The organism is Acetobacter okinawensis (genome assembly GCF_002153655.1).
Classification (GTDB): Bacteria; Pseudomonadota; Alphaproteobacteria; order Acetobacterales; family Acetobacteraceae; genus Acetobacter; species Acetobacter okinawensis_A.
Window position 1 is genome coordinate 227,867 of the sequence record NZ_JOPJ01000006.1, and the last position, 57,228, is coordinate 285,094.

General features: G+C 60.0%; 51 protein-coding genes (2 of these 51 only partly in view). 20 read left to right on the forward strand and 31 right to left on the reverse strand.

Translation table 11 applies throughout. The annotated features are described in order from the left end of the window. A protein-coding gene (gene pstS, locus HK26_RS03815) for a phosphate ABC transporter substrate-binding protein PstS (protein ID WP_086638531.1) crosses the window boundary here: on the forward strand, positions 1-659 show its 3' portion. 379 nt of this gene lie to the left of the window's left edge; only the last 659 of its 1,038 coding nucleotides appear in the window; the start codon falls outside the window, past its left edge; its stop codon occupies positions 657-659. 86 nt (positions 660-745) lie between these two features. On the opposite strand, the gene HK26_RS03820 is transcribed toward pstS, so the two are convergent. From HK26_RS03820 to HK26_RS03825, 3 genes are read right to left on the reverse strand one after another with little or no spacing between them, the layout of a single operon-like run. Then, positions 746-2,455 carry an ABC transporter substrate-binding protein gene (locus tag HK26_RS03820; protein WP_086638532.1) on the reverse strand — a complete coding sequence of 570 codons (1,710 nt, stop codon included), beginning with the start codon at positions 2,453-2,455 and terminating at the stop codon, positions 746-748. Continuing rightward, complete coding sequence (locus HK26_RS13410) at positions 2,442-2,615, reverse strand: hypothetical protein (protein WP_180539301.1); 174 nt, start codon at positions 2,613-2,615, stop codon at positions 2,442-2,444. The genes HK26_RS03820 and HK26_RS13410 overlap by 14 nt, the downstream gene beginning before the upstream one ends. After that, positions 2,605-2,844, reverse strand: coding sequence for a hypothetical protein (locus HK26_RS03825; RefSeq protein WP_143296284.1), 240 nt, complete (start codon positions 2,842-2,844; stop codon positions 2,605-2,607). The genes HK26_RS13410 and HK26_RS03825 overlap by 11 nt, the downstream gene beginning before the upstream one ends. A 255-nt stretch (positions 2,845-3,099) precedes the next feature. Here HK26_RS03825 and HK26_RS03830 point away from each other — a divergent pair, with 255 nt between their 5' ends. Continuing rightward, on the forward strand, positions 3,100-5,775 hold the full coding sequence (locus tag HK26_RS03830) for a cation:proton antiporter (RefSeq protein ID WP_086638728.1): 2,676 nt from the start codon (positions 3,100-3,102) through the stop codon (positions 5,773-5,775). Positions 5,776-5,806: 31 nt separating this feature from the next. Here HK26_RS03830 and HK26_RS03835 read toward each other — a convergent pair whose 3' ends face one another. Further along, positions 5,807-6,337 (reverse strand): HdeD family acid-resistance protein, encoded by a 531-nt coding sequence (locus HK26_RS03835; protein ID WP_086638534.1) that lies wholly within the window; start codon positions 6,335-6,337, stop codon positions 5,807-5,809. A gap of 300 nt (positions 6,338-6,637) precedes the next feature. On the opposite strand from HK26_RS03835, the gene rpsD reads away from it, so the two are divergent. The 4 genes from rpsD to HK26_RS03855 all read left to right on the forward strand — a co-directional run bounded on the left by rpsD (position 6,638) and on the right by HK26_RS03855 (position 11,943). Continuing rightward, positions 6,638-7,255, forward strand: coding sequence for a 30S ribosomal protein S4 (rpsD, locus tag HK26_RS03840; protein WP_025824941.1), 618 nt, complete (start codon positions 6,638-6,640; stop codon positions 7,253-7,255). Positions 7,256-7,355: 100 nt separating this feature from the next. Continuing rightward, positions 7,356-8,903 carry a peptide chain release factor 3 gene (locus tag HK26_RS03845; protein WP_086638535.1) on the forward strand — a complete coding sequence of 516 codons (1,548 nt, stop codon included), beginning with the start codon at positions 7,356-7,358 and terminating at the stop codon, positions 8,901-8,903. Positions 8,904-9,001: 98 nt separating this feature from the next. Further along, on the forward strand, positions 9,002-9,907 hold the full coding sequence (locus tag HK26_RS03850) for a LysR family transcriptional regulator (protein ID WP_086638729.1): 906 nt from the start codon (positions 9,002-9,004) through the stop codon (positions 9,905-9,907). A 203-nt stretch (positions 9,908-10,110) separates the two neighbouring features. Next, the gene (locus tag HK26_RS03855; protein WP_408736079.1) at positions 10,111-11,943 is read left to right on the forward strand and encodes an FUSC family protein; all 1,833 of its coding nucleotides are present in this window, start codon (positions 10,111-10,113) and stop codon (positions 11,941-11,943) included. A gap of 78 nt (positions 11,944-12,021) precedes the next feature. Here the strand turns inward: HK26_RS03855 and HK26_RS03860 are convergent, their stop codons facing one another. The 4 genes from HK26_RS03860 to HK26_RS03875 all read right to left on the reverse strand — a co-directional run bounded on the left by HK26_RS03860 (position 12,022) and on the right by HK26_RS03875 (position 18,121). Beyond that, positions 12,022-13,053 carry an isocitrate/isopropylmalate dehydrogenase family protein gene (locus HK26_RS03860; protein WP_086638537.1) on the reverse strand — a complete coding sequence of 344 codons (1,032 nt, stop codon included), beginning with the start codon at positions 13,051-13,053 and terminating at the stop codon, positions 12,022-12,024. Between the two features lie 98 nt (positions 13,054-13,151). Beyond that, positions 13,152-14,933 (reverse strand): aminopeptidase P family protein, encoded by a 1,782-nt coding sequence (locus HK26_RS03865; RefSeq protein ID WP_086638538.1) that lies wholly within the window; start codon positions 14,931-14,933, stop codon positions 13,152-13,154. A gap of 48 nt (positions 14,934-14,981) precedes the next feature. Beyond that, positions 14,982-15,896: a 50S ribosomal protein L11 methyltransferase gene (locus tag HK26_RS03870; protein WP_086638539.1), complete on the reverse strand. Its 915-nt coding sequence runs from the start codon at positions 15,894-15,896 to the stop codon at positions 14,982-14,984. Further along, positions 15,896-18,121, reverse strand: a complete 2,226-nt coding sequence (locus HK26_RS03875; RefSeq protein WP_086638540.1) for an ATP-dependent helicase — start codon at positions 18,119-18,121, stop codon at positions 15,896-15,898. The genes HK26_RS03870 and HK26_RS03875 overlap by 1 nt, the downstream gene beginning before the upstream one ends. A gap of 46 nt (positions 18,122-18,167) precedes the next feature. On the opposite strand from HK26_RS03875, the gene HK26_RS03880 reads away from it, so the two are divergent. Continuing rightward, entirely contained in the window at positions 18,168-18,932 is a 765-nt protein-coding gene (locus tag HK26_RS03880) for a JAB domain-containing protein (RefSeq protein WP_086638541.1), read from the forward strand. Beyond that, a complete protein-coding gene (locus HK26_RS03885) occupies positions 18,929-19,654 on the forward strand; it encodes a JAB domain-containing protein (protein ID WP_086638542.1) in 726 nt (241 codons plus the stop codon). Before HK26_RS03880 ends, HK26_RS03885 begins: the two co-directional genes overlap by 4 nt. A gap of 39 nt (positions 19,655-19,693) precedes the next feature. Here HK26_RS03885 and HK26_RS03890 read toward each other — a convergent pair whose 3' ends face one another. From HK26_RS03890 to HK26_RS03900, 3 genes are read right to left on the reverse strand one after another with little or no spacing between them, the layout of a single operon-like run. Next, the gene (locus HK26_RS03890; protein ID WP_086638543.1) at positions 19,694-20,866 is read right to left on the reverse strand and encodes a 5-(carboxyamino)imidazole ribonucleotide synthase; all 1,173 of its coding nucleotides are present in this window, start codon (positions 20,864-20,866) and stop codon (positions 19,694-19,696) included. Beyond that, complete coding sequence (gene purE, locus HK26_RS03895) at positions 20,863-21,414, reverse strand: 5-(carboxyamino)imidazole ribonucleotide mutase (protein WP_257640842.1); 552 nt, start codon at positions 21,412-21,414, stop codon at positions 20,863-20,865. Before purE ends, HK26_RS03890 begins: the two co-directional genes overlap by 4 nt. Positions 21,415-21,458: 44 nt before the next feature. Continuing rightward, a complete protein-coding gene (locus HK26_RS03900; protein WP_025824960.1) occupies positions 21,459-21,665 on the reverse strand; it encodes a YdcH family protein in 207 nt (68 codons plus the stop codon). Positions 21,666-21,894: 229 nt separating this feature from the next. Between HK26_RS03900 and HK26_RS03905 the strand changes: the two genes are divergently transcribed. Continuing rightward, complete coding sequence (locus tag HK26_RS03905) at positions 21,895-22,059, forward strand: YdcH family protein (protein WP_081774700.1); 165 nt, start codon at positions 21,895-21,897, stop codon at positions 22,057-22,059. Positions 22,060-22,119: 60 nt separating this feature from the next. On the opposite strand, the gene HK26_RS03910 is transcribed toward HK26_RS03905, so the two are convergent. From HK26_RS03910 to rpmE, 3 genes are all read right to left on the reverse strand, one after another. Then, entirely contained in the window at positions 22,120-22,710 is a 591-nt protein-coding gene (locus tag HK26_RS03910; protein ID WP_086638544.1) for a DUF1013 domain-containing protein, read from the reverse strand. A gap of 206 nt (positions 22,711-22,916) precedes the next feature. Continuing rightward, positions 22,917-23,462, reverse strand: a complete 546-nt coding sequence (locus HK26_RS03915) for an Hsp20 family protein (protein ID WP_257640843.1) — start codon at positions 23,460-23,462, stop codon at positions 22,917-22,919. Between the two features lie 175 nt (positions 23,463-23,637). Further along, the gene (gene rpmE / locus HK26_RS03920; protein WP_086638545.1) at positions 23,638-23,868 is read right to left on the reverse strand and encodes a 50S ribosomal protein L31; all 231 of its coding nucleotides are present in this window, start codon (positions 23,866-23,868) and stop codon (positions 23,638-23,640) included. 304 nt (positions 23,869-24,172) lie between these two features. Between rpmE and mscL the strand changes: the two genes are divergently transcribed. Both mscL and HK26_RS03930 read left to right on the forward strand, forming a co-directional pair. After that, positions 24,173-24,664, forward strand: a complete 492-nt coding sequence (mscL, locus tag HK26_RS03925) for a large conductance mechanosensitive channel protein MscL (protein WP_086638546.1) — start codon at positions 24,173-24,175, stop codon at positions 24,662-24,664. Between the two features lie 89 nt (positions 24,665-24,753). Next, positions 24,754-25,152: a hypothetical protein gene (locus HK26_RS03930; RefSeq protein WP_086638547.1), complete on the forward strand. Its 399-nt coding sequence runs from the start codon at positions 24,754-24,756 to the stop codon at positions 25,150-25,152. Between the two features lie 60 nt (positions 25,153-25,212). Here HK26_RS03930 and secF read toward each other — a convergent pair whose 3' ends face one another. Both secF and secD read right to left on the reverse strand, forming a co-directional pair. After that, positions 25,213-26,160: a protein translocase subunit SecF gene (gene secF, locus HK26_RS03935; protein ID WP_086638548.1), complete on the reverse strand. Its 948-nt coding sequence runs from the start codon at positions 26,158-26,160 to the stop codon at positions 25,213-25,215. Positions 26,161-26,178: 18 nt separating this feature from the next. Continuing rightward, a complete protein-coding gene (gene secD, locus HK26_RS03940) occupies positions 26,179-27,744 on the reverse strand; it encodes a protein translocase subunit SecD (RefSeq protein WP_180539303.1) in 1,566 nt (521 codons plus the stop codon). A 250-nt stretch (positions 27,745-27,994) separates the two neighbouring features. On the opposite strand from secD, the gene HK26_RS03945 reads away from it, so the two are divergent. From HK26_RS03945 to HK26_RS03955, 3 genes are all read left to right on the forward strand, one after another. Continuing rightward, a complete protein-coding gene (locus HK26_RS03945; RefSeq protein ID WP_086638550.1) occupies positions 27,995-28,975 on the forward strand; it encodes a Gfo/Idh/MocA family protein in 981 nt (326 codons plus the stop codon). A gap of 190 nt (positions 28,976-29,165) precedes the next feature. Continuing rightward, positions 29,166-31,103 carry a ribonucleoside-diphosphate reductase subunit alpha gene (locus HK26_RS03950; RefSeq protein WP_086638551.1) on the forward strand — a complete coding sequence of 646 codons (1,938 nt, stop codon included), beginning with the start codon at positions 29,166-29,168 and terminating at the stop codon, positions 31,101-31,103. Between the two features lie 79 nt (positions 31,104-31,182). Further along, entirely contained in the window at positions 31,183-32,202 is a 1,020-nt protein-coding gene (locus HK26_RS03955; RefSeq protein WP_025824977.1) for a ribonucleotide-diphosphate reductase subunit beta, read from the forward strand. Between the two features lie 17 nt (positions 32,203-32,219). Here HK26_RS03955 and HK26_RS03960 read toward each other — a convergent pair whose 3' ends face one another. Further along, a complete protein-coding gene (locus HK26_RS03960; RefSeq protein WP_257640844.1) occupies positions 32,220-32,978 on the reverse strand; it encodes a tRNA1(Val) (adenine(37)-N6)-methyltransferase in 759 nt (252 codons plus the stop codon). A 98-nt stretch (positions 32,979-33,076) separates the two neighbouring features. Here HK26_RS03960 and HK26_RS03965 point away from each other — a divergent pair, with 98 nt between their 5' ends. Continuing rightward, positions 33,077-34,147, forward strand: a complete 1,071-nt coding sequence (locus tag HK26_RS03965) for a polyprenyl synthetase family protein (protein ID WP_086638552.1) — start codon at positions 33,077-33,079, stop codon at positions 34,145-34,147. A gap of 42 nt (positions 34,148-34,189) precedes the next feature. On the opposite strand, the gene HK26_RS03970 is transcribed toward HK26_RS03965, so the two are convergent. Both HK26_RS03970 and HK26_RS03975 read right to left on the reverse strand, forming a co-directional pair. Further along, positions 34,190-35,053, reverse strand: a complete 864-nt coding sequence (locus tag HK26_RS03970; RefSeq protein WP_086638553.1) for a glutamate racemase — start codon at positions 35,051-35,053, stop codon at positions 34,190-34,192. 5 nt (positions 35,054-35,058) lie between these two features. Then, positions 35,059-35,811: an orotate phosphoribosyltransferase gene (locus tag HK26_RS03975; RefSeq protein WP_025824985.1), complete on the reverse strand. Its 753-nt coding sequence runs from the start codon at positions 35,809-35,811 to the stop codon at positions 35,059-35,061. A 270-nt stretch (positions 35,812-36,081) separates the two neighbouring features. Here HK26_RS03975 and HK26_RS03980 point away from each other — a divergent pair, with 270 nt between their 5' ends. Beyond that, positions 36,082-36,321, forward strand: a complete 240-nt coding sequence (locus HK26_RS03980) for a hypothetical protein (protein WP_086638554.1) — start codon at positions 36,082-36,084, stop codon at positions 36,319-36,321. Positions 36,322-36,515: 194 nt separating this feature from the next. On the opposite strand, the gene gltA is transcribed toward HK26_RS03980, so the two are convergent. The 4 genes from gltA to HK26_RS04000 form a co-directional block, all read right to left on the reverse strand. Then, on the reverse strand, positions 36,516-37,826 hold the full coding sequence (gltA, locus tag HK26_RS03985; protein WP_086638555.1) for a citrate synthase: 1,311 nt from the start codon (positions 37,824-37,826) through the stop codon (positions 36,516-36,518). Between the two features lie 150 nt (positions 37,827-37,976). Then, positions 37,977-38,522 carry a SixA phosphatase family protein gene (locus tag HK26_RS03990; protein WP_086638556.1) on the reverse strand — a complete coding sequence of 182 codons (546 nt, stop codon included), beginning with the start codon at positions 38,520-38,522 and terminating at the stop codon, positions 37,977-37,979. 14 nt (positions 38,523-38,536) lie between these two features. Continuing rightward, on the reverse strand, positions 38,537-38,866 hold the full coding sequence (locus HK26_RS03995) for a chorismate mutase (RefSeq protein ID WP_086638557.1): 330 nt from the start codon (positions 38,864-38,866) through the stop codon (positions 38,537-38,539). 63 nt (positions 38,867-38,929) lie between these two features. Continuing rightward, positions 38,930-39,673 (reverse strand): metallophosphoesterase, encoded by a 744-nt coding sequence (locus HK26_RS04000; protein ID WP_086638732.1) that lies wholly within the window; start codon positions 39,671-39,673, stop codon positions 38,930-38,932. Between the two features lie 94 nt (positions 39,674-39,767). Here HK26_RS04000 and HK26_RS04005 point away from each other — a divergent pair, with 94 nt between their 5' ends. Beyond that, positions 39,768-39,959, forward strand: a complete 192-nt coding sequence (locus HK26_RS04005) for a hypothetical protein (protein ID WP_086638558.1) — start codon at positions 39,768-39,770, stop codon at positions 39,957-39,959. A 23-nt stretch (positions 39,960-39,982) separates the two neighbouring features. Then, positions 39,983-41,500, forward strand: coding sequence for a succinate CoA transferase (locus HK26_RS04010; protein WP_086638559.1), 1,518 nt, complete (start codon positions 39,983-39,985; stop codon positions 41,498-41,500). Positions 41,501-41,579: 79 nt separating this feature from the next. On the opposite strand, the gene HK26_RS04015 is transcribed toward HK26_RS04010, so the two are convergent. From HK26_RS04015 to HK26_RS04050, 8 genes are all read right to left on the reverse strand, one after another. Continuing rightward, the gene (locus HK26_RS04015; protein WP_257640845.1) at positions 41,580-42,290 is read right to left on the reverse strand and encodes a hypothetical protein; all 711 of its coding nucleotides are present in this window, start codon (positions 42,288-42,290) and stop codon (positions 41,580-41,582) included. 52 nt (positions 42,291-42,342) lie between these two features. After that, positions 42,343-46,890: a coiled-coil domain-containing protein gene (locus HK26_RS04020; protein ID WP_086638561.1), complete on the reverse strand. Its 4,548-nt coding sequence runs from the start codon at positions 46,888-46,890 to the stop codon at positions 42,343-42,345. A gap of 47 nt (positions 46,891-46,937) precedes the next feature. Continuing rightward, a complete protein-coding gene (locus HK26_RS04025) occupies positions 46,938-47,558 on the reverse strand; it encodes a DsbA family protein (RefSeq protein WP_086638562.1) in 621 nt (206 codons plus the stop codon). A gap of 97 nt (positions 47,559-47,655) precedes the next feature. After that, positions 47,656-48,576, reverse strand: a complete 921-nt coding sequence (locus tag HK26_RS04030; RefSeq protein WP_086638563.1) for a hemolysin family protein — start codon at positions 48,574-48,576, stop codon at positions 47,656-47,658. Next, entirely contained in the window at positions 48,573-49,115 is a 543-nt protein-coding gene (ybeY, locus tag HK26_RS04035; protein ID WP_086638564.1) for an rRNA maturation RNase YbeY, read from the reverse strand. The genes HK26_RS04030 and ybeY overlap by 4 nt, the downstream gene beginning before the upstream one ends. After that, positions 49,099-50,196 carry a PhoH family protein gene (locus HK26_RS04040; protein ID WP_086638565.1) on the reverse strand — a complete coding sequence of 366 codons (1,098 nt, stop codon included), beginning with the start codon at positions 50,194-50,196 and terminating at the stop codon, positions 49,099-49,101. The genes ybeY and HK26_RS04040 overlap by 17 nt, the downstream gene beginning before the upstream one ends. Continuing rightward, positions 50,193-51,608 carry a tRNA (N6-isopentenyl adenosine(37)-C2)-methylthiotransferase MiaB gene (miaB, locus tag HK26_RS04045; protein ID WP_086638566.1) on the reverse strand — a complete coding sequence of 472 codons (1,416 nt, stop codon included), beginning with the start codon at positions 51,606-51,608 and terminating at the stop codon, positions 50,193-50,195. The genes HK26_RS04040 and miaB overlap by 4 nt, the downstream gene beginning before the upstream one ends. A gap of 173 nt (positions 51,609-51,781) precedes the next feature. After that, positions 51,782-52,870, reverse strand: a complete 1,089-nt coding sequence (locus tag HK26_RS04050) for a lysophospholipid acyltransferase family protein (protein ID WP_086638567.1) — start codon at positions 52,868-52,870, stop codon at positions 51,782-51,784. 249 nt (positions 52,871-53,119) lie between these two features. On the opposite strand from HK26_RS04050, the gene HK26_RS04055 reads away from it, so the two are divergent. Both HK26_RS04055 and HK26_RS04060 read left to right on the forward strand, forming a co-directional pair. After that, positions 53,120-55,057 (forward strand): autotransporter assembly complex protein TamA, encoded by a 1,938-nt coding sequence (locus HK26_RS04055; RefSeq protein WP_374188212.1) that lies wholly within the window; start codon positions 53,120-53,122, stop codon positions 55,055-55,057. Further along, positions 55,057-57,228 carry the 5' portion of a translocation/assembly module TamB domain-containing protein gene (locus tag HK26_RS04060; RefSeq protein WP_086638568.1) on the forward strand. It continues 2,040 nt past the right edge of the window, so the window shows 2,172 of its 4,212 coding nt (coding positions 1-2,172); its start codon is at positions 55,057-55,059; its stop codon lies beyond the right edge, outside the window. The genes HK26_RS04055 and HK26_RS04060 overlap by 1 nt, the downstream gene beginning before the upstream one ends.

The following is a 57,228-nucleotide window of genomic DNA, read 5'->3' on the forward strand; positions in this document are numbered from 1 at the left end:
GCCTGAGCGGGCCTGTTCTGGCGGCAATTTATGCCGGGACCATTACGCAGTGGAATGATCCGCAGATTATGGCCCTTAACCCCGGCCTGCACCTGCCTGATCAGGTCATTGCGCCATTACACCGTGCGGATGGTTCTGGCACCACATATGTTTTTACAGACTACCTTGCCCATGTCTCGCCTGAATGGAAGGAGGGCGTGGGCAAAGGGACTTCGGTCGCATGGCCCGCCGGTGCCGGTACACGTGGTAACGACGGCATTGCCGCCTATGTGCGCAATACCGCAGGCAGCATTGGCTACCTTGAATATGCTTATGCCGAACGGAACCATCTGGCACTTGTGCAGATGCAGAACCACGCCGGGGTTTTTGTCAGCCCGACAGTGACGAGTTTTGCGCAGGCAGCGCAGGCCGCCCAGTGGGATGAGACTGACCTGACAGCCGCCCTGAGCGATGCGGCGGGGGCGCAGAGCTGGCCGATTATTACCACAACCTATGTGCTGTTCCCTGCTACGGCCACGTCCGATAACGAAGGCGCAGCGGTGCGGCGCTTTTTCCGGTGGGGTCTGGTGGAAGGGGCTGCTGTAACCAGTCAGCTTGATTATGTGCCGCTGCCGGAGCGGATCCGGGCGCTGGCGCTCAGGCGGCTGGGGGCGGAGTAGAGCGTTGGCGGGTTTATCCCGCGTTCATTCCACACTTGTCCTGTATTTCATCCACAGATTCTGTGGATAACACTGCCTGACCCCATTCAGTGCAACCAGACCTGTGAGAACAGGAGCTGGTTGACATCGGTGTAAAAAAAGTTCCGCATCCGGGCGGATGTCAGCACCACATTGTCTTTTTCAATCACCGGAGCGGCGGGTGCCTGTTCCATGACCAGCCTGTTGGCTTCCTGCCAGAGCAGGTTGCGCTGTATGGTGTTCAGGTCAGTATCGGTTTTGGCCCGGTCCATAACGGCTTGCGCCTGCGGGTTACAAAAACCCGGAATATTGATGGAACTATCGGAATGTGGATGAAAGTTTTCACACCCGAACAATGCATCCACAAAGTTGGAGGGGGACGGGTAATCCGCTGACCAGCTTGTCAGGGATATCTGCACATGGTTGTCCGTGTTCTGGATATACGCCAGATGCAGGCTGCTGCTTAGCGGGCGCAATGCGGCCTGGTACCCAAGGTTCTGGAGCATGTCGCGCACCCAGGTGCCCATGGCCATATCCGTGCTGGTGTTGGCGACAACCAGCGTGACCTTTTGCCCCATGGTACCACTTTCCTGCACAAGGCGGCGTGCGGTGGGCATGTCGGGGGCACTCCACCGGGGAGCGGGGGCGTGGGGTGAGGCCCCGCGCGTATAGGGGCATTGCGGCTCACCGCTGTCCACAATGGAGGGAATAAGGCCACACAGAGGGCGTGCAATGCCGGGGCCACCGTAAAGGATCACCATGGCCTTGCGGTTGAGCGCGTAGTTGACGGCCTGACGCACCCGTATGTCCGTAAAAGGGGGCTCATGCATGTTCATGGGCAAAAAGTAGAGCGAGGCATGGCGCATGACGTGCGTTTGCGCGGCAAAGCGGGCGCCGAGTTCCCCCAACCGGTCAAGGGGAATGGTGTCGGCCATCCAGTCATACTGGCCGTTTTCTACGGCTGTGACGGCGGCTTCTTCGGGTATGCCAAAGGTGTATTCAATCCGCTCGGGGTAAGCTGCGGGCTGTGCCTGTGGGTTCCAGACATGAAAAGCCGGATTGCGGTCAAGGGTTAGAAAGCTGTTGGGGTTGTAGGCCTCCAGCCTGTATGGGCCGGTGCCGGGCAGGGGCATGTTGCCGGTATCACGCGCAGGGGCGCTGGCTGGCAGGATAACGGCGTGCGTAAAGGCAAGTTTTTGCAGGAACTCCGCATCGGGGTGGGTCAGGTGGAAGGTTATGCGCCTGCTGGGGGCATCGGCCTCTATCCCGTGTTCCAGTGTGCATGTAGCCGGGGTGCGCAGGCAGGCATCGGCTCCTGCGATTGCGCCGTAAAAAGCCCCCGCCGTTGGAGCGCCAATACGAAAAAGCCGCTGGAAGGAGGCCACAACATCCGCCGTGGTGACGCGCTGCCCGTTGGAGAAGTAAATGTCAGGGCGCAGCGTAAAGCTGTAGGTCAGCCCGCCGTCCTGTGGGGTGGGCAGGGCTTCTGCCAGATCTGGCACAACGTCCTTGCCCGCCGGGCCTGTAACTTTGCGGAATGTGGTCAGCCCATCATACACATTGGCAAACAGGTTGATGTATTTGCCGGTGTAGTTGATCTGGGGGTCCAGCGTGCCGCCAGAGGATGTGGCAACCAGCCTGAGTGTGCCGCCAGCATGCTCGGGCTGTGGCAGGTCAGGGGGAATTGCTGGTGCGCAAAACGCAGGGCTGGCCAGCAGGCAGGCGAGCGTAAAGCCCCCCATTAAAGCATGAAGGACGCGCGCTTTAATGGCCTTCATTCTGGCCCATGGTCTGGGCAGGCTGTCCGGGCATGGGTTGTCCGGTCATCAGGGCAGAAAAACCCGAGTACATGGTGCACAGCACAATAACGCCCACCATCACGGCCCCTGCAACAATGGCAATGCGGACAACTTTTTCGGTCTTGTCTTTATCGGTCATATTGAAGGGCCTGAGGGTTGCTGTCGGGTTGCCGCTGGGCGTTATTGCGCGCGGTGGAGCCAGCCGGTGTTGCGGGTGGTCTGTACCAGTCGGGGGCGGCCTGCCCCATGTGCCGGTGTGGGCGGTAATAATGCGCATCTGGGTCTTCGGCGCAGGCGCAAAGGCCAGTCAGGACACATGCAAACAGGGCCAGGCGAAGCGGGGAGAGCGTCATCTGTTTCATGCTCATGAGCATACGCCTAATTTTTTCGGGCGCAAAGTCTTGCCCGGTGTGGTGCGCGCTCATGGCTGATGGGGGCTGCCGGTTTGGCAAATGCGGCAGGTATGCGGTGTGTGCATGTTCGTGTCTGGTGCTTGCGGGTGTGGCATGCTCGGCTCTGGCCTGTTACAAGCAGAGGCAGAAAGACGTATTTGCCATTTCCTTGCCTTATCATTGTGTTAGCAAGGGCAGAATCCGGCAGGTTTTGGAAAGAGAGGCATGGGTATGGCGGTAACGGGTCTGGCTGCGATACTACTTGTAATTGCGCTTCTTCTGGTTGTTGTCAGTGCCGTACAGCCCATTGCCCGCAAGCTTGAGCTGTCCGAGACGGTGCTGCTGGCCATTGTGGGGATTATTATTGGCTCTCTGGCCGATTTTGCCCTGCGGACCTCCTATGCGCCCGCCCTGAGTGGTATTGCCGAAACCCTGCTCGATTTTCCCATCAGCAGTGAGTCGTTCCTGCTGATTTTTCTGCCTGTTCTGGTTTTTCAGGGCGCGCTGGCCATTGATGTGCGCCGCCTTGCGCACGAGGCGGCAACTGTGTTGCTGCTGGCCGTGGTGGCGGTGGCTCTGTCCACCGCCCTGATCGGCTTTGCCCTGTTTCCTTTTGCGGGTATGCCGCTTGTTGTCTGTCTGCTGCTGGGCTCCATTGTGGCCACAACGGACCCGTCCGCCGTGGCGGGCATCTTCCGCGATATCGGGGCCTCCACCCGCCTGACCCGGCTGGTCGAAGGCGAGGCGCTGCTGAATGACGCGGCCGCCATTTCCATTTTTTCCATTCTGCTGCCCTCGGTAACACTGCACCGCGCCATCCACCCGGGGGATGCCGTGATCTCGTTCGTGGTCTCCTTTGCGAGCGCGCTGGTGGTCGGGGTACTGTGCGGGCGGCTTACGCTGGTTATGATGTCGGCCATTGGCAGTTCCGCTGCCGAAATTACGCTCAGTGTTGCGCTGCCCTATGTTGTGTACATCCTGTCAGATGAGTTTCTGGGTGTATCGGGCGTGGTGGCAACTGCGGCTGCGGGGCTGACGCTCTCTGTTTACGGGCCATCAACCGTGCGGCCCCAGACATGGCTGTTCCTTAACCAGTTGTGGCAGCAGTTGGTGTTCTGGGCGGGGTCTTTGGTGTTTGTGCTGGCGTCCATGCTGGTGCCACATCTACTGGTGGGCATGACCCGTTGGGACTGGGTTCTTATTCTGATTGCCAGCGTCGCAGGGCTTACAGCCCGTGCTGCCGTGGTGTTTGGTATGCTGCCGCTGCTGGCGTGGTCGCGCCTGTCGCCCCCCGTGCCCACGCCGTTTAAGGTGACAATGGTGTGGGGTGGGCTGCGCGGCGCCATTACGCTGGCCCTTGCGCTGGCCGTAACGGAAAACGAGCATGTAGCAACACCCATTGCCCATTTTGTAGGTATTATTGCCACAGGCTTTGTGCTGATAACCCTGCTTGTTAACGGCACCACCCTGCGCTCGCTTGTCCTGTTCCTCAAGCTGGATCAGCTTTCTCCCATTGATGAGGCTATGCGCCATCAGGTTCTGGGCATTGGTCTGGGCAATGTGCGCGAGCGTGCCAAAAAACTGGGGGGGGAACTGGGTTTTGGCGCGGATGCCACACGCCCGGTCATTGAGCAGATCGCACGCCGCGCGGTGGAGGAACAGGCCGCCAACGTGTTCGATCAGGCTCTGTCCGATACGCAGCGCGTTAATCTGGCGCTGATCACCATTGCCAGTCAGGAACGCTCCTTGCTGCTGGACCTGTTCCGCATGCAGGGCCTGTCACGCAGGGTGATGGAAACCCTGCTGCGCTCGTCCGAAGCGGCTATTGATGGCGCAAGGCTGGAAGGGCGTCTGGGCTATGTGCGCGCTTTGCGGCGCAGGCTCAGCCCGTCCTTCCGGTTTGATCTGGCCCAGTGGGTGCATAATTACCTGCGCTGGGACAGGCCGTTGATGCTGTGCATGGCTGAACGGTTTGAAATGCTGATGGTGGCGCATTTTATTTCCATTTCGCTCACCCGGTTCATGCGCGAGCGGCTTGAGCCCACGCTGGGCAGCCGTATTGGGGAAATTGTGGCCGAAGTGCTCTCACGCCAGCGCAAGCTGCTGGATGAGGCGCTGGAAACCCTGCGTCTGCATTACCACGGTTATGCCGAGGCACTGGAAAACCGTATTTTCCGCCAGATCGCCCTGCGGCTGGAAGGGGAGGAATACGATACCCTGCTCTCTGAATCCCTGATCAGTGATGAGCTTAACCGCGAACTGCTCAAGGAACTGGAGCGGCGCAGGCACCGCCTGAACAAGCGGCTGAGCTTTGACCTGCGTAGCGGGATTGAGGACAGAATTAAAAATGCCGCCGTCTTCCGTGGCTTGCCGGGGGCGGAACTGCATGACCTTGCGACCACCACATCCCTGCGCTTTGTTGCACCGCAGGAACTGCTGTGCCGCAAGGGGCAGAAGATGCGCTATGTCTACTTCATTAGCGCGGGGCTGGTGGAAGCGCATGTGGCAGGTGTGGATGAACTGTACGGGGCAGGGGATCTGCTTGGCGCGCAGGAGGCCCTGAACCGCTGGCGGTGTGTGGGCAATGTGCGCGCCGTGCAGTTCGGGCATTTTATGGCCATCAAGGCATCACGCTTCAAGCGTCTGGTTGATGACTACCCGGTTGTGCTGGAAAATATTGAGACCATCCTGCGTAAAAGGGAGGCCGGGGAACGCCCGACATCACTCCTGCCAAAACGCAAGATTGCGGCTATGGATGAGGATGGTCTGGCCGCCCGCGCCCTGCTGGCTCCGGAGCGGGAGGTACTGGCCCTTATGCCGCCAGACAGCCCACACCAGACGCATGCGCCTGATGCAGGCAGTGCCGGGCAGGGGGCATCTTTGGATAAAGATGCGGGCGTGGAGTAAGTATTCCACGCCTGCCCATGTGGCCTTTGCTTTAGCGCGCGTTGCTCTGGCGCAGGGCCAGACCGAACTGCACCCAGCCAATGCCGCTGGCAATCAGCTCAACCGCAATAAAGGTGCCAATCAGCCACAGGCCAGACCACGGCAGGCTGATGTACAGGCACACGCCAACCGCAAGGCTGATCAGCCCGCTGGCCAGAATAATGCCCCAGCCCGGCAGGCCGCGGTACTGCAACGCCATGACCGCGCGCAGAACGCCCACAACAATAAAACAGACAGACGCAAAAACCGTAATGGCCACGGAGCCGGAGACAGGCTCCTTGATCAGCAGCGCGCCTGCAATAATGTAAAGTCCGCCACAGAGCAGGGAGAACAGAAAGCCGCCCCAGTCCTTGACTGCAAGGGCATGTACACCCTGCATGATCCCGGCAAAAATAAGCAGGCCCCCAATGAACATGGTGCTTGCGAGTGTTACGGACACCGCATCAATACAGGCAACAAAGCCGAGTATGACCAGTGCAATGCCCAATGCAACAAAGAAGGCCCATTTATGTGCGAATGGCATGGAGTTTATCCTTGCAGCCAGAGTAAAGTATGGTGCTCTGATAGTATGGTGCCACAGGTTAATACAAAGCAAAAACGGTGCGTCATGCCTAAATCCATGCGAGTTGACGTGGCTTTGGTTGACATGACGGGAGTGTTCTCGTAAATCCTGCGGCCATTGCCGGGAATGTGGACAGACCGGCCAGCGCCTTTTTGCTGGTAATGCGGTATGCGCCCGCTCCGATCCGTGGTGGACGGAGACTACCGGTGTAATGACGGGCTGTTTCTCCCAGCCCGCCTGTTGAGAGATGAAGAGCGCACTATGAGCAAGCGCCTTGAGAGCAAATATAAAATTAACCGCCGCCTTGGCGTAAACCTGTGGGGCCGTGCAAAGTCCCCTGTTAACCGTCGTGAATACGGTCCGGGTCAGCATGGTCAGCGCCGCAAGGGCAAGCCTTCCGACTTCTCTGTCCAGCTGATGGCCAAGCAGAAGCTCAAGGGCTACTACGGCAATATCACGGAAAAGCAGTTCCGCCGTTACTATCAGGAAGCCGTGCGTCGCAAAGGCGATACGTCTGAAAACCTGATCAACCTGCTCGAACGTCGTCTGGACGCGGTGATCTACCGCATGAAGTTCGCAATCACCCCGTTTGCGGCTCGCCAGTTCATCAGCCATGGCCACATTCTGGTCAACGGCCGCAAGCTGAACATCCCGTCCTACATCGTTAAAGATGGTGACGTGATCGAAGTGCGCGAAAAGTCCAAGCAGCTTGCCATCGTTCTGGATGCAACACAGTCCGCCGAGCGTGACGTGCCGGAATACATGGAAGTCGATCATCGCCAGATGAAGGGCACGTTCCTGCGTGGCCCGCAGCTTTCCGATGTGCCGTATCCGGTGCAGATGGAACCGAACCTGGTGGTCGAATTCTACTCCCGTTAATCGGGAACTCCGGTTCGACCTGTGGACGCCGGGTGGAGGGGTTTTCTCTCCATCCGGCGTTTGCCGTTTTTATTCATGCCAGATGCTCCGGAACTGATTTATGTCTGATACCGCCAATCCTGAACTGGGTAAGGAAATTGTCCGCCGTCGTACGTTTGCGATCATCTCGCACCCCGACGCCGGTAAAACCACACTGACCGAGCGCATCCTGCGTGCCGGTGGTGCCATTCAGCTGGCGGGGAACGTGCGGGCCAAGGGCGAACGCCGCCGCACACGCTCGGACTGGATGGCCATTGAGCGCGATCGCGGGATTTCCGTTGTCAGCTCGGTCATGACGTTTGATTACGGCGGTTGCGTGTTCAACCTGCTGGACACACCCGGACATGAAGACTTCTCCGAAGATACTTACCGGACCCTGACAGCCGTTGACTCGGCAGTTATGGTGATTGACGCCGCCAAGGGGATAGAAGACCGGACACGCAAACTGTTCGAAATCTGCCGTCTGCGCGATATTCCCATTGTCACCTTCATCAACAAGATGGACCGCGAGGCACAGGACCCCTTTGCCCTGCTGGACGAAATTGCGTCCTCTCTGGCGCTGGACACATGCCCTGCCACATGGCCAGTTGGCCGTGCCGCCACCTTTGTGGGCACGTATGACCTGCTTAACGGCAAACTCAACACCCTTACCCCGCTGGCGGAGAGTGATGAGCGGCTGACGCAGATGCGTGAGGAGCTGGAGCTGGCAGAGGCTGCCCTGCCGGAGTTTGACCGCGAGTCATTTGATGCGGGCCATCTGACCCCGGTCTTTTTTGGGAGCGCCATTAAGGAAATCGGTGTGACCGACCTGCTGGACGCGCTGGTGGCTTTTGGCCCGTCTCCCCGTGCGCAGGCGGCGGAAAACCGGACAGTAACGGCCGATGAGCCGGGCATGACGGCGCTGGTGTTCAAAATTCAGGCCAACATGGACCCCAACCACCGTGACCGTATTGCTTTTGCCCGCATCTGCTCGGGCAGGCTGACGCGGGGGATGAAGCTCCGGCACACCCGCACGGGCAAGAGCTTTGCCGTCCATACGCCCCAGTTCTTTTTTGCTCAGGACCGGCATCTGGCTGAAGAAGCCTTTGCGGGCGATGTGGTGGGCATTCCCAACCACGGCACCCTGCGCATTGGGGACACGCTGACCGAGGGCGAAGATATCCGCTTTACGGGCGTACCTCATTTTGCCCCCGAAATCCTGCGCCGGGTGCGGCTGGATGATGCCATGAAGGCCAAAAAGCTCAAGCAGGCTCTGGTGCAACTGGCGGAGGAAGGGGTGGTCCAGCTCTTCAGGCCGCAAGATGGCGCCCCCCCCATTGTGGGTGTGGTGGGTACACTCCAGCTTGACGTGTTGCAGGCCCGCCTGCGGGCAGAATACGGTGTTGGTATTGGCTTTGATTCCACACCCTTCTCCCTTGCCCGCTGGATTACCGGCCCGCGTGATAAAATTGAGGCGTTTACCGCATCCAACCGCTCGGCCATGGCGGATGATCTGGATGATGACCCGGTTTTTCTGGCGACATCCAACTTCATGATGCGCCGGACCGAGGAGCAGAACCCCGACATCAGGTTCCATGACATCAAACAGATCGGGATTGAAATCGGCTAGGCTGATCCGCCTCTGTGCATGTTGGGGCATGAGTTAAAAAAACTTGGGTGGGGCAGGCGGCACACCTGCCACCCATATGTGGGGGAGCGGACGCACAGGTGTTTTTGCGGCAACTCAGTTACCTGATCGCACTGGAGCAGCACCGCCATTTTTCCCGCGCGGCACAGGCATGTGGCGTCTCCCAGCCTGCTCTGTCGTCCGCTATCCGGCAGTTGGAAAATGAGCTGGGCATTACCATCATCAACCGCAACCGTCGCTTTTTCGGGCTGACGGAGGAAGGGCAGCGTGTTCTGATCTGGGCACGCAAAACCTTGGCGGATCTGGAGAGCCTGCGTCAGGAGGCTGCCTTTGCACAGGATGTGGCTGGTGGTTTTGTCTCCATTGGCGTTATGCCGCAGGGGGTACAGGTTGTGCCTTTGCTGCTGGAGCATTTTCGTAGCGCTGTGCCAGCCCTGCGGGTTGAGGTGACCGTGTACCCCAATGCAGAAATTCTGCACCAGCTCAGGGAACAGCGGATTCAGTTAGGGCTGATGTATCTGGACCAGGTGCCCAAGGATGGACCATTTGAAGTCCAGCGCCTGTATGCAGAGCAATATGTGTTGATTGCAGCGCCATCCATCCCCCTGCCTGTTGGGCGGGAGTGCGGGTGGCAGCAGGCGGCAGCCCTGCCGCTGGGCCTGCTCAGCCGCAACATGCACAGCAGACAACTGGTGGACGCCTGTTTTGCGCAGGCTGGGGTGGCCCCCCGCGTTATGCTGGAAACCAATGTGCTGGAATTGCTGCATGCGGAAATTATGGCGGGTAAGGTTGCCGGGGTCATGCCTGTTTCCGCCCTGCCAGAACGTGTGGGGGCGCTCGGGCCATTGCAGGTGCGCAGGCTTGACCCTTCTCCCGCGCCAGAGGTCGGCCTGCTGCGCCTGAACCAGCCCAATTCCACCGCGTTGCTTACCCGGCTGTGGCATGTTGCCACTGCTCTGGAGCTGGATAACATTTACGCCACTTAGCAGATGGTGCCTTCATTATAAGCAGTGCTTATGATTTTATCAGAACAATCGCTTGGACTTATAGAGGCTGCCTGAACATCGTGCGGCTTTCCTCTGCTGGCTGAGTACAACGCATCATGAGCAATATGGACCCCGATGCCAGCATGCCCCCGGCCCATCGGTTCGGGGGTGCGTACTTACTTGCCCTTGGGCAGGCGCTGGGTATGCAGTCCTCGGGTAAGCTGAAGTGGCTGCTGGCTCCATCGTGGGGAGATGTGGCTTTTGCCGTCCGCTCGGCTTTTGCCGCAGGCTTGTCCCTCGTCATTGCTATGGGCATGGAAATGGACAGCCCCCAGTGGGCGCCGTTGACTGTGTGGGTCGTTGCGCAGTCCTCCCGGGGGGAGAGCCTGTCCAAGGCACGCTGGCGTATTGCGGGCACGGTGCTGGGCTGCTGCGTGGCTGTGGGGCTTATAGCCGCTTTGCCGCAAAGTCCGGCCCTGTTTTTTGGTGTGCTGGCATGCTGGATTGGCCTGTGCTGCGGCATGGCCACTTTTTTGGAAGGTTATAAAGCCTACGGGCTGGTGTTGACCGGGTTTACCTCGGCCATTGTGGCGACCGGGGCCATTATGCAACCCGATCAGGTCTTTGATATCGCGCTGTCACGCGGCACCTATATTGTGCTCGGTGTGGTGTGCGAGGCGCTGCTGGCGCTGCTGTTTATGCCCGGTTTGCATGCCCGTGCGCGTGCGCGGCTTAAAACCCGGCTGGATGCGGCGCAGGCACTGGTGCGCAAACGGGTGGACTGTCTGGTGGAAGGGCACCCCACCACGGAACTGGACCAGAGCCCGCTCTTGGGCGAACTGACGGCAGCAGGCAGCCGTATTGAATATGATGCGCTGGAGGCAGGCGGCTACGGGCATATGGCTGACCATGCCCGTGCGGCACTCGCAGGCCTGCTGGTCCTGCTGGCTCGGGCGGAAGGGCTGGCGACCCTTAAACTGCTGCCAGCAGACAAGGTGCCAACGTCTATCCGTAAGGACGAATGGGCCATTCGCGAGCATGTGGAGGCATGTCTGACCCACAGGCGGGGTGACCGCTTCCGCTTTCGTATCCGCTCCCGCAGGCATGCGCTGGAGGCGGTGGAAAACGGGGTCCGGGCGTGTGCGGGTATTCTGGTCGGCTGGCTGCTGTGGGAGGTCACGGCATGGCCTTCGGGGCCGACCTTCATGTCTTTGCTCGCACTGGTGTATGGGCTGCTGGCCACGCGGGAAAACCCTGTTGTGGCCTCGGCCCCGTTTTTCAGGGGGGCAGTGTGGTGTGTGCTGGTAGCCGGGGTGTATGTCACTCTGGTATTGCCCGCGCTGAACACACCGGAAATGCTGGTCCTGCTGATGATGGTGCCTATGGTCATAGGGGGGCTGGCTGCGCGCAACCCGGCTACGGCGGGCTATGCTTTTTCGTTCAACATGTTTCTGCCAGTCCTGATGGGGCCGAATAATCAGGGGCGATATGACGAGGTTTCGTTCCTCAACGCCTCTCTTGCGTTTTTGGGGGCTGTGCTGGTGGCAGGGTGGACGTACCGCACGGTTCTGCCTTTTAGGCCGGATTCCCACATGCTGCGTACTGCGCGCTGGAGCAGCCGGCAGTTGCAGGGGTTGGCGTCGGCCAACAGCCGGGTGTCGGTTTACCAGTGGTTATCGGGCAATGCGGACAGTCTGGTGCGCATTATGCGCAATGCGCAGGGTATTGCCCTGCCACGGCGCAATGCTTTTGCACGCCAGCAGTTCTCGGGCATGGTCAGTGGCATGCATGTTATTCTGCTGCGCGAGCTGGCGCTGGCTCCCACGACCCCGCCAGCCGTGCAACGCGCCCTGCGGGCGTTTTTACGGCATTGGGAGCATGATGACGGCGTACTGGTAACCCGGCAGGCGGCCTCTACCGCACGCTGGCTGGAGCGGCAGGTTGCGCATATGCCCCCGCAGCAGCAGGAAATATTCGAGCATGCTCTGGTCAGCCTCCGGCTACTGGCGTGTGCGCAGCCTGTGGACCTGCCATAAAAAAAGGGGTGCCGGAGCACCCCCTCTGCCGCCTTGTTGCTGCCGGGTATCCTCGCAGCAACAAGGCTTGCATGGACCTTAGGACAGGGCCTGCTTAAGTGCTGCCGTCAGTTCCTTGGAGGTGGTGTTGCCGCCCAGATCCTTGGTGCGGACGCCACCATCGGTAATGACTTTTTTAATCGCAGCGTCAATCCGGTCAGCCTGCTTGTCGTGGCCAACGTGGCGCAGCATCATGACCGCAGCCAGCAGCAGGGCCAGCGGGTTGGCAATGCCTTTGCCTGCAATGTCGGGGGCAGAGCCATGAACGGCTTCAAACACGGCAGCTTTTTCGCCAATGTTTGCGCCCGGAGCCATGCCAAGCCCACCCACCAGACCAGCAGTCAGGTCGGACAGGATGTCGCCGAACAGGTTGGTGGTGACAACAACGTCAAACTGCCACGGGTTGATGACAAGCTGCATGGCGCAGGCGTCTACAATTCGTTCGTTAAAGGCGATGCGGCCTTTGTATTCTTCAGCAACCTTGCGGCCTTCCTCAAGGAACAGGCCGGTCAGCAGCTTGAGGATGTTGGCCTTATGCACGATTGTAACCGTTTTACGGTTATTTTTTACGGCATAATCAAAGGCGTATTTGACAATCCGGCGGCATTCCGCACGGGAAGTGAAGCCGGAGCTCAGAGCAATACCCTTGGGGTCTTCACCCACGGGAATGTAGTGCTCCATGGCGGCGTAATAACCTTCCAGGTTCTCGCGGAAGAGAACGAGGTCAATGTCATCAAACCGGCCACCGGGGACAATGGTCTTGGTGGGGCGCAGGTTGGCAAACAGCCCGAATTCCTGCCGGAGCGTAACATTGATGGACTTGAAGCCACCACCAACAGGTGTGGTCAGCGGGCCTTTAAGGGCAAGGCCCGTACGGCGGATGCTCTCAATGGTCTGCTTGGGCAGTGGGTCGTTAACCGCATCTACACCAGCCATGCCGGCCAGTTGACGGTCCCATACAAACGGGGCCTCAACCGCGTCCAGAATTTCTATAACCGATTCAACAATTTCAGGGCCAATGCCATCACCGGGAATAAGTGTGGCGGGAATGGTCTTGCTATGTGCTGTCATTCTGAGAAGCTCCCTTTCAACTTCGGTGCCTGTTCTGCGCTTCTTTGCGCGCTCAGGCGATTCCCATTTACGTGACCATTGGTGGCAAACGTCTGCTATCACGCCTTGTTGAGGGGTGCGCAGGCCGTTTGCAGCCATTTTTGTGCATCTGCTGGCAGGTATGGGCCAATCTGTTGCAAGATTTCTGCATGGTAGCCATCCAGCAGGGCGGTATCTGCCTCGCCTAGCAGGGCGGGGTCGATCAGTTTCCGGTCAAATGGCGCCAGTGTCAGCGTTTCAAATTCCAGAAAAGACCGCTCGGAGTCCGTGTGTGTGGGTTCACGCACCAGCACAAGGGTTTCCAGCCGGATGCCATAAGCACCGGGTAGGTAAAACCCCGGCTCGTTGGACAGGACCATGCCTGCACGCAGGGCAATGGTGGATGGTGCCTTGGAAATACGCGCAGGCCCTTCATGCACAGATAAAAAGCTGCCTACTCCGTGGCCGGTGCCATGGTCAAAATCCAGCCCGGCCTGCCATAGGTCGTAGCGTGCCAGCGCATCCAGCGCATGGCCCTTGGTCCCTGCGGGGAAGCGCGCATGACCAAGGCGCAGGTTGCCCTTGAGCACGCGGGTAAAGGCTGCCCTGAGTGCTGCTGGCGGTGTGCCTGGGCCAGTCCAGAGTGTGCGGGTGACGTCGGTCGTGCCATCGGGGTACTGGCCGCCGCTGTCGATCAGGTACACCTCGTCTGGGTTTATGGCGCGGTTGCTCTGCTCGGTTACGCTGTAGTGGATCACAGCGCCATTTGGCCCCGCGCCAGAAATGGCCGTAAACGAATCCTCCACATACTCAGGTGCCTCCCGCCGGAAGGCAGCGAGCTGGTGGGCGGCGTCCAGTTCGGTTGTGGTGGTGGCGTGGGTGTCCATCCAGTGCAAAAAGCGGCATAGGGCGACGCCGTCACGCAGGTGGGCGGCGCGCATGCCCTGCTGTTCAACCGCATTTTTGCATGCTTTGGGCAGCAGGCACGGGTCGGGGGTGGGGACAACGGTTGCGCTGTGGTGGCTCAGGGCCTGCGTAAACCAGACGGCATTGCTCGCCGGGTCCACGCCCACTGTGCGCCCGCCAAGTGTTGCCAGAACCTGCTCCAGTGCCGGGGGGGCATGTATGCGCACGTCTGCGCCGAGCCACGCCAGCACATCGGCGGGAATTTTGTCGGGCTGAATAATCAGGTCAACGCTTGCATCAGCATGGAGGATGGCAAAAGCCAGCACCACGGGTGTGCAGGGAATATCCGCACCACGGATGTTGAGCAGCCATGCAATGGAGGCGGAATCGCTCAGCACGGCTGCATCCTGCCCCAGAGTGCGCAGGTCATGGGCAATGCGGCTGCGTTTGCTGGCGGAGCTTTCCCCCGCATGGTGCAGCGGGTGAATAAATGCGGGGCCAGCGGGCAGGGCAGGGCGGTCAAGCCACAGCGCATCCACCAGATTGTGCGGTGTAGGGGTGAGGCAAAGCTGGCTGTGTTGCAGGTATGGCTCCAGCTCTGCGGCACTCATAATACGTGGGTCATAGCCGATTGTTGCGCCGGGGTGGGCGTTGGTGGCCAGCCATGTGGCAGGCGGTACCTGCCCGCCATGCACACGTTCCCAGCAGGTACCGTCCACCTGCTGGTCCATCTGGGTGATGTAGCGCCCGTCGGAAAAAACGGCCGCCTTACCCGCCAGAACAATGGCGGCGCCAGCACTGCCTGTAAAACCGCTGATCCATGCCAGTCGCTGTGCGCAGGCGGGGGTATACTCGCCCAAAAACTCATCCCCGTGCGGGATAATCACCCCATCCAGTCCATTCTGGCGCAGCAGGGTGCGAAGAGAGGTCAGTCTGTTCATGGATGAGGAGGCCAAGGTGCTACTCCGTTATTGGGGAAAAAGAGGTGCGGGCATGGCGGCACGTCAGACAGAAAAAGTCCCGGCGGGGCGGCGCAGGATGAGCGTGGCCCAGTCCCCTTCGGTCAGGACCTGTTCAAGCACCAGCCCCTGCCTGCGGTGGGCAGCCAGCACCATGCGCACCTGTGTTTGCAGCAGCCCCGCCAGAATGACCGTGCCACCGGGGGCGAGTGCCTGTGCCAGGTCCTTGGCCATAAGGCAGAGTGGGCGGGCAAGAATATTGGCAAAAACCAGATCATAAGGGGCGTTTTTGCGAATGGCGGGAGTTTGCCAGCCATTGCCAAGGCGGCAGGTCAATGCGCGGTTCAGCCGGTTGCGCCGCGCGTTCTCGGCAGAGACACGGACAGACCATGGCTCAATATCCACGGCCAGCACCTTCTGGTGCAGCAGGGCTGCTGCGGCCATGGCCAGAATGCCGGTGCCGCAGCCAAGGTCCAGAATACGGCGGGGGTGGCGGTGGGCCACGCGCTCCAGTGCGCGCAGGCAGCCACGGGTGGAGCCATGCTCGCCCGAGCCAAAGGCAACGCCTGCATCCAGCGTTAGCACAATGCGTGTGGCTTCCTCCGCGTCGGGCAGGTGGGTGCCACGGACCACAAAGCGCTTGCCAACTTTTTGTTCGGGAAAAGCCTCATACGTGCGGGCAAGCCAGCCCTCGGCCTCTGTTGCCGCCCGCTCAAGGGGGGCGGGTACGCCACTGGTCAACTCGGCCAGCATAAGGGCCAGTCCCAGTTCGTCCTCCATGTGGCCTGTGTCTTTTACCCCTTCCACGCGCCACAGTGTGCCTTCGGGGTTGGCTTCAAAAATACCAACGGTAGTGCAGACGCTGCCGATTGCGTTTTCATACGCTTCTACGGCGGCTTCGGGCACGGTAACGGAAATGGTTTCCAGGCTGGTGGCGTGGCGGCGGGTCGGATGGGCCATTATAATTTCTCGATAAAGGAGGAAAGAAGTCGTTTTGTACCTGCGTTTTCAAACGCGATTTCCAGATGGTTGCGGTCAGCCGCAATCACGATCCCCACACCAAAGCGGGGGTGGCGCACCTGCTCGCCCAGAGCAAAAGCGGGTTCGGCCTCGGGGGTGCGTTTGCGCCGCGCCATAACGGGGCCGTTGTCAAACAGGCTTTCTTCGGCAAACAGGCCGCGGCGGGCGGCTCCGCCCTCATTCTTGCGGCTGATATGCTCGTCCGGCAGTTCTTCAAGAAAACGGCTGGGCATGGAGGGCTGCCAGTTGGCATAAATGCGGCGGCTCCCCGCATGGAAGATCATGGCCTGCTTGCGCGCGCGCGTAATGCCCACGTAGGCAAGACGCCGCTCTTCCTCCAGCCCTTTAAGCCCGCCTTCATCAAGCGTGCGCTGGGAGGGAAAGACACCTTCCTCCCAGCCGGGCAGGAACACCGTGTCAAACTCCAGCCCCTTGGCGCCGTGGAGTGTCATGATCGAGAGCTTGGCGTCCTGTGCTTTTTCGTCTGTTTCCATCACAAGGGAGACATGCTCCAAAAACTCGCCCAGCGTGCCAAAATCGGCCAGAGCGCGCACCAGCTCCTTCAGGTTTTCCAACCGTCCGGGGGCTTCGGGCGAGCGGTCCAGACGCCACATTTCAAGGTAGCCGCTCTCTTCCAGCAGATGCTCGATTGCCAGCACATGCCCGTCGCGCGCCATAATGTCGCGCGTGGTGTTCAGGGCGTTGATGAGCGTGCGCAACTGATCGGCCATTTTGCCTTTAAGCTGGCCGGTATTGAGCATGCTCTCGGTAGCGCTGCTTAGGGGCGTTGCGGCAAAACGAGTGGCCTCGCGCAGCTTTTGCAGGCTGGCGGGGCCAACGCCGCGTTTGGGCACGTTGATGATCCGCTCAAACGCCAGATCATCCGCAGGCTGGCTGACAACGCGCATATAGGCTAGCGCATCGCGGATTTCTGCCCGCTCGTAAAAGCGTACACCCCCGACAATGCGGTAGGGCAGGCCGGTCTGGACCAGCCGCTCCTCAAACGCGCGGGTCTGGAAGCCTGCACGGACCAGAATGGCCATTTCCGCCAGAGACTGGCCCTTGTGGTGCAGGCGCTCGGCCATGTCGCACACACTGCGGGCCTCTGCATCCGAATCCCACACGCTGGTGACCAGCACCTTCTCCCCATCCGATGGGTCATCGCGGCCGGAGCGCAGGGTTTTGCCAAGCCGTTCCCCGTTATGGGCAATCAGGCCCGCAGCGGCTCCCAGAATATGCCGGGTCGAGCGGTAGTTGCGTTCCAGCCGTACGATCTGCGCACCGGGGAAGTCTTTTTCAAACCGCAGGATGTTTTCCACTTCTGCTCCACGCCAGGAGTAGATGGACTGGTCATCATCCCCCACGCAGCAGATGTTGGCCGTGCCATTGGCCTGTTTGGCCAGCAGGCGCAGCCACAGATACTGCACGGTGTTGGTGTCTTGGTATTCATCTACCAGAATATAGCGGAACAGGCGGTGGTACTGGGCCAGCATATCGGGGCGTGTGCGCAGGATTTCGGTCACATGGAGCATCAGGTCGCCAAAATCGCAGGCGTTCAGTTGCTTCAGGCGGGCCTGATAAGCCTCGTAAATGGCGCGGGCGTGGTGGTTTGCAAAGTCTGTATCTTCCGAAGGTGTGACGCGCTCCGGGGTAAGCCCGCGGTCCTTCCAGCGCTGGATAACGCCAAGCAGGCCGGGGGCGGGCCAGCGCTTGGTGTCTATCTGCCACGGCTCCATAACCTGCTTGAGCAGGCGTAGCTGGTCGTCTGTATCTAAAATGGTAAAGCTCTGGGTCAGGCCCACATATTCCGCGTGGCGGCGCAGCATGCGCGCACACAGAGCGTGGAAGGTGCCAAGCCACAGCCCTTCTGCCGGTGCGCCAAGGAGCGTTGCCACACGCTCGCGCATTTCCCGCGCGGCCTTGTTGGTAAAGGTCACGGCCAGAATCTGCCATGGTTTTGCGCGCTCTGTGAGCAGAATATGGGCAAAACGTGTGGTAAGCACACGTGTTTTGCCTGTTCCTGCACCAGCCAGAACCAGCAGGGGGCCATCTGTTGTCTCAATGGCCGCGCGTTGCTCGGGGTTCAGGCGCGCAAGGTAGGAGGTACCGCTCTGGGGGGCGGCATCGGAGGTGGGGTGAGAGGGGGGCTCGAATGTTGTCACCATTCCCTTATATAGTGATGTCCGCCTTAGGCCAATCGGAGCAATGTTGATGGCAAAAGCAAAGCTGCCGCCAGCCCCCCCGGCAAACGCACAGGAGTGCGGGGAGGGGGGAGCTGTTTTTGCTTCCACCGGGCCTGCGGGGCACCGCAAACGCATGCGCCAGAGAGTGCTGGCCCATGGTGCGCAGGGGCTGGCTGATTACGAACTGCTGGAAATGCTGCTGTTTTACGGTGTGCCCCGGCGCGATACCAAGCCGATGGCCAAAAACCTGATAAACCAGTTCGGGTCTTTTTCCGCCGCTCTCGAATCCGGTGCTGCGCGCCTGCATTCTGCCGGGGTGCCGAAGGGGGCGGCGGCACTCTGCGCGCATGTGCCCGAGGTTGCGGCCCATCTGGTGCAGGACGGCCGGGCCGGGCGCACCTATATGGGCGACTGGGACAGCCTTGTGCGGCATTGCCATATAGTTTTGCAAGCGGAGGAAGCCCCGCAGATGCGCGTGCTGCTGCTGGACAGCCGCAACACCCTGTTGGTGGATGAGCCTTTGGTGTGGCCAGCACGTGTGCCCGACCCAGAGGCTGTGCGTCAGGCCGTAGCCCATGTTCTGCAACGCGCGCTGGAGGTGCAGGCCTGCGCGGTTGTCAGCGTGTATCTGGCCGCAAACGGGCAGGATGTGGGGGCAATCCTGCAAGCTGGTATGCCGTTTGTTACGGCCATGCGTCAGGCCGCCCCGCTTTTGGCTGTCAGCCTGCATGACCATCTGGTGGTCGGGCGGGCAGAGTGGGTGAGTGCCCGCCAGATGGTAGCAGACTGGTGAGCCGCCCCCCGACCGAGCCGGGCGTGGCCGATGCCTCCGCTTTTTTTGCGGGCTCTGGGCAGATAACGGCTCTGCGGCCCCTACAGCAGGGAGGTGCCGCACCGGATAAGATGGACGATGTGCACTGTCTGGCCACGTTGCTGGAGGCCGCGCACGCCCCGCGTGCTCCCACGGCATTGGTGCAGGCGAGTGCCCTTGTCGCGGAATATGGTACGCTCTCGGCTGTGCTGCTGGCTGTTGCGCAGGGCGAAGGGAGCGTGCGCCACCTGCCTGAAGGGGCGCGTGTGTTGCTGCTCCTTGTGCGGGAGAGTGCACACCGCCTGCACCGCGCCCGCTTGCAGCGCGGCAACGTGCTTGCCGAGCGGCCAGCCCTGAACGCCTATTTGCTGGCCCTGCTGGGGCGGGAAAAAACCGAGCAGATGCGCGTGCTGTTTCTGGATGGGGCAGGCAGACTGATAGCAGATGAACTGCTCGGGCGCGGCACGGTGGACCATGCCCCCGTTTACCCGCGTGAGATTGTGCGGCGTGCACTGGCCCTGCGGGCTGGTAGTTTTGTGCTTGTGCACAACCACCCAAGCGGGGACGCCATGCCCTCGGCCGAAGATATTAGCATGACAGGGCAGATTGTGGCCGCAGCCCATATTGTTGGCTTACAGGTGGCAGACCATCTGATTGTCGGCCGGGACCATGTCCTGAGCATGAAGGAGGCTGGGCTGCTGTAGCTGCCTGCCTCCCGCATGTTCGGAGGGTGGTTGGCGTGCTTAGTCTTCGTCCGCAGCGGGTGGGGCTGCGCATTTGGTGGCCAGTGGGCCAAGGGCTGCCTGTATGCCCCATTCGCCGGGAAGTGCGCCAAATGGGAACAGGATGTTCACATGCCCCATCTTGCGGCCCACGCGGGCGTCTTTTTTACCGTACAGGTGGGGAATATGGCCCGGATTGGCCAGAATGGCAGGCCACAGGGCCATGTCTTCCGGCCCGACCAGATTTTTCATCACCGCATCGGAGTGGCGGCTGGCCGGGGGCAGGGGCAGGCCCGCCACGGCACGGATGTGCATGTCAAACTGGTCCTGCGCGCAGGCATCCATAGTCCAGTGGCCTGAATTATGGGGGCGTGGGGCAACTTCGTTCACCATTAGCGAGCCATCGCGCACAAGGAACATTTCCACACCCATAACCCCGACCAGATCAAACTGTTCGGCAATCAGGGCGGCTAGTCTGCCAGCTTCATGGGCAATGTTCTCCGCCACAGGGGCGGGTGCGAGTGTCAGGTCCAGAATGCCGTGCCAATGGTGGTTCAGAACCGTGTCAAAGCAGCGGGTTGTGCCGTCTGTGCCGCGTGCGACCATCACGCTCAGCTCGCAGGCAAAATCAACCATGCCTTCGGCTACCAGCGGGTGGGGGGCAAGGGCTGCAAACGCATCCTCCAGCTCCGCCTCGGAGTAAACGCGGCGCTGGCCCTTGCCATCGTACCCGTTACGGGTGGTCTTGAGAATGAGCGGAAAACCCAGTTTGCGGGCGGCCTCATGCAGTGTGGCATGGTCTGTAACCGCATGCCACGGCGCCAGAGGCACACCAGCGGACGCCAGAAAGGTCTTTTCCGCCAGCCGGTCCTGACTGATACGCAGGATATGGCCGGAGGGACGAACAGGGCAATGCCTGCTCAGCCGGTCCAGCGCATCGGCACTGATGTTCTCAAATTCGAAGGTGACAACGTCAACCGCTTTTGCAAAGCTGTCCAGCGCTGCGGGGTCATCATACGCGCCAAGGGTTACGGCGTTGCAGACCTGAGCAGCCGGGCCGTGTGCATCCTGTGTAAGAATATGTGTTTTATAGCCCAGTCGTGAGGCTGCTACGGCAGACATGCGGCCAAGCTGCCCCCCGCCCACAATGCCAATAACAGCATTGGGGGGCAGGGCTGCGGGTGTGTGGGTCATTCGTTTTCTGTTACCGGAGTATCTGCAACCGATGCGGTCTGCACCGCGCGCCATGCGTCCAGCCGTGCGGCCAGTTCGGGGTTTTGCAGGGCCATAATGGAGGTTGCCAGCAGGGCAGCATTTTTGGCCCCGGCAGCGCCAATGGCCAGTGTGCCAACCGGCACCCCGCCGGGCATCTGCACGATTGAGAGCAGGCTGTCCATGCCCTTGAGTGCGCGGGATTCCACAGGGACGCCCAGCACCGGCAGGCGGGTCCATGCTGCACACATGCCCGGCAGATGTGCAGCACCACCAGCGCCAGCAATAATCACGCATAACCCGCGTTCTGCCGCCGTGCGGGCATAGTCAGCCAGCCGGTCCGGGGTACGGTGGGCGGACACGATACGCGTTTCGTGCGGAATTCCAAATTCGTTCAGAATGGCATCGGCGTGGCGCATGGTTTCCCAGTCAGACTGGCTTCCCATGATAATGCCGACCTTGGGGGCGGCGTTGGCCGTGCTGCTGTCTGCCGTGTGGGTGGTGGTGGTCTGGGGGGCTGTTGTGTTCACAGGGGTAGGGTATCCGGTCTTGCTTGTCTGGTCCTGTTGCAAAGTCAGGCAATATTGTCGGGTATCAGTTGGCTTTCAACCCGTGTTATGCGGTCTTTGAGCAGTAATTTCCGTTTTTTGAGCCGTTGAAGGTACAGCTGGTCGATAAAAGTTGTCTCGTTGGTCATCCTGTTGATGACCGTATCCAGATCCCGATGCTCGCTTCGCAGTTCAAGAAGTTGCCCCAGTAGTGACTCGCGGTCTTGCATCATGGCGCTGGTTCTCCCTGTGTGCATCTGACTCGTGCATTCAATCGGATGGTCTGTTGTCGCACTTATGCTGCGGTTTACCAACCATGCATTGCCAAGCCAGTATGCGCAAACAGGAAAAAGTTCCATGTGTGCAGCGCATATCGGTATTCGGTGGAATATGAAAATAGCATGAAATTTTTGGCCGTCTGTACGCTAGCGTAAAAGAGTCACTAACCGAATGGAGGCAGCCATGGCGCGCCTAGCAAGGATAGAGTCCCTCAAACATCGCCATTTCCATATTGACCAGAAAATTGCTTCCGAAGGGGGCAGGCCCAGACCGGACGAGCGGGTTCTGATGTGCCTGAAGCTGCAAAAGCTCAGGATCAAGGAAGAAATAGAGCGGCTGGCGGGCTAAAAACGCAACGTGGTTCAGCCTGCCGCATGTGCGCACGTGGCAGGCTGAACCGGTAGGATTTTATTCAGCAGAAAAATCAAGATCGCCCGCGTCCAGTGCCGGTACCGGGATTTCCGCCCCTTCACGCTCAAGGCGTGCATTGGCATCGGCTACGGCTGCGTTCAGGTCGGTCTGGCTACACAGGCCAACGGTCACCGGGTCACGCGGTTTGATGTTGGGTGTGTTCCAGTGTTGCTTGTCACGCACCTTGGCAATGGTGTCCTTGGTGGTGCCCAGCAGTTTAACAATCTGCTGTTCGCTCAGCTGTGGGTAGTTGCGCAGCAGGAAGGCAATGCCGTCCGGACGGTCATGGCGTTTGGCAACCGGCGTATAGCGCGCCCCCTTTGAGCGGCGGCGTACGGGGTTGTTGGTGGCCAGAATTTTCAGCCGTGCGGTGGGCGTGGCCTCACAACGGCGAATTTCTTCAATGGCAAGCTGGTGGTTGGCAACGGGGTCGTACCCGACAATGCCCTGAGCGACCTCACCATCGGCAATGGCCTGCACTTCCAATGGGTGCATCCCGCAAAAAGCGGCAATCTGTTCAAAGCTGAGCGCGGTCTTTTCGATCAGCCACACAGCGGTTGCTTTTGGCATCAAGGGTAAGGTCGTCATTTGGCTTCTATCCTGTCGTCGGGCGGCGCTCACGCAGGCACCGGTAAAATTGACGGCCTGGAACCTCTTCCGAAGCCTGCGTGCCTGCCGACGCGCATCTATGCCCCCGATATGGAGGGAGCAGCCTGCTCAGGTCAAGCCGCAAAAGCACAACAAAAGAGGGAGAAAGCTGAGTTCCTCCCCCTTATTGGGTTTATACGGCGGGTTCAGGCCGCATTTGGCACGGGCGGGTTGCGTGCGGTATCGGTTGTTACAACCGTTGGGTTAGGGGCAAAGGGCGCACCAGTTGGCCGGGGCTGCCCGGCGGATGTCGCTGCGGGTTGGCTTGTGCTTTGCCCCGCATTGACCGGAATACGCCGTGGTTTGAGTGCCTCGGGCACAATCTGGCGGACACTAATGCGGAGCAGGCCGTTATTCATGTCCGCCCCCGTGACCTCCACGTGGTCAGCCAGCGCAAAGCGGCGCTCAAAGGCGCGGCGGGCTATGCCGCGGTGCAGCACTTCGCCCTCGTTCTGTGGGGCGCTTACACGGCCGGACACAACAAGTGTGCCGTCCTGGACCAGCAGTTCAATATCTTCCGGTGCAAAGCCCGCGACCGCCATGGTCAGGGCGTAACTGTCGCTCCCGGTCTTGGCAATGTCGTAAGGGGGGTAGCTGGGTGTGCCGGTGTTGCGGGCTGCGGTGTCCATAACCTGTGCCAGACGGTCAAAGCCGATGGCGGTACGGAACAGGGGCGCAAAATCGTAAGTCATGTGGAACCTCCTCGTTCAGCAAGGTTCTGCCGCTGAGCAGGTCCCATAAAGGCGGCCTGTCGGGGGCAGTTCTGTCTGGCTGACCCAATGGGGCGTCAACCATGCTCCAAACGTGGAAAGCCCCGCCTCCTTTTTCAAGAGGGCGGGGCCACAGACACACAACAGGACTGAAAGATCAGCCCTTGGAACGGGTGCCAATACCTGCAAAGCGCTTGTTGAACTTGGCGACCTGGCCCCCGGTGTCCATGATGCGCTGAACGCCGGTCCACGCCGGATGGGACTTGGTGTCAATGTCCAGACGGATGGTGTCACCAGCTTTGCCGTAGCAGGAGCGGGTGGTGTATTCCGTGCCGTCGGTCATGATGACGGTGATTTCGTGGTATTCGGGGTGAATGCCGGACTTCATGGGGCAGGTCTTTCTTTACAGCATACGAAGGCCCGATACCGACCGGGCCGAATTGCCGTGCATATAACGGTATGCGCGAGCCGGATCAACCGTTGATTGCGTATCTTTTACCCCTGATCGGCGTTCTGCCGTGGCTTTTGCGGAGCTTGCGTGCAGGGTGCGGGTACAGGCTGTGCTGTTTACTGGCCCGTGACACAAAGATTTTTTAATGTTTCGACAAGTAAGACTTGAGAAACAGCAACTCTGGCGGATACAGAGTTGAATATCTTTTGTATAAAATCCGATCAAAACAGGACAATAATTTATGGCTGACCTTAAAACTGACCTCAAGGCGCATGTGCGCGCACCAAGCTGGGTAGGTGAATTCCGCACCTTTATCATGCGTGGCAATGTGGTCGATCTGGCCGTTGGTGTGGTCATTGGTGCCGCGTTTACGGGCATTGTGAACAGTCTGGTCAAGGATGTGTTCAACCCGGTCATCGGTCTGCTGGTCGGCGGGATTGATTTTTCCAATCTGTTCGTCACCCTTAAAGGCCCGCACGAGACAACGCTGGAAGCTGCACAAAAGGCAGGGGCTGTTACCCTTAACCTTGGCCTGTTCGTAAACGCCGTTATCCAGTTCCTGATTGTGGCCATGGCCATTTTCTGGATGGTCAAGGCTTTGACCCGCCTGCATGTGCGTGAAGAGGCAAAGCCCGCAGCACCTCCCGCCCCCAGCCCGACGGAAGTGCTCCTGACCGAAATCCGTGATGAACTTGTTGCGCGGAACAACGCGCAGTCCACTACTCAGGGCTGAGGTACAGGCAGGCTTGTCAACACGGGTTGCGCCTTGGTGGTGTGTAGCCCGTGTTTTCGGCTGGTGGAATATGGGCTAGGCTTCTCACCATGATGCGTCCTGTATTCCATTTTGCCCGTAAAGCGCCGTTTTTTGCCGCCATGGCTGGCTTGGCCGCCCTTGCGGGGTGCCAGAGTGCACCATACCAGCTCCGGGTGGAGCAGACCCCCAGTACGCTGCTTTATAGTTACGCCATAGCCAACGGCATGGCTCGCGGGCAGTTGATGAGCGGCACCATGACCTTGCCGCAGATTGTCAATATAGTGACGGCAGACCGTGCGGCTCTGGGAGCCATTCTGCTTTTTCGCGACCATCCAAACAACAGCACGCTCATTGTGGCCGGACAGAAGGTGGAAGATTTTTTGGCAACGCTTGACCAGCCCGATACGCCGGGCCGCAGCGTTGTGATGTTGCCAGCGGGTGCTTCCTCTCCGCCAACTGGCCGATAAGGCATAAAAAAACGGAGCCATCTGATGGCTCCGTTTTTTTATGTTCAGGGCAGTTCGCTCTCAGGTCGCGGGGGTTGCGGCCTTGCCGCTTTTCGCACCCCGTTTCAGGCGGCCTTCTCCCATGAACAGCAGTAGCGGTGCTGCAATAAAGATGGAGGAGGACGTACCAACAACAATGCCAAACAGCATGGTCCATGCAAAACCCGACAAGGTCGCCCCGCCCCACAGAGCCAATGGCAGAGATGCCAGAAAGACCGTGGAGGAGGTCCCCAGTGTGCGGTTCAGCGTCTCGTTAATGGACAGGTTTATCAGGTCGATGAGCGGCATGGTCCGGTATTTGCGCAGGTTTTCACGCACGCGGTCATAGACCACCACCTTGTCATTGGTAGAGTAGCCCAGAATCGTCAGAATGGCGGCGACCATGACCAGATCAAACTCAAAGCCGGTAATCACCAGAAAGCCGACTGTCTTGGTCAGGTCGAGCACCAGCGTGATCACAGCACTCAGTGCGAATTCCCATTCGAACCGGAACCAGATGTAGCCCAGAATCATGGCAAGGCTGAGGGCAAGAGCCAGCATACCATTGCGGAACAGCTCGGCCGAGACCGAGGCCCCCACCGCATCAGCACGCAGGATGGTGGTGCCGGGCAGGGCCTCTGCCACGGTGTGGCGCACCTTGTCCACAATGGCCTGCGTATCCTGCTCCGAGCCTGCATCCAGGCGGATCAGCACGTCATTGGCCGAACCAAAGGATTGGAAGGAGGCATGCTGCACCCCGTGTTCGGCCAGAGCCGTACGGATTTTGGCAAAGTCTGCCGGGCCGGTGGTCTGGGCTTCCACCACAATCCCGCCCCTAAAATCCAGCCCCAGTGTCAGACCGGGGTGGAAGAACAGAACGAGTGATGCCAGCGAGAGCACGGCCGAGACGATCAGCCCCATATAGCGGCCGCGCATGAAGTTGATGTGCGTATCCTTGCGGACAAAACGCAGAAGAGGACGTCCGAACATAAGTAGCGCCTCGTTTCTTCAAACAGGCAGGCTGGTGGGGCGCGTACGCGCGTACCAGCGGGCCATAAGCATGCGGGAGAGCAGCAGGGTGGTGAACAGGGTGGTCACAATGCCAATGGTAATGGTGAGTGCAAACCCACGGACCGGGCCTGTGCCAAACACAAACAGCATCACATGGGCCAGCAGGGCCGTGGCGTTACTGTCCACAATGGTGGATGTTGCTTTTTCAAACCCTGTCTGCATCGCGGCCAGTGGGGTGCGCCCACGGCCGATTTCCTCGCGGATGCGTTCGTTAATAAGGATGTTGGCGTCCACGGCCATACCGAGTGTGAGTAGCATGCCCGCCATACCCGGCAGGGTCAGCGTGGCCTCAAAGAGCGAGAGAATGGCTACCATCAGCACAAGGTTGGCTAGCAGGGCAAAGTCCGCGTACCAGCCAAAGCGGCCGTAGAACAGCACCATAAAGACCACGACCATAACAAAGCCGACAGCAAGGCTGATCATCCCTGCGCGGATGGAGTCCGCCCCCAAGGATGGGCCAATGGAGCGCTGCTCAATAACGCTCAGCGGGGCGGGCAGTGCGCCTGCGCGCAGCATAAGGGCAAGGTCTGTTGCCTTCTGGGCATCAAACCCGCCGGTAATCTGGCCATTGCCCCCGGTTATGGGGCTCATGATCACCGGAGCTTCGATAATCTTGTTATCCAGCACAATGGCGAATCGCTTGCCCACATTGGCCTGCGTCACGGCAGCAAAAGCGTGTGTGCCAATCGAATCGAAAGAGAAGCTGACCGCCCATTTGCCGCTCTGCTGGTCAATGACCGCTCCTGCATTGGTCAGGTCGGAGCCATCGACATCCACATGGTCAAAAACGGGCAGGGGGCCACCGTCCGCCGGGTCGGCCATCTGGAGCAGGCTCACACCCTGTGGTGGGTAGGTTGCGTGCAGCGGATTGGCGTCTACCAGATGGAAGCTCATCTTGGCAGTGGTGCCCAGCAGCGCCTTGATCCGGTCCGGATCGCTGATGCCGGGGAGTTCCACAACAATGCGGTCATCACCCTGACGGGTAATTTCGGGGTCAACGGCGCCTGTGCCGTCAATACGGCGGCGCACGATTTCGATCGACTGGGTAACGGCCTCACGCGCACGGGTGCGAATGGATTCGGGTGCCAGCACCAGAGCAATGCTGCCATCTTCACGCTTGCTGACGCTGAACTCGTTTGTAACGGCGCGGGGCAGGGCGTTCAGGGCCGCCACATCCGCATCAGCCTCGGCTGCGGAGCGGGGGGTAAAGGTGATGGTGGCCTTGGCCGCATCGACCGTAATGTTCTGGTAGCCCAGATGCGCACCAAGCAGCGCATCGCGCATGTTCTCGGAGAGGGTCTGCAACCTGTCATGGGTCAGGCTTTGCAGATCAACCTGCATGAGCAGGTAGGAACCGCCCCGCAGATCCAGTCCAAGATGGATCTGTCGCCATGGTATGGAAGGGAGCGGCTTGCGCATGCCGTTGGGCAGGCACAGCAGCAGGCCTAAAAGGCATACGCCCAGTACCGAGGCCAGTTTGAGGCGGCTGTAATACATTCTCACCTGATCGCTTGCAGTTTTGCTGCCCGGAACATGCCGCCCAACCCCAACAGATGCAACCCGTTCGCGCGTTTATGGGTGGATTACCGTGCTTTTTCGTTCATTTCGCGTGGCTCTGGCGCATCACCCGGCGGCAAATGGGGGTGGGCATGGCAGATGTGCCGCAACAGGGCGGCTTGTTTGCATTCGGGTGTGGGCCTGCTACGCCTTGATGGGGCCAAAAACTGGCCACATCAGGCAAGGGCGGTAACAGATGAGCACAACGCTGCGTGTAGGGGTTATTGGGGCAGGGCATTTTGGGCGGTACCATGCCCTGAAAATACGCGACGTACCGGGCGAGAGCCTGTCCGGCCTGTTTGACCCAGACCCCGCCCGTGCCCAACTTGTTGCGCGGGAGGCAGGCTGCCCCGCCGTTGCGGACGTGGATGCCCTGCTTGCCCAGTCCGATGCTGTGGTGGTGGCGGCTCCTGCGGAATTTCATTTCGATCTGGCCGTGCGCGCATTGCGGGCAGGGCGGCATGTGCTGGTGGAAAAGCCGGTGGCGGCAACGCTTGAGCAGGCGGACATGCTGGTCACGCTTGCGCAGCAGAGTGGGCTTGTCTGCCAGGTCGGGCATCTGCTGCGCTATTCCGCCGAGCATGAGGCCATAACCCGGCGCATTACCCGGCCACTCTACATAGAGGCCACGCGCATAGCGCCCTACAAACCGCGTGGGACGGATGTGTCGGTTATTCTGGACCTGATGATCCATGATCTGGATCTGGTTCTGGCCATTGTGGACAGCCCTATTGCGCAGGTGGATGCGCTGGGTGCGGCGGTCAGCTCCGCTCATGAGGACATCGCCAATGCGCGCGTACGGTTTGAAAACGGCTGCGTGGCCACCATTACCGCCAGCCGCATATCGCTCAAAACCGAGCGGCGGATGCGCCTTTTTTCCGAAGAAGGGTATCTGTCCGCCGATTTTGTAAAGCGGGAGTTGAGCATGATCGGGCGCGAGCGCGGTCTGCCGCTGCCGGGCACCGATGGCTTCCGGCGTGAGAGCATAAGCTGGAAGGAGCATGATTCGCTGTTTGCGGAGCATCAGGCGTTTGTTGCCTCCTGTGTGCATGGGGCCCCCGTTGTGGTGGATGCGCTGGCCGGGCGGCGCGCTCTGGCCGCGGCTCTGGCCGTGGCGGATGGTATTGCCTCCTCGCGCGCTCTTATGGAGCAGTCCGGGCTGATCCGGGGGCGTTGAAAAAAGAGGGCGCTGAGGAAGCGGGAGGAAACAGCCGTTTTTGAAAGAGCAAGTCTAAAATTGGTCAAATTGGGCAAAAAAAAATCTAGATATGGGGGCAAAGTAGAGTAAGAAACGCGACATATGGTGTGTCTGGCCAAGCCACGGCACAAACCCCATCATCGTTCGTAAAAACCGGAGAGCAAGAGCCATGAGTCTGATCGACGTGCATGAGAATGACGTTCGTCGTTCCCATTCAGGAGCATCAGGCTCGGTGGAGGAGCCGGACCTGTTTGGCGCGGAGCAGATGCCGGATATGGTGCAGCTGCCCGGCCACCATCAGGTGCGTGTGGATCGCTCGCGCGATGCGCTGCTGACCCTCTTTGGCAAGGCCACGCTGGATAACCGCTACCTGCTGCCTGATGAGAGTTATCAGGACCTGTTCGGGCGTGTCGCGTCTTATTACGGGGCCGATGCAGCTCATGCCCAGCGGATTTATGACTACATCAGCCGCCACTGGTTCATGCCTGCAACGCCTGTGCTCTCCAACGGTGGTACAACGCGCGGCCTGCCCATTTCGTGCTTTCTCAACGAAGCGAATGACAGCCTCAAGGGCATTGTCGATCTGTGGAACGAGAATGTGTGGCTGGCCAGCAAGGGCGGGGGTATTGGCTCGTACTGGGGCAACCTGCGTTCCATTGGCGAGAATGTGGGCCGTAATGGCAAAACATCGGGGGTTATTCCCTTTATCCGCGTGATGGACAGCCTGACTCTGGCCATCTCTCAGGGTTCGCTGCGCCGTGGGTCGGCGGCAGTCTATCTGCCGGTCTGGCACCCCGAGATTGAAGAGTTCATAGAAATCCGGCGCCCAACCGGGGGGGACCCCAACCGTAAGGCGCTTAATCTGCACCACGGTATTCTGGTGTCCGACGCGTTCATGCGCGCGGTGGAAACAGATTCGGAATGGGCGCTACTCTCCCCCAAAGACAACTCGGTTATCCGCAAGATTTCGGCGCGCGGGCTGTGGATTCGTATCCTGACCGCGCGTATGGAGCAGGGCGAGCCTTATATTGTTTACTCCGACCACGTAAACAACGCGCGCCCCGAGCACCACAAGCTGGCCGGGCTGGAGGTCAAAACCTCCAATCTGTGCTCCGAAATTACGCTGCCCACGGGCATAGACCATCACGGCAAGGCGCGTACGGCGGTGTGCTGCCTGTCCTCCCTCAACCTTGAGACATGGGACGAGTGGTCGGATAATCCTCAGTTCATTGAGGATGTCATGCTCTTCCTCGATAATGTGTTGCAGGACTTTATCGACCGCGCACCCGAGGATATGGAGCGGGCCAAATACGCGGCCATGCGCGAGCGCTCCGTGGGGCTGGGGGTTATGGGCTTCCACTCCTTCCTTCAGGCCAAGAACGTCCCGTTCGAGAGCGTGATTGCCAAGGTCTGGAACCGCAAGATTTTCAAGCACATCCGTGAGCAGGCAGATGCGGCCTCCCGCCATCTGGCCGATCTGCGCGGTGCCTGCCCCGATGCTGAGGAATATGGCGTCAAGGAACGCTTTTCCAACAAGATGGCCATTGCCCCCACGGCTTCCATCTCCATTATTGCAGGCAATGCCAGCCCGGGGATCGAGCCGATTGCGGCCAATGTGTTCTTGCAGAAAACCCTTTCCGGCTCATTTACGGTGCGCAACCGCCACCTGCAGAAGCTGCTGGAAGAAAAAGGGCAGGACACGCCGGAGGTATGGTCCTCCATCACCACCAGCAAGGGGAGCGTGCAGCATCTGGATTTCCTGACCCAGCAGGAAAAAGATGTGTACAAAACGGCGTTTGAGCTGGACCAGCGCTGGGTGGTGGAACATGCCGCCGACCGGCAGCCCTTCATCTGTCAGGCGCAGTCGGTCAACCTGTTCCTGCCCGCAGATGTGCATAAGCGCGACCTGCACCAGATCCACTATCAGGCATGGAAGAAGGGGCTGAAGTCCCTCTATTACTGCCGCAGCCTGTCCATCCAGCGGGCGGATACGGTGAGCAACGTGCTCAGCAAGTCCGAAGTTCTGGGGGCAGGTGTTGCCGAGCAGGCGGCAGCCGAACATGCCGCTGCTGGCAATAATTATGACGAGTGCCTGGCCTGCCAGTAAGGGCTGGCCGGTCGGTATCTGTTTTTTTTTAGAAGGTGTGCGGCGCCTCCGCTGGGGGCACCCGCCCGATGGAGGCACAATGAGCGAGCACAAAGCCGGACAGCAGGAGCAGCAGGAGCAGCGTTTTGACCTGCTTACAGCCAACCCGGTGTACAAGCCGTTTCGGTACCCGTGGGCTTATGATGCATGGCTGACGCAGCAGCGTGTGCACTGGCTCCCCGAGGAAGTGCCTCTGGCGGATGACGTCAAGGACTGGCACCGCGTGCTCAACGAGAGCGAACGCCACCTTGTAACCCAGATTTTCCGCTTCTTCACCCAGTCGGATGTGGAGGTGAACAACTGCTACATGAAGCACTACAGCCGGGTGTTCAAACCCACTGAAGTGCTGATGATGCTCTCTGCCTTCTCCAATATCGAGACCATCCATATTGCCGCGTACAGCCATCTGCTGGATACGCTGGGCATGCCGGAGGAAGAGTATTCCGCTTTCCTTAAGTACAAGGAAATGAAGGATAAATACGATTACATGCAGTCCTTCAACGTGGACAGCAAGCATGAGATCGCAAAGACTCTGGCAGCTTTTGGCGCGTTTACGGAAGGGCTACAGCTTTTTGCCTCGTTTGCGATCCTGCTCAATTTCCCGCGTTTTAACAAGCTCAAGGGCATGGGGCAGATTGTGTCGTGGTCGGTGCGTGATGAGACCCTACACTGCCTGTCCATCATCCGTCTGTTCCGAGTGTTTATTCAGGAAAACCCCCATATCTGGACAGCAAAGCTGCAGCAGGAACTGACAGATATCTGCAAAACCATTGTTGAGCACGAGGAGGCCTTTATTGACCTCGCGTTTGAAATGGGGCCGGTGGAAGGGCTGGATGCGGCTCAGGTCAAAACCTACATCCACTTTATTGCCGACCGCCGCCTGACCCAGCTTGGGCTGGACCCGGTTTACAACACAACCACAAACCCGCTGCCGTGGCTGGACGACATGCTGAATGCGGTTGAGCACGCCAACTTCTTTGAAAACCGCTCGACCGAATACAGCCGCGCCTCCACCATGGGAACGTGGGAAGAAGCGTTTGAAAGCTCGGTCTTCGCGTAAAGCGGGGCTGGGCTTCCTTACAGGCCGGGCAGGGCCGTGCCGTTTTCCAGCACGTCGCGTGCCTGCGGCGTAAAGGCTCCGTCCGCCTCATGCAGGGTGAGCCCGGCCAGGACACGGGCCGGGCTTTTAACGCCCAGACGTGCCTGCACAAGCAGGATACGCGCCTCGCGGTCTGTTTTGGGCCAGAAGGGGTAGAGTGTTATCCCACCAAAACCATTGGCGCTTAACTCAGCAACAGCTCTGTCTGTCAGTGCGGTGGGGAGGGCGAGTGTCAGGCTGCCTTTGTGGCGCAGGATGGACGCAGCCCCCTTAACCCATAAAGGCAGGGTGTGCATGCCCATTCTACGGGCAAGGTCGCGCCGGGGCTCGGGCGAGGCAGTGCCCGTGGTGGCGTGCCACGGTGGGTTGGTCATGCAGTGGTCAAAGCGCAGGTGCTCTGGCACCCCTTCGGGGAAAGATGCACCAAGAATGCTGACCTGCTCTTTTTTGTTGGCCAGCAGGTTGGTGCGGGCCAGTTCGGCTGTTTCAGAGTCTTTTTCTATGCCGGTGCCATGCAGGTCTGGTACGCGGTGCATCAGGCATAACAGCCCTGCACCTGCGCCGCAGCCGACCTCAAGCACATGCTGGCCATGGCGGGCAGGTACGGCAGCGGCCATAAGAATAGGCTCAAGCCCGGTCCTGTAGCCTTGCTGGAACTGGCTATAGGCGATACGTCCACGCAAAAGCGTGCCGTGCGAGGTAGCAGGAAGGTGGCTTGATGGTGCTTGTTGCATCATTGTATCTGGCTGGCTTGAATGTGTTGGTGCTTGACCGTTTTTCAGGTGCCTCGCATATAAGAGAACGTCAACTCATCCCATGGCCGGGGGAATAGCATTTGGGTGTTGCAGTCAGTCTGTCGGAAAAGGACAGCACCGCGAGCCAGGATGGATCTGGAGTTTCTGTGAGTAAACCAGGGGAAGCTGGCCTTAGAGCGCTGGCTGATTATCTTGCTACGGACATGCAGGCCTGCAATCAGGTCATTGTGGACCGTATGCAAAGTTCTGTTGCACTTATTCCGCAGTTGGCGGCCCACCTTGTGGCCGCTGGCGGCAAGCGTCTGCGGCCGCTGCTAACGCTCGCCTCCGCACGTCTGTGTGGCTACAACAATCAGGACGGGCGCATGCGGCATGTGGAAATTGCCGCCTGTGTTGAGTTCATTCATACGGCCACGCTGCTGCATGATGATGTTGTGGACGACAGCCAGTTGCGGCGTGGCCTTGCCAGTGCAAACGCCATTTTTGGCAACAAGGCGTCTGTTCTGGTGGGGGACTTCCTGTTCGCCCGTGCATTCCAGATTCTGACAGCCGATGCCTCGCTGGATGTCATGGCGATTCTCTCCGCTGCGTCCGCAACGCTGGCAGAGGGTGAGGTCATGCAGATGACCACACAGAATGACCTTTCCACATCTGTTGACCAGTATCTTCAGGTTATTTACGGCAAAACTGCGGCGTTGTTTGCCGCAGCCTGCGAATCCGGTGCCGTTCTTGGTGATGTCACGCCGCAGGCGCGCGAGGCCCTGCGCGTTTATGGCGCCAATCTGGGCATGGCCTTCCAGCTTGTGGATGACGCGCTTGATTACTCAGCCGATCAGGCTGTGCTGGGTAAGGAAGTGGGGGACGATTTCAAGGAAGGCAAGGTCACTCTGCCGGTTCTGGCGGCCTATGAGGCCGGGAGCGAGGAGGACCGGGTTTTCTGGCGGCGTGTGATCGAGGAATGCGAACAGCAGCCAGAAGATCTGGACGCTGCATTGCTCCGTATTGCCCAGACCAATGCCATTGGCATTACCCTGAGCAAGGCGGAAGACTACGCAACTCTGGCCCGTCAGGCTTTGCAGGATTTTCCTGATAATGATCTCAAGGCCATTCTGCTTGAGACGGCCAGCTACTCCGCAAGCCGCGCCAGCTAGGTTGCGGCGGCCTGTTTGACAGCTCCCCGAATGTTCCGGTGTTCAGGCCGGGCAGGACGGGGTGGCAGTCTGATCATCCCATAAACAGATGTCATTAAAACCGTAGGCGGGGAGTTGTGCCGCCAGTGCCTGTGCATCCTGCGGGCGAGCGGTAAAAAATGCCTGCTCGGGGCGGCGTGCGCTGTCGGCTGCTATTGGCGGCAGGGTTTGCAGGACCGTGCATGTCTGGCGGGCTACAGCGCCCGCCGGGTCCAGCCAGCTAATGCCCGGTGGTGCCAGCTTGCGGAGCAGGTCCAGTACAAAGGTGTAATGGGTGCACCCCAGCCCTATTGCATCCAGCCGTGCGGAATCGGGGTGCTGGAACAGCCCCTCAATATCTTTGTAAATGGCGTGCTCAGAAACACTCTGTCCCCGAAAAACCTGCTCCGCGTAGCTTGCCAGATGGGGGGCCGCGTGGGCGATCAGGGTGCATTGTGGCGCGTAAAGCGCATGCAGGCGGGACAGATACGGGCGGCGGATAGTCGCCCGCGTGGCCAGCAGGCCAATAACACCGGTTTTTGTCTGGCGTGCCGCCCAGCGAATGGGGGGGACGCAGCCAATAAACGGAACAGTGGGACATGCTGCGCGCAGGGCATCCAGCGCCAGCGTGCTGGCCGTATTGCACGCAATAATCACAGCCTGAGGCCGCAGACGGGCAACAGCAAGGCAGATAAGGGAGATAATGCGCTCGGTAAGGAGCGCATCATCTTGTTCGCCGTAAGGAAAAACAGCCGTGTCGGCCAGATAATCCACCCGGATATGGGGGGAGAGTGCCCGTATGGCCCGCACAATGCCCAGTCCACCAATGCCTGAATCAAACGCCAGAACACGGTAGGGAGCAGACAAGGCGGGGCCAGACGTGTGCACGGTTGTTATTTGTCCTTGCGGGCCTTGAACTCAGCCGCTTCTTCAAGGCTGCCAACACCACCACGGCGGGCGGACCAGCCACAGGGGTCTTCCAGAAAACGCCGGACTTCGGACGCAGCTTCTTCAGAGAAGTAAGGGCGGCTTGAGCAGGCTTCCAGCACATCCCACCATGTGCACAGGGAGTGCAGGGCCACGTTCATGTCCGTCAGGGTCTGCTGGGCCCCGGGGAAAACGCCGTAGTAGAACACCACAAAGGCATGGTTCACAATGGCGCCTGCATTGCGCAGGGCATTGGCGAACTGCACCTTGGAGGCGCCATCGGTAGTCAGGTCTTCTACCAGCAGGGTCCGCATGTTTTCGGGCACATCGCCTTCAATCTGGGCGTTGCGGCCAAAACCTTTGGGTTTTTTGCGCACATAGGCCATAGGCAGCAGCATGCGGTCTGCCATCCATGCCGCAAATGGAATACCGGCTGTTTCGCCGCCGACAATGGCCTCAAGGCTTTCGTAGCCTACGTGGCGACCGATTTTTTCCACACCCAGTTCCACAATTTTGGCGCGGGCGCGGGGGAAGAAGATAATCCGGCGGCAGTCAATATAAACAGGGGACTTCCAACCCGATGTCAGGGTGTAAGGCTCTTCGGGGCGAAAGTTGACTGCCTTGATTTCAAGCAGCAGGCGTGCGGTGGTGAGGGCGGCATCACGATCCCATTCGCTGGTCTCTCCAGTGGGAGAGGCAATGCCTGCTGGCGACATCATGGCAGATTCCTTGAGGTTAGGGTGGTTGAAGTCGCATTGGCATACCCCTAGCCGTGCCGAAAATCCATGCCTCATCGCCGGGTATATGTGATTTGCTGCCCGATACAGGGCGGGAAAAGGCGCAATGAGCCAGAACTATGGAAAGCCAGCATGTATCAGCGGGTTGTGATTTTATGTGTAAAGTAAATTACAACTTAATCCTTGCGTCAGTTAAAGATGTGGCGTCTAATCGCGCAAGTTGAGATTGGTTATCAGTTAAAGGTCAATGTCGTGGCTATAGAAGCAAGTCGGATCGCACGGAAATGCGAGCGGGCCGTCATCACGGCTTACACGGAACTGCGCGAAGTGGGGACGGAAGACGTTACGGCGTTTAATGCCTGCACCACCCTTTACCGCATCCACCACCCCGAATCGTCGTTGAGTGAAGCACGTATGCTGGTCTCCGAATGGATTGACCACCACATGGTACGCAAGGCCGATGGCCCCACGGCAGGCTGCAACTGCGCCTGAAAAGCCGAACCCGGCCACGTAGCTGGTGTGGCAGGTTAAATGACTGTGGCGGATGCCCATGCCGAGCATGAGCATCCGCTTTTTTTTATGCTCTACAACGGATGGAAAGCTGCTGGGTTTGCTAACCCCATAAAAAAAGTCTGGCCCGTATTGCTACGGGCCAGACTTTTACAGACTACCGGGTGGTCTGATGTTCAGCGTTTGTCAAAAGCCACAAAATCCCGCTCCGTCGCACCCAGATACAACTGGCGTGGCCGGCTGATGCGCTGGCCCGGTTCCTCAATCATTTCTTTCCACTGGCTGACCCAGCCGGTCGTCCGGGCCACGGCAAACAGCACGGTGAACATGCTGGTGGGAATGCCCATGGCCTTGAGGATAATGCCGGAATAGAAATCCACATTCGGGTAGAGCTTGCGCTGCACAAAGTAATCATCGCTCAGGGCAATGTTTTCCAGCTCAACTGCCAGATCAAGCAGCGGATCATCCTTGATGCCCAGTTCCTTGAGCACTTCATGGCAGGTTTGCTGCATGATTTTGGCGCGCGGGTCAAAGTTCTTGTACACGCGGTGGCCAAAGCCCATGAGCTTGACGCCACTGTTCTTGTCTTTGACCTGAGCGATAAAGCTGGGAATATTTTCCTTTTTGCCAATATGGGCCAGCATTTTCAGCACGGCTTCGTTAGCACCACCATGGGCAGGCCCCCATAGGGCGGCAATCCCGGCGGCAATGCAGGCAAAGGGATTGGCCCCGGTGGAGCCCGCCAGACGCACGGTGGAGGTGGAGGCATTCTGCTCATGATCGGCATGCAGGATCAGGATCCGGTTCATGGCGCGGGCCAGAACAGGGTTGACCTTGTAGGGTTCGGACATGCGCGCGAACATCATGGACAAAAAGTTTTCCGCGTAATTCAGGTCATTGCGCGGGTAAATAAAGGCATCGCCCTGCGTATATTTGTACGCCCATGCCGCAATGGTCGGAATTTTGGCAATCAGGCGCATGGCCGCGAGTTCGCGGTTTTCGGGAATGGCAATGTCGCTGGCGTCGGGGTAAAAAGCCGAAAGAGCGCCAACCGTGCCACACAGAATTGCCATTGGATGCGCATCACGCCGGAAACCGTTGAAGAAGTTACGGATCTGCTCATGGAGCAGGGTGTGGTTGGTCAGCGTGGAAGAAAACGTATCGTACTGCGCTTTGTTGGGCAGTTCACCATTGAGCAGGAGGTAGATCACCTCTTCGTAGGATGCGTTTTCCGCCAGTTGGGCAATGGGGTAGCCACGGTGCAGCAGAACACCTTTATCGCCGTCAATAAACGTGATCTTGCTGTTGCACGAGGCCGTCTCGCCGTAACCGGGGTCAAACGTGAACACTCCCAACTCTGCGGGCAGTTTACGAATATCGATGACATCCGGCCCAAGTTTGCCAGAAAGTACGGGCATCTCGGCGGTTTTGCCACCGATCGAAATGGTAGCGGTGGACTGCTTACCCTCGTTCTGCGACACGCTCATGGTGTTTCCTTTTGCATAATGGGGTCACGGTCGCGGCTGCGGCCTGCTGTTTGAGTGTTGTCTCCCATTCGAGAGCAAACAAAAAGGTTCATCCCGATAAACCGCGCGTTATCACGCGCTCAAGTCGGCAGAAAACCGGGGTTTTTTATCTCAGGGTCGCGTGAATGTGTGCAAAATCAGGTCCATGTCGCAGCCGTTGGCCCATGAGCTCTGGTCGGGAGTTACGTCGCTGCCATGCATTTTGAACACGGCGAGCGAGCCGGGTGCGAATCCCTGATCAAGGGTTTCGTTCTGGCTGTCGAGCCCACGGGCAAACTCGGAAATGCCGGGGTTATGCCCGATGAGCAGAACGGTGCGCGCCTGTTCTGGCAACTGCTGTAACGCCAGAGCCAGTGCGCTCGGTGTGGCCTCGTATATTTCGGGGCATATATGCACATGGGCCTGCGTGCTGGCGTGTTGGGCACTCTGTATACCCGCGAGTGTCTGCCGGGTGCGTATGGCCGGGCTGCACAGGACCGTATCGGGGAGCAGGTTATTGTCCCGCAGCCAGATGCCGCAGCGCATGGCGGCCTGCTCTCCATCCTGTGTCAGAGGGCGGGCCATGTCGGATTCGGGAGAAAAATTGCCCAGATCCGGTTGTGCGGCCTCGGCATGACGGAGGAGAATAAGGCGGCGGGGCGTAGGAACAGCGCACATAAGATCACATGAGGTTATGGTGTGGAGGAGGCAGGGGACGCCGACTCAAGGGCTATGGCCTCATGGTGGCGAATGACTTCGTGGATGATGAAGTTGAGAAACTTCTCCGCAAAGTCGGGGTCCAGATGCGCGTCTTCGGCCAGTTGGCGCAGGCGTGCGATCTGCTGTGTCTCCCGCGCCGGGTCAGCGGGGGGGAGTTTGTGGAGCGCTTTAAGCGCACCAACAGCTTTGGTGCAGCGGAAGCGCTCGGCCAGCATGGCAACAAGGGCTGCATCAATATTGTCTATGCTGCGGCGGAGGTCCTGCAGGGCTTCCGGGGGGCACGGCTGGTTTGTCACGGTGATCTGGGTCTCTGGCTGCTGGGGAAAAACATTATGGAGGCGTTATAAACGGGTCACGTCCAAACGTTAACAGACATAAGCTGTTTCTTCCACAGGTGGAAAAGGCAGGTCCACCCATGCCAGATGTCCGCCTTTGCCAGCCCCCGTATCCACAAAGATAGCCCGCCCACCGGCCCGGCCCGGAATGGTCAGTGGGCAGCCATTGGTCGAGCGCTGGTCATGCCCGCAGTAAACAGTATAGCCGTTGGGAATATGGTTGACCCAGTTGAGCGTGCGCTCGGGGTAGCCATCGGCCTGCATACGGTTTGTGGTCTCGCCAAACAATGCGCGGGAGAGCAGGTAGGTTACGCGCGCCAGCGGGGGTGGGGGCGGCTCGTTCAGCATATGTGGCTCAAACGCGCCGTGCACAAAAATGGTCCTGCCCATGACCAGCCATGCCGGGGCCTGCTCAAGTGCTGGCAGTACATCGCGCAGCACATCCGCATTGTCCGGGGCCATGAGCTGGGCCAGCGTGTCGTCCAGATGGGGGGATGAGCGGAGTTTTTTGCCCATGAGCGCCCGGCCAAGCTTGCGGTCGTGGTTGCCAATCAGGAACAGGCCGCGCCCTTCGCGCTTGACCTGCAACATCAGGCGCAGAACGCCAGCACTGTCTGGCCCGTAATCCACCAGATCTCCCAGCTGGATGATAAAACGGTCCGTGGCTATGGCATGGCGGAAGGCTTCTATATCCCCATGCACATCGCCCACAATGCGGAGTCCTTTTCGCATTGCGTTCTTCACGTTTTCGTCATGCAGGGTATCCGTGAACATGCCATCCATACCTGTTCTTTTCTTACCTTCATGTAGGCTTTTCGAGCGAAAACAGGAACGGTTCTGGCAAGTTTTTTTTGGAAGGGGCATACGCATGCACAAGTATGTGACGCGCCAGAGGGTTCTGTTTGAGCATAGGGTGCAAGAGCTTTCAGGGGCGGAAACAAGCCTGAAAAATGCGGAAGAGGGTATGGTCCACAGCATGGTGGCGCGCTGGAACTGCGTGGTGTCTGGTGCAGCAACGCCGTGGGGAATGGCCCTTTTTCGTGTGTTCGGAACAGTTTGAGAAGAAAAACAGGAAGGCCTCTCATGACAGAGCGCATTCGCAACGTCGCGCTGCGTAGCAAGGTTTGCCCGGCAGAGGCCGCGGCAAAGCTGATCCGAAATGGTGACGTAGTCGGCACCAGCGGTTTTACAGGCGCAGGCTACCCCAAGGCGGTGCCTACGGCACTGGCCCAACAGATGGAAGCCGCCCACAACCGTGGGGAAGAGCACCGCATCAGCCTGATTACGGGCGCATCAACCGGCCCGCAGCTTGATGGCGAGCTGGGCAGGGTTGACGGTGTTTACTTCCGGTCTCCGTTCAATACCGATGCCGCCATGCGCAACCGCATCAACTCCGGCGAGACGGATTATTTTGACAACCACCTCGGTCAGGTTGCCCTGCGTGCCCATCAGGGCAACTACGGCAAGTTTGACGTGGCAGTGGTGGAAGCCACGGCCATTACCGAGGAAGGGGGCATTGTACCCACGTCCTCCGTTGGCAACTCGCAGGCTTTCCTCGACCTGGCCGACAAGGTCATTATCGAGGTAAATGAATGGCAGCACCCGGGGCTGGAAGGCACGCACGATGTGTGGGACGGCAACAGCTACGGCAATGCCCCGCGCGATGTGATTCCGCTCTCCCGCGCTGACCAGCGGATTGGCCGCACCTTCCTTAAGGTGGACCCGGCTAAAATTCAGGCCATCGTGCGCACCAATGACAGCGACCGTAATGCCCCCTTTGCTGCCCCCGATGGTACAGCCAAGGCGATTGCGGGCTATCTGCTTGATTTTTTTGAGCATGAAGTCAAACAGAACCGGCTCCCCCCTTCGCTGCTGCCCTTGCAGTCTGGCGTTGGCAATGTTGCCAATGCGGTGCTGGACGGCCTGAACGAAGGACCGTTTGAAAATCTGGTGGGCTTTAGCGAGGTCATTCAGGATGGCATGCTGGCCATGCTGGATTCCGGCCGTATGCGTATTGCCTCGGCAACCTCGTTCTCTCTCAGCCCGGAAGCGGCGGAAGAGATTAACAACCGGATGGATTTTTTCCGTTCCAAGATCATCCTGCGCCAGCAGGACATCAGTAACAGCACCGGTGTAATCCGCCAGCTGGGCTGTATTGCCATGAACGGTATGATCGAGGCGGATATTTACGGCAACGTCAACTCCACCCGCGTCATGGGGTCCAAAATGATGAACGGTATTGGCGGGTCGGGTGATTTTGCCCGTAACGCCTACCTGTCCATCTTCTTGTCGCCGTCCACAGCCAAGGGTGGCAAAATCTCGGCTATTGTACCTATGGCGGCCCATGTGGACCACATTATGCAAGATACCCAGATTTTTGTGACCGAGCAGGGGCTGGCGGATCTGCGTGGCCTGTCACCCGTCAAGCGGGCTCAGGCCATTATCGACAAATGCGCACACCCGGACTACCGCCCGATGTTGCAGGATTATCTGGACCGCGCACGCAGGGATTCTTTTGGCAAGCACACACCGCATCTGCTGACCGAAGCCCTGTCCTGGCACCAGCGGTTTATTGAAACAGGGTCCATGCTCCCCGCGTAATCGCGGCAGGCAGGATCGTGCTTCAGGCCCCCATCCTTGCAAGCAGGGTGGGGGCTTTTTTATGGGGCGATATTGCCCGTTATTCGGAGTGGGTCAGCGCGGAGGACGGCAGCGTCAGCGACGTAGTCAGCTGGTAGGGCTGGTGCGTGATGACAATATCGACAGGCCGGTTTGCCAGAAAGTCAGCCGTAGAGACTTTGGCGGAGGGAGTATCGGTAATAATAGCCTGCGCATCCCGGTGCACCATTGAAAACAGGCTTGGTGCTGCGGAGGGGGAAAGATAAGCCGCGTAAGGGTGATGCCCCGCTATGCGGTGCGCATTATAGGCATCCCGCTCGGAATTGATGGGGATGGCGACCATAACCTTGGAATCGGCCTGAAGAACGGCAGCCGTGCTTTTGTAATCCGCAGGAACAAAAATGACCCGGTCACGCATATGGGCCTTGGTGACTTCAAAAGCGACTTCCAGCGGGTTGGCGTCATGCAGGTCGAGCATGAGCAGTGTGTTGGAGTGGCGGGCCGTATCGAGCACACTGGCCAGAGTGCTGCTGCCCGGCTCCACGGCAACCTGCCCGTTTGCGCCACTTGTCAGGCCAAGGCGCACCATACCCGGCTGCCCAATGGAAGATACGGTGGCAGCCTGTGCAACATTTTGCGTGCCACTATTGCTGGCGCACACAATAAGCCCATGGTGAATGCGCGCCATAATGCCACTGGTCTTGGTGTGGTGAATGGCCAGTACTGCAATGGATGCAGCACACAGGGTCGCAGCAAAGGCAATTTTTTTCAAACATCTGTGCGAGGTTGTGGCACCACAGCAGACAGATATGTCAGCTCCCTTTTCAGGATATGACATGAGTGGGTTCCTTGTCCTTCTGGCCGACCATGGAAGCCGCTTTAGCCAGATCAACAGAAAGAACGCGGCTTACTCCGCGCTCCTGCATGGTTACACCAAAAAGCTGGTCCATATGGGCCATAGTGAGCTGGTGGTGTGTCACAACCAGAAAACGCGTACCGGCTTCTGCCACCATGTCGGCCAGCAGGGCGCTAAAGCGGCCTACGTTGGCGTCATCCAGTGGGGCGTCCACTTCGTCCAATACGCATATCGGAGCAGGGTTACAGCGGAAAACGGCAAAAATCAAGGAAAGGGCGGTTAAAGCTTGTTCACCTCCGGAGAGGAGGGAGAGTGTGGCCAGTTTTTTACCCGGCGGCTGGGCATAGATTTCCAGCCCCGCTTCCAGCGGATCATCACTGCCGACAAGGCCCAGATGCGCACGCCCCCCGCCAAACATGCGGGTGAAAAGGGACTGAAAATGCTGGTCAACCTGTGTGAACACGGCCATTAGCCGCTCCCGGCCTTCCTTGTTGAGCGCGCCAATGGAGCCGCGCAGCCGGTTTATGGCCTCTTCCAGGTCGGTCATTTCGGCCCCAAGGGTCTGGGCCTGGGTGGAGGCTTCCTCCGCCTCCAGCTCGGCACGCAGGTTGACCGGCCCCATGTCATCACGCTCGCGGCTCAGGCGGGCAATCTTGCGGCGTAGGGAGGTCTCGGCCCCTTCCGTCAGGTCCGTGGTGGGCTGTCTGGGCGGGGCGGGTGAGTCGGCCAGAAGCTGGTCCAGAATGGCCTGCGCCTGCTCGCTTTTGCCTTCGGCCTTGAGCAGGTTCTCACGCGCAGTGGCCAGTTCTCCCTCGGTCTTGCGGCGTTGCTCATGCGCATTGTTCAGGGCCGCTTCGGCTTCGGCGCGCAGGCGGTCAGTCTGGGTAAAGTGTTCTTCAGCCTCTTCCAGCGCGGCCAGTGTGCTGGTTTTTTGCTGTTGGGCCGCAGTGGGGAGGGCTGAAACCCGGTTATGGTTGGCGCGTGCGCTCTCCAACCGTTGGAGGGCGTTGGCGTTGTCCGCTTGGGCTACGGATTCACGCGCGCTCCATTCGGCCTGTGCGGTTTCCAGTGTGCTGAGCCGCTCGACCAACGTGCCAGATTCGGCCTGAAGAGCAGCCCGTAGTTCGCGCGCTTTATCCAGCTCTGCCAGCAGGTCAGCCCGCTGGGTGTGCAGGTTTTCCAACCGGGTCTGTGCATCTGCGGGAATGGCAGCCAGTGCGGCTTCCAGAGCGGCACGGGCGGCATGGAGGTGCTGTTCGGCATCCGCATGGTCTGTGTGCAGTTCTGCCTGCCGTGGGGTCAGGCCCGCCAGACGGCTGCGCAGGGTCAGAGCCTGCTCCTGCAAGGTTCGGTACGCCTGTGCGGTCAGGCTGACCTGCTCATCTGCGGCTGTGGTAATCCGGGTTGCGTCCTGTAGGGCCGCATTGGCTGCATTCAGTCTGCTCTGGGCCTCGCGCAGGGCATCTTGTGTCTGCTGCACGGACTGGGCCGAAGCCAGCTTGCCTTCAAGCTCGGAGACAGAGGTGGCCTCGGTCGCCAGATTATGCCGCAGGCGTTCAAGCTCCGGGGTTAGTGTGTCCAGCCGGGTTGTGGCGGAGGCATGCTGCTGCCGGGTCTGGGCGAGCTTGTCGTGCGCGGTCTGTGCTGCGGCCTGCGCCTGCTTGAAAGCCGCATGCGCCTGCTGCTCGGCAGCCTGTGCCGCGGTGTTTTTGTCCCGTGTGAGAGCGAGTGCTGACTGGATGTCCTGTAGGGATGGCAGGCTCTCATACGTGCTTAGGGCACTAGCCAGTGTCGCCTGCGATTCGGTCAGGGCGGATTGTGCACGCTCATGCTGGGGCAGTATGGCGTCCAGCCGGGCGCGGTACGAGGCATGGCGGCGCTCTGCCTCGGTCTCCTGCGCGCGAGCTTTTTGCAGGGCCTGTTCCTGCGTGTGCCGTGTGGTCCGGAGTTCCGCCAGCAGGGATTCATTGGTCTGCACGGCTGTGGTGCAGGTGCTCACATGCTCCTGTGCTGCGGGCAGGTCGGCCTGCAGGGCCGTAATACGTAACTGTGTTTCGCGCAGGACGCGGCGTTGGGCCAGCCTGCGGGCGGCTGTGCTGGTTCTGCCCGCATGGGCGTAAAAACCATCCCATCGCCACAGGTCCCCCGCGACCGAGACAAGGCATTGCCCCGGCACCAAAGCCTGCTGGAGTGCGCGAGCGTCTGCACCATCAGGCAGTAGTCCGGTGGACAGCAGCACCCGGTCAAGCTCCGGTGGGGCTGTTATGTGGGCTTTAAGCGGCTGTGCACCACCGGGTAGGGGCGGCAGGGGCGTGGAGGGGAGGAGTCTCCAGCCCTGTGTGGCGGCGGGGTCTGCCGGGGCATCCAGCCCTTCGGCCAGCGCGGCGGCCAATGCGCTCTCATATGCCTCGGGCACCGTGATCTGGGCAGAAACCGGGTTTTCCGCCGCATCACTGTCCTGCCCCAGTGCCTGATCCAGCCCTTCGGCCTGTGCCTGTAGGCGGGTCAATTCGGTCTGGAGCGTGCTGTGCGCCTCACGCGCGCTGTTTTGCCGGGCTTTGTGGTCGCTCAGCGTCTGTTCGGCCTGCTCCAGTGCGGTACCCGTCTGGGCCAGTGCATTTTCATGTTCAATGCGGGCCTGCTTGGCCTCTGCCACAACGGTGTCGGCAATAGCCTCGGCCCGGACCTTGTCCAACTCGCGCGTCAGGGCCTCTGCCTCAAGCTGGGCGCGCTGTTGCGTTGTGCGGGCTGTACGCAGGGCCTCGGCCACGCTGCGCTGGTGTGCTTCGGCCTCCTGCGCGTTCCGGCTGGATTCAGTAAACTCCGTGCTGGCTGCGCGGCGTTCTGCCTCAGCTTTTTCCTGCGTGTGGCTGGCCTGTTCCAATGCAGCCGTTGCGTGCTCGCTCTGTGTCTGCAAGGTCGTCAACAGCTCTGGGCTGACGCGTGCGGCCAGTGCCTCCGCATGGCGTTTTTCGGCCACGTTCAGCTCGGCTTGCAGGGACTGCATGCGTTGGCGGGCCTGCTGTAGATTTTTTTGCTGCGCGTCCTGTGCCGTCTGCGCGGCCTGTGCATTGTTCTGGGCAATGGGCAGGTCAATTGCGCATTGTCCGTAAAGGCGTTCAGCCTCCTCCTGCGCAGTTTTTGCCGCCTGCTGGGCAAGGACTGCCTGCTCGGCGGAGTGCTGCGCCGTGCTCAACGCCTGTTCGGAAGGAAGTTGCCCCTCCAGTTCCGCCAGTTCGGCCTGAATGGCACTGAGCGCCTGAGACACCCGCTCATGTCGACTGCGGGCGCTGTCAAGCCCTTCTTCTGCCCGCTCTTTGCCTGCATGGGCTGCGTTTAACTCGGCTGTCAGCCCGGCTAGTGCCTGTTCGGTCTTCGCCTGCCGGGTACTCAGGTCGCGTAGCTGCTGTTCGGCCTCGGCTGTGCGGGAAGGCAGGGAGTTCCGGGCGGCCAGAACTTCGGCCATGTCTGCCTTCAGGCGCTCCAGTGTGGCCAGTACGTCCTGCAGGCGGGTCTGGGCGGCCTGAGCATCGCTCTCGTGCTGCTGGAGCAGTTCGGCTGCGGCCTGAGCCTGCGCTGCTGCGCGCTCTTCCTCCCGCACGACTCCTTCGGCCAGAACGCGGCACCGTTCGAGCGCTGTACGGGCCAAATCGGCTTTTTCGCGCAGGGCGGGCAGGGCCTTGGTGGCTTCAAATTCAGCCAGTACGGCGGTTTCTGCAGTTTCTTCGTGTTCGCTCAGGCTTTTGCGCGCCTGTGCTGCGGTGGTGGCTGCACGCTCTACGGCCAGTCTGGCGCGTGCATGCAGGACCGCGAGCAATTCGGTTTCCGCCTCTCTCAGCGCTGCGGAAATTTCGCGGTAGCGTGTGGCCTCGCGCGATTGTTCGGCAAGGCCGTTCAGCCGCTCGGTCAGTTGCACGCGGCGGTCTTCGGCGCGGGTTAAGTTGCCTTCGGTTGCGCGGAGTTTGATCTCGGCTTCATGCCTGCGGGCGTGCAGGCCGGTAATGCCTGCCGCTTCTTCCAGAATGCTGCGGCGCTCTTCGGGTCTGGCACCCACCAGCATGGCCACCCGGCCCTGACTGACCATGGCGGAGGAGCGCGCCCCCGATGCCAGATCGGCAAAAAGGGTCTGCACATCGCGCGCACGCACGGGGCGGCCATTAATGCGGTAATCGCTCCCTGACCCGCGCTCGGCTCTGCGGGTAATCTGGAGTTCATCCAGATCTGCAAAGGCCGCAGGGCCAAAACCCTTTGTGCCTTCCAGTGTTACAGTGACCTCGGCCAGTGAGCGGGCTGGCCGCCCGGCTGTGCCTGCAAAAATAAGGTCATCCATTTCCCCCCCACGCAGGGAGCGGGCGGAGGATTCGCCCATAACCCAGCGTAGTGCTTCCACCACGTTGGATTTGCCGCAGCCGTTGGGGCCTACAACGCCGGTCAGTCCGGGGAGTAGCTCCACGGTTATGGGGTCGGCAAAGCTTTTGAACCCCACAATGCGGAGGCGAACAAAACGAACCGTCATACAGATCTGCGTTTTTCTGGTCGGGAGGGCTGACTGTTAAAAAACAGTCAGCTGGCCTTGGTCAGATATTTGACAAAATCGTCGTAGGAGAGGGCGCTGGACACCTGCTCCTTGTTGTTGAAGCGGAAGGTGGGCGTGGACTCTATGTTGTATTTGTCCTGCGCTTCGCTCTGCTCGGTCATGATGAACTGGAGCAGCTTCTGGTCCGCTATGGCTTTTTCAAACGTTGCGGCGGGCATGCCAGCAAAAGCTGCCATTTTCTGGAGTTCGGCCTTGTGGTCCGCCTCGTTATTATAGGCCCAGCGGTCCAGGCTGGACAGCACTGCCGAGCAGAATGGCTCGTACCGGTCTTCGGGCAGGGTGCGGGCTACCATGGCGGCAAGGGTTGCAAGCTGGTCGGTGGGGAAGTCGTGGAAGACGTAACGGATTTTGCCCGTATCAATCAGGTTTTTTTTGACCTGAGGGAAGGTCTCTTCCGCAAAGTGGGCGCAGTGGATGCAGGTCAGGGAGAACCATTCCTCCACCACAACCTTGGCATTCGGGTTGCCCAGAACGCGGGGGGTAAAGAGCGTATTGGGGGCATCGGCTGCAAAAGCTGCGTGCTGGAGTGCACCGGCGCTGAGTGCTGCACCCGTGGCGACAAGAAAAGAGCGACGTGTAAAGGACATGAAAACCAAGCCTTCCCGATCAATGGACCATAATTCTGGAAAACAGGGATGGCGGCAGAAAGAACTGCCGTCAACCTGTTGTTGAATGCCCAGCCCTTCAGGCCGATGGGCTGGGTGTGTTTTCCCCTTCGCTCACCAGCTTGCGGACCCGCACACGGCGGATGTGCCGTGCATCGGCATCCAGCACACGGAACAGGTAGCCGTTCTCATGTGTCAGCACCTCGCCGCGCGTGGGGACGTGCCCTGCCATACGGAAGACAAGGCCGCCAATGGTCTCGATTTCGGCCTCTTTTTCGCTATCGGTCAGAATCGGGCCAATTTTTTGCTCGAACTCTTCCACCGGGCAGCGGGCATCCACATCAAACGAGCCATCGGGGCGTGGGGTAATCAGCACGGCCTCTGGTTCGTCATGCTCGTCGGAAATATCGCCGACAATGGTTTCGATCAGGTCTTCAATGGTGACCAGACCGTCAATTCCGCCGTATTCGTCTATGACCAGTGCCAGATGCATATGGCGCTGGCGCATCTGCAACAAAAGGTCCAGCACGGGAATCTGCGGGGCAATGAACAGGGGCTGGCGGAGCAGGGGCTCCAGATTAAACGCCTCGCTGGTGCCAACATAGGCGATCAGGTCTTTAACGTGGATCATGCCCACAATGTCATCAAGCTGGTCGCGGTACACGGGCATGCGCGAGTGGTTCTCGCGCCGCATCATGGCAAGGGCTTCGTCCAGACTGATGGAAACCGGCATGGCCACAATGTCGGCCCTTGGCACCATAACATCATCGGCTGAAATGTTGCGCAGGCGCAGGATGTTGGCGATGAGTGCCCGTTCCTGACGATCCAGTTCGGGTTTTTCGCCGTCTGGTGCGGTTTCATCCCCCGCTTCTGCGGCCTGCTGCACTAGGGCAGCAATGGAGCTGCGCAGCCCCCCCGTAGGTTTTTTGCGCTGAAAAAAAGAAAACAGGCCACGCCCGGAAGGGTCCGCCCGTTCGGCTGAGGTCTCGTGTTCACTCATGACCGGGTCTTCCACGGGTTAGGCACGTGCATGCGCGCCAGAAGGCGGGATTCCAGCATTTCCATTTCCCGCGCTTCGCCGGGGTGATGGTGGTCATAGCCTGCCAGATGCAGGCTGCCATGCACGACCAGATGCGCCAGATGGTGGCGCACCGGGCGGCCAGCCTTGCGTGCCTCACGCACCACAGTCTCAAGTGCCAGAATAATATCGCCCCCATCATAGCCCGGTGGGGGTTCAAAGGTCAGCACATTGGTGGGTTTGTGTTTGCCCCGGTGCCTGCCATTGAGCGTGCGCACCTCGCGGTCGGTCGCCAGAACAACGCTGCCGGGTGTCAGCCCGTAGTCCGCACAGGCCGCCAGAGCACGGCGAATGGTCTGCTCGGGGGTAGGGACGTGGGAGCGCCAGCGTGCGTCCCGGATCAGTATTTCCGGGACGCCGTGTGTCAGCGCGTCATGAAAACCTTCCGGATACGGGTCTGTATCCACAGGGTCGGCCACCTCTTTGGTCAAGACGGGGCCAAGGCTACTTCGCGGTTCCATTGTTCTCCTGACGACCCTTGTGGCGGGAGTGCCCTTTTTTATCAGCCGTCGTCGTTTTGGCATCATAAGCTTCAATAATGCGCGCGACCAGCTTGTGTCGCACAACATCTGCCGCCTCAAAACGGGAAATGGTAATTCCCTTAACGTTTTCAAGCGTATCCACCGCGTCCTGCAAGCCCGATGGTGTGTCATGCGGCAGGTCGATCTGGGTCAGGTCGCCGGTAACAACCATGCGTGAACCCGGCCCCAGACGGGTCAGGAACATTTTCATCTGCGCGATGGTGGTGTTCTGGGCTTCGTCCAGAATAACAAATGCGTGAGAGAGCGTGCGCCCGCGCATAAAGGCAAGTGGGGCAACCTCGATCTCGCCAGCGCTCATGCGGCGCATGACCTGATCGCCGGGGAGCATGTCATGCAGGGCGTCGTAGAGTGGGCGCAGGTAGGGGTCGATCTTGTCTTTCATGTCTCCGGGCAGAAAGCCGAGCCGTTCCCCCGCTTCCACCGCCGGGCGGGAGAGGATGATCCGGTCAATGGAGCCTGCCAGCAGCAAAGAGACGGCCTGCGCCACCGCAAGATAGGTCTTGCCCGTACCTGCCGGGCCAATGCCAAATACCAGCTCCTTGCTGGCAAGGGCGCGCATGTAGGTGGCCTGTCCGGGGGAGCGTGGTTCTATATTGCCCTGACGGAGCCGGATAACGGGCAATGCCAGATCAGGGTTGGCAATGGGGGTTGCCGGAGCAACAGACAGGGGGAGGGTGGGTCTGCTTTCATGTACTCTGGACATGCGTATGGCCGCCTCTACTGCGCTGATGTCTATGGTCTCACCTGCTGCAAGTTTCTGGTACAGCAGGCTGAGTGTTGTGCGGGCAAGGGATGTGGCATCGGGCAGACCACGGATGGAAATGCGGTTGCCGCGCCGTGCAACGTCGACCTCCAGTCCTTCTTCCAGGCAGCGCAGGTGCCTGTCATGGTCACCGACCAGCCGGGCAAGAAGCGTGTTGTTTTCAAATTGCAGGGTTACGGGCTGGACCAGCTCCGCAACCGCAGCGGAAGGAGGGGGGGACGTGCGCGTGGTGTTCAAGCGTATACATTCTCCTCTTCCAAAAGACCGCCCAGCGAGTTGGTCAGGCGTTCTGTAATATGGACTGGCACGGTCTGACCGATCAGGTGGTCAGGCCCGATCACATGGACCGGCTGGAGCCAGGGTGAGCGCCCCGTAATCTGTCCGGGCTTGCGCCCTTTGCCAGTAAACAGGACAGGCACGGTCTTGCCAACCATGGATGCGTTGAACGCATCCTGCTGCTCGCGCAGGAGCTTTTGCAGGGCTTGCAGGCGGGCATCCTTGACGTCCTCTGGCACCTGCAGGGGAGCGCCTGCCGCAGGAGTGCCCGGACGTGGGGAATATTTGAACGAGTAGGCCAGAGCAAAGCCCACATCGCGCACAAGCTGCATGGTGGCCTCAAAATCCTCTTCCGTTTCACCGGGGTGACCGATGATAAAGTCGGAGGACAGGGCAAGGTCCGGCCTTGCCGCGCGCAGGCGGCGCACAAGGTCGCGGTATTCATCTGCCGTGTGGCCACGGTTCATGGCGCGCAGAATACGGTCCGAGCCGGACTGCACGGGCAGGTGGAGGAAGGGCATGAGTGCGGGCAGGTCGCGGTGTGCTGCGATCAGCGCGTCGTTCATGTCCCTTGGGTGGGAGGTGGTGTAGCGGATGCGTGTCAGGCCGGGAATGTCGGCCAGCGCATAGGCAAGGCGTGTCAGGTCCCATACCGTGCCATCGGGGCCTTCGCCGTGATAGGCGTTTACATTCTGGCCCAGAAGGCTGATCTCGCGCACGCCGCTATCGGCCATGCGGCGTGCTTCGGCCAGAACGGACTGCACGGTGCGGCTGCTTTCCGCCCCACGGGTGTAGGGCACCACGCAAAAGGAGCAGAACTTGTCGCACCCTTCCTGAATGGTCAGGAACGCGGTGTAATTGCCCGGTGTTTGCGGGGCTTCGGCCTCGGGCAGAAAGTCGAACTTCTGCTCGGCGGGAAAATCGGTCTCAATCACGGCGCGGCCTGCGCGGGCCGCACGGGCAACCATTTCTGGCAGGCGGTGGTAGGTCTGCGGGCCAAGCACAATATCCACATACGGGGCGCGGGCCAGAATTTCCTGCCCTTCGGCCTGTGCCACGCAGCCTGCCACGGCAATAATGGTCTGCTGCCCTTCCGCCTTGCGGGCTTCCTTGATAAGCCGCAGCCGCCCAAGTTCGGAAAAAACCTTTTCCGCCGCCCGGTCACGGATGTGGCAGGTGTTAAGGATAATCATATCCGCCGTATCGGGCGTGTCCACCGGCTGGTAGCCAAGTGGGCGCAGCACATCCCCCATGCGTGCACTGTCATACACGTTCATCTGGCAGCCCCATGTAATGACATGCAGGGCGCGTGATGGTGCTGTGTGGTCGGGGGTTCGGGTCATGGCTGCCACTCCGCTCTGCCGCAGGCCCATTCCATACGGCGGAAAGAGGACATCAGGCGTGTGGCGGCGCAGGTCAAGCCTCTTTTCTCACGGCTTGCAGGTGAGCAGGGTGCAATTGTGCATAATAGGGGCCATGCCGTGCCTGACAGAGTGGTCTCCTGCCTTGAACAGTTGCCGAACCCGCATGAGTGCGTTTTCGCTGCTTATGTCCTCTTTTTGAATGAAGCAAAAAATGAGGTGGCTCTGTCAAGCAGCAGTTTTGTTTTCTTGATATGTGCTGGCAAAAAATTGGCGGGCAGGGTGGCCGGGTTGAACCGGCCGGGTTGGACGCGCGGCTCCCGGTTCTGGCGCAGGTCGGCGCAGCCATCGGCCACGGCCTTCCACGCCGCCTGTGCCAGCGCCTTGCGACTGGGGAACAGGTCCGGGTCCAGTGGTTCGTGCAGCACCACGGTTACGTGCGAGCGTTTGTGTTGCAGCAACTGCCACACATGCGGCCCCAGATCCATGTCCCCGTACCATGAGAAAACCGGACGGCGGAAGCGGGTTACCGGCAAGCCCTCCAGCGTGTCATAGACAAGGGATACAGGCTGGATAAGCGGTGCCATGCCGGGTTTGTAGGTTACGGGCAGCAGGCTCTGGTCCATGCCGTCCTTGAGCTTGGGCAGTTTGGCTATGGCAAAAAAAGCCGACATAAAAGGCAGAACACGCGAGCCGTCGGACGATGTTCCTTCGGGGAAGAGAATCAGGTTGTCCCCCTCCACCATGCGCTGGATCATCAGATCACGTTCACGACCGGTGGTGCTGCGCTGACGGCTGACAAAAATGGTCCGGCCAATATGGGAGACCAGCCCCATGACCGGCCATTTTTCAATATCTCCCTTGGCCACAAAAACAGAAGGCAGCAGCGTGCCCAGCACAGGCACATCCACCCATGACATGTGGTTGGAAATATAAATGACCGGCCGCTCACCCCGCTTGCGGGCCTGCAGCCCGCCGACCGTGCCAGCCCGTTTGCCGTGAACCGTAATGCGCAGGCCAATAATGCGGCACAGCATGCCCCAGATAACGCGGGTCCAGCGGATTTTGGCCGTGCCGGGCACAGGCAGCAGGCAGGCCTCAAACCCGACGGACAGGGGGACCCACACCAGCAGACCGACCAGACGTATGGCCGAGCGGGCTTCCCCCACACGGCGGAACAGCACAGCGACCCACTGAGGGAGGGGGGAGATCGGGGCGGAGGCAGACGTGCCCGTGGGCAGGGGCTGCGTAGGTTGGTCAGGCTTGGTGCGCATGGTCCTGCTTCTGCCAGGGGCTGGCCGGGCAGGCCAAGGAACGGGCAGTAATGTGGAAGAAACACATAAACATGGGCTCTCTTACCGCGAAGAGGGGTAAGGGGACAATCCATCGTGTGCGAAGGTTTTTTTGGCAGACAGACCCAAATTTTGTCATGGTAGGGTTATAGGCAGGGCGTGCGTATCAAAATCGGGTCTGGGCAACGGGCCACGCAGTGTTTTATTCAGCAATGGAACAGACTGGGAATAGTGGCCGTTTACAACCGTAATATTCTGGGCAGGTTTACCGGGGTGGCGAATCGCCTTCTGGCGGGGGCCGCACTGTGGGGCGCGCTGACATATGGTGTGCATGCGGCGGACCCGCAGCCTTATGTCACCAGCCTTGCCCCCACAGGGCAGAGTGACCTTGATACGGCGCTCAAGGCCTCCTCCGACCTGCTGAGCCTGCAATCTACCCGTGCTGTTGGCCCCTTTGCGCTGGCCGGGCGTGTACGGAGCGAATACGACCGCCTGCAGGTGGCGCTGGAAAGCTGCGGATATTACGCAGGCAAGGTGCATATTCAGCTCCGCAGCGCCAAACAGGGCGTGACCATGGATGGCATGTCCACGGCTCTGGCCTCGTGGATAGAGAGTATCCCCGCGAACGAAAAAGTGGATATCAGCATCAAGGTGGACAAAGGCCCGCTTTTTCATCTCGGGTCGGTCAAACTGGTGGAAAGTGCCACGGGCGTTGCCCCCCATCTGAGTGATGCGCAGACAAAGGCGTTTGGCCTGCATACCGGCCAGCCCGCCGTGGCGGCAGATGTGCTGGCGGCTGGTGGCCGCCTGCTGGATGCGCTGCGCGAGAGCGGGCATGCGCTGGCACAGGTGGACAAACCCATGGCGTACCTGCGCCCGGCTACCAGAACGCTGGATATTGTCTACCCCGTGGTACCCGGCCCCGTGCTTGATATTGGCAAGATCAGTCTGGACGGGCTCAAACGGATGAACGCTTCGTTCGTACGCAGGCGGCTGACGGTGCATGAGGGCGAACTCTACCAGCCATCCAGTATTGAGGCCGCCCGGCAGGACCTGACATCGCTGGGTGTTTTCTCCAATGTTACAGTCAGGGATGCATCGGACAAGGCGGTCAATGGCACCATGCCGCTGGACTTTTCTTTTCAGGAGGGCAAGCGGCACGCCATTGGGGCGGAACTTGGCTATTCCACGGACCTTGGCGCACGCGTAGGCGCCATGTGGACCCACTATAACCTGCTGGGCAATGCTGAACGCCTGCGTCTGACGGCCCTGATTACCGGTCTGGGCGGCTCTGCCCAGCAGGGGCTGGGCTACGATGTATATGCCGATTTTTTCAAACCGGATTTTCTGGAATCCAAACAGAACCTCAATGCCCGGATCGAGGGATTGCGGCAGTTGTTCTGGTCTTACCGGCAGACAGCACTGCTGCTGCGCGGGGGCATTACCCGCCCATTGGCTAAGAACTGGACCGGCAACTTTGGTCTGGCCGCCGAGCAGGAGCGCATAGAACAGTTTGATGAAAGCCGCAGCTACACCATTCTGTCTGCCCCGCTTTCGGGCATGTATGACAACACAGGTGTGGGCAACCCCATAGAGCCTGCAACGCATGGTGTGCGGGCCAGCATCAACATCACGCCCTCGCTCTCTCTGGGCAGCAAGGGAGCGGGTGAGTCCTTTTTTGCGATCATGAACGCCACAGCCTCCACCTATGTGGACCTGCACAAGCTGGGCATAAGCCCGCCGGGGCGCAGTATTCTGGCTTTTCGCGGGACTATTGGCAGTATTCAGGGGGCGAGCACATGGGACATTCCCCCTGACCAGCGCATGTACGCGGGGGGGAGCGCGACCGTGCGTGGTTACCGCTGGCAGGGGGTAGGGCCGCAGTATGGCAATACCAAATACGCCATTGGCGGCACGTCGCTGGATGCAGGAACGGTGGAATACCGGCAGCGCCTGTTCAAAAGTTTTGGCATGGCTGCCTTTGCGGATGCCGGGCAGGTGGGTAACAGCAGCATGCCCTTTACTGGCACCCTGCGCGTGGGTGCGGGTGGCGGGGTGCGGTATTACACGCCCATCGGGCCGATCCGGCTGGATGTGGCAGTGCCATTAAACCGTGCCCCACGTGGGGATGCGTGGGACCTGTACATAGGGCTGGGGGAAACATTCTGATGCCAGACACAACGCCAGTGCCACCCCGCCCGTTCTGGCGGCGCGCCCTACGTCTGGCCCTTCTGGCTGTGGGTGCACTGGTGGGGATGTGCGTGCTGGTGCTGGCCGTACTTCTGGTAGGGGCCAACACGGGGCCGGGGCGGCGTTTGCTGGTTCGCCAGACAGCGCTCCAGACCGGGGGGATGGTCACACTCACCGGCCTGTCTGGTCGTTTCCCTGATAATCTGCGGGTTGCAACCCTTGCCATCCGCGACAGGCAGGGGGTCTGGCTGACACTGCATAACGTGCGGCTGGACTGGTCCCCCATGGCCATGCTGTGGCGTCAGGCGCGTATTTACGCCTTTACGGCATCGGAGTTGGATATTCCGCGCCTGCCTGTGTCCGACACCACGCCACAACCTGTGCAGCAGACTGCCTCCGCCCCGTCGGCCCTGCGGTTGGGGGTGGACCTGCGCAAGCTGGAAATCGGGCGCATTGACGTGGGCGCCCCCCTTGCCGGACAGGCTGCGAGTTTTAAGGTCAGTGGCCATGGCAGGCTTGCCAATATTGATCCATTGATCAATGGCCTGAGCCTGCCCCAACTCCCTTATTCGGACATCGCCCTTCAGGTCACGCGGCTGGGTGTTGCGGGGCAGGTCAGCCTTGCCACGGCAACGGGTGGGGGTAAGCTCTCCCTCCACCTGAGTGCGGATGAAGGGGCGGGTGGTTTTGCCGCAACCCAACTGGGCATACCGCAACTGGCCCCCATTGCGCTCAAGCTGGACATGCAGGGGCCTGTTACAGCGTCCACTTTGGGGTTTGATGCATCAGCCGGTGCCATAAATGCGCATGCACATGGCACGCTGGACCTGCTGGGGCAGCAGATGGCTGCGCTGGAAGTCTCTGCTCAGGCGCCACAACTCAGCCTTACGCCGGATGTGGGCTGGCAGTCCGTGCACCTTATGGCGAATCTGAACGGCAAAATGGCGGCCCCCCACGGCAGTGCGCAGCTGGATGTGGACCAGCTTGCAGCCTCTGGCGTGCAGGTTGGCGCTCTCAAGCTGCATTTTACGGGAGAGGGCGGAGGTGCTGCTGCACTGGCCGAGCAACTCCACCTGAGCCTGAGTGCTGCGGGGCTACGCCTGCCGGGCAAAGCCCCCACGGTGCTGGCTGGCGCTCCACTGGAGCTGGATGCACTGGCCCGCCCCACCGAGCGGGGCTTGCCGGTAACCTTTACGCTCCATCACCCCGTCCTCGCCCTTTCCGGTGCTGTGCAGGCAGCTTCTCCACAAAAGGGGACACTCACGCTCAGCGTGCCGGACCTGTTGCCTCTGGGCGAGGCAGCAGGTGTTGCCCTGCGCGGTCACGCGGATATGAGCGCCCGGTTTGAGCGCCCGCTTAACCCGTTGGATAAAACGCAGCTTTCCGCCACCGGTACGCTGGCCATTACAGGGGGGCAGGCGCAGGCTGCGGGGCTGCTTGGAGCAGATGGCCATTTGGCGGTTGATGCAAGCCTGCATCCGCTACCAGCGCAGGGTGGCATGGCCGCAGGGCAGCAGCTTGACCTGTCCTCCCTGTCCCTGACCGGGCAGGCGCTGGATGCCAAGGCCAGTGGCAGCCTGCAAACAGGCCGGAGTATGGATTTTAACGCCAGTATTGGTCTGCCCGCGCTGGAAAAACTCGCACCGACCCTGCGTGGTGATGCCAATATAGTGCTGGCTCTCAAAGGGCCGTTGCAGGATTTTGTGGCAACTCTGGCGGCAAAGACCAATCTGGGTACGGCCACAATGCCCAAGGGTGCTCTGGCGCTGGATGCGTCCGTCATGCGCCTGCCCGCTACGCCGCAGGGCACACTGGCGCTGGAGGGCACGCTGGACCGGGCGCCAGCACAACTGAATGTGGCCTTTGGGCAGACCGCTGACGGGACGCGGCGGCTCGACCTGCAAAAACTGCTGTGGAACAGCACAAAAGGGCAGGGCGCACTGGTGCTGGCCTCCGGGGAGGTCGTGCCGCAGGGGAGCCTTGACCTGACAATTGGCAAGCTGGCGGAGTACGGCCCCCTGATCGGCCAGAGTTTGAGCGGCGCGCTGGCGGCATCGGTCAAGACCAGTACGGCGGCGGACAAACCCGTTGTGGCACTCCAGCTTAAGGGCAATGTGGCAACGCCACAGCTCCGGGTGGGGTCAATTGCG

What these genes read in the sequence shown, in the direction of transcription:
- HK26_RS03820 (WP_086638532.1), bottom strand. Translation starts at nt 2,455, where the DNA reads ATGAAGGCCATTAAAGCGCGCGTCCTTCATGCTTTAATGGGGGGCTTT.
- HK26_RS13410 (WP_180539301.1), bottom strand. Translation starts at nt 2,615, where the DNA reads ATGACCGATAAAGACAAGACCGAAAAAGTTGTCCGCATTGCCATTGTT.
- HK26_RS03825 (WP_143296284.1), bottom strand. Translation starts at nt 2,844, where the DNA reads ATGAGCATGAAACAGATGACGCTCTCCCCGCTTCGCCTGGCCCTGTTT.
- HK26_RS03830 (WP_086638728.1), top strand. Translation starts at nt 3,100, where the DNA reads ATGGCGGTAACGGGTCTGGCTGCGATACTACTTGTAATTGCGCTTCTT.
- HK26_RS03835 (WP_086638534.1), bottom strand. Translation starts at nt 6,337, where the DNA reads ATGCCATTCGCACATAAATGGGCCTTCTTTGTTGCATTGGGCATTGCA.
- rpsD (WP_025824941.1), top strand. Translation starts at nt 6,638, where the DNA reads ATGAGCAAGCGCCTTGAGAGCAAATATAAAATTAACCGCCGCCTTGGC.
- HK26_RS03845 (WP_086638535.1), top strand. Translation starts at nt 7,356, where the DNA reads ATGTCTGATACCGCCAATCCTGAACTGGGTAAGGAAATTGTCCGCCGT.
- HK26_RS03855 (WP_408736079.1), top strand. Translation starts at nt 10,111, where the DNA reads ATGCAGTCCTCGGGTAAGCTGAAGTGGCTGCTGGCTCCATCGTGGGGA.
- HK26_RS03860 (WP_086638537.1), bottom strand. Translation starts at nt 13,053, where the DNA reads ATGACAGCACATAGCAAGACCATTCCCGCCACACTTATTCCCGGTGAT.
- HK26_RS03870 (WP_086638539.1), bottom strand. Translation starts at nt 15,896, where the DNA reads ATGGCCCATCCGACCCGCCGCCACGCCACCAGCCTGGAAACCATTTCC.
- HK26_RS03875 (WP_086638540.1), bottom strand. Translation starts at nt 18,121, where the DNA reads ATGGTGACAACATTCGAGCCCCCCTCTCACCCCACCTCCGATGCCGCC.
- HK26_RS03880 (WP_086638541.1), top strand. Translation starts at nt 18,168, where the DNA reads ATGGCAAAAGCAAAGCTGCCGCCAGCCCCCCCGGCAAACGCACAGGAG.
- HK26_RS03890 (WP_086638543.1), bottom strand. Translation starts at nt 20,866, where the DNA reads ATGACCCACACACCCGCAGCCCTGCCCCCCAATGCTGTTATTGGCATT.
- HK26_RS03900 (WP_025824960.1), bottom strand. Translation starts at nt 21,665, where the DNA reads ATGATGCAAGACCGCGAGTCACTACTGGGGCAACTTCTTGAACTGCGA.
- HK26_RS03905 (WP_081774700.1), top strand. Translation starts at nt 21,895, where the DNA reads ATGGCGCGCCTAGCAAGGATAGAGTCCCTCAAACATCGCCATTTCCAT.
- HK26_RS03910 (WP_086638544.1), bottom strand. Translation starts at nt 22,710, where the DNA reads ATGACGACCTTACCCTTGATGCCAAAAGCAACCGCTGTGTGGCTGATC.
- HK26_RS03915 (WP_257640843.1), bottom strand. Translation starts at nt 23,462, where the DNA reads ATGACTTACGATTTTGCGCCCCTGTTCCGTACCGCCATCGGCTTTGAC.
- rpmE (WP_086638545.1), bottom strand. Translation starts at nt 23,868, where the DNA reads ATGAAGTCCGGCATTCACCCCGAATACCACGAAATCACCGTCATCATG.
- mscL (WP_086638546.1), top strand. Translation starts at nt 24,173, where the DNA reads ATGGCTGACCTTAAAACTGACCTCAAGGCGCATGTGCGCGCACCAAGC.
- HK26_RS03930 (WP_086638547.1), top strand. Translation starts at nt 24,754, where the DNA reads ATGATGCGTCCTGTATTCCATTTTGCCCGTAAAGCGCCGTTTTTTGCC.
- secF (WP_086638548.1), bottom strand. Translation starts at nt 26,160, where the DNA reads ATGTTCGGACGTCCTCTTCTGCGTTTTGTCCGCAAGGATACGCACATC.
- HK26_RS03945 (WP_086638550.1), top strand. Translation starts at nt 27,995, where the DNA reads ATGAGCACAACGCTGCGTGTAGGGGTTATTGGGGCAGGGCATTTTGGG.
- HK26_RS03950 (WP_086638551.1), top strand. Translation starts at nt 29,166, where the DNA reads ATGAGTCTGATCGACGTGCATGAGAATGACGTTCGTCGTTCCCATTCA.
- HK26_RS03955 (WP_025824977.1), top strand. Translation starts at nt 31,183, where the DNA reads ATGAGCGAGCACAAAGCCGGACAGCAGGAGCAGCAGGAGCAGCGTTTT.
- HK26_RS03960 (WP_257640844.1), bottom strand. Translation starts at nt 32,978, where the DNA reads ATGATGCAACAAGCACCATCAAGCCACCTTCCTGCTACCTCGCACGGC.
- HK26_RS03975 (WP_025824985.1), bottom strand. Translation starts at nt 35,811, where the DNA reads ATGATGTCGCCAGCAGGCATTGCCTCTCCCACTGGAGAGACCAGCGAA.
- gltA (WP_086638555.1), bottom strand. Translation starts at nt 37,826, where the DNA reads ATGAGCGTGTCGCAGAACGAGGGTAAGCAGTCCACCGCTACCATTTCG.
- HK26_RS03990 (WP_086638556.1), bottom strand. Translation starts at nt 38,522, where the DNA reads ATGTGCGCTGTTCCTACGCCCCGCCGCCTTATTCTCCTCCGTCATGCC.
- HK26_RS04000 (WP_086638732.1), bottom strand. Translation starts at nt 39,673, where the DNA reads ATGTTCACGGATACCCTGCATGACGAAAACGTGAAGAACGCAATGCGA.
- HK26_RS04005 (WP_086638558.1), top strand. Translation starts at nt 39,768, where the DNA reads ATGCACAAGTATGTGACGCGCCAGAGGGTTCTGTTTGAGCATAGGGTG.
- HK26_RS04010 (WP_086638559.1), top strand. Translation starts at nt 39,983, where the DNA reads ATGACAGAGCGCATTCGCAACGTCGCGCTGCGTAGCAAGGTTTGCCCG.
- HK26_RS04020 (WP_086638561.1), bottom strand. Translation starts at nt 46,890, where the DNA reads ATGACGGTTCGTTTTGTTCGCCTCCGCATTGTGGGGTTCAAAAGCTTT.
- HK26_RS04025 (WP_086638562.1), bottom strand. Translation starts at nt 47,558, where the DNA reads ATGTCCTTTACACGTCGCTCTTTTCTTGTCGCCACGGGTGCAGCACTC.
- HK26_RS04030 (WP_086638563.1), bottom strand. Translation starts at nt 48,576, where the DNA reads ATGAGTGAACACGAGACCTCAGCCGAACGGGCGGACCCTTCCGGGCGT.
- ybeY (WP_086638564.1), bottom strand. Translation starts at nt 49,115, where the DNA reads ATGGAACCGCGAAGTAGCCTTGGCCCCGTCTTGACCAAAGAGGTGGCC.
- miaB (WP_086638566.1), bottom strand. Translation starts at nt 51,608, where the DNA reads ATGGGCCTGCGGCAGAGCGGAGTGGCAGCCATGACCCGAACCCCCGAC.
- HK26_RS04050 (WP_086638567.1), bottom strand. Translation starts at nt 52,870, where the DNA reads ATGCGCACCAAGCCTGACCAACCTACGCAGCCCCTGCCCACGGGCACG.